At 60.0% G+C, this 57,671-nt stretch carries 48 protein-coding genes and 1 pseudogene (2 of these 49 cut by a window edge); 16 read left to right on the forward strand and 33 right to left on the reverse strand.

Translation table 11 applies throughout. The features are described from left to right. Both chbC and I6G90_RS00495 read right to left on the reverse strand, forming a co-directional pair. Positions 1–149: the start of a PTS N,N'-diacetylchitobiose transporter subunit IIC gene (chbC, locus tag I6G90_RS00490; RefSeq protein WP_075113378.1), read on the reverse strand. It extends 1,213 nt beyond the left edge of the window; only the first 149 of its 1,362 coding nucleotides appear in the window; the start codon lies at positions 147–149; its stop codon lies off the left edge, out of view. A gap of 15 nt (positions 150–164) precedes the next feature. Further along, positions 165–482 carry a PTS sugar transporter subunit IIB gene (locus tag I6G90_RS00495; protein ID WP_075113377.1) on the reverse strand — a complete coding sequence of 106 codons (318 nt, stop codon included), beginning with the start codon at positions 480–482 and terminating at the stop codon, positions 165–167. 797 nt (positions 483–1,279) lie between these two features. Here I6G90_RS00495 and I6G90_RS00500 point away from each other — a divergent pair. The 5 genes from I6G90_RS00500 to I6G90_RS00520 are packed head-to-tail and all read left to right on the forward strand — an operon-like array spanning position 1,280 to position 5,701. Then, positions 1,280–2,614, forward strand: a complete 1,335-nt coding sequence (locus tag I6G90_RS00500; RefSeq protein ID WP_197929205.1) for a PTS sugar transporter subunit IIC — start codon at positions 1,280–1,282, stop codon at positions 2,612–2,614. Next, on the forward strand, positions 2,607–3,584 hold the full coding sequence (locus I6G90_RS00505; RefSeq protein WP_197929207.1) for a N(4)-(beta-N-acetylglucosaminyl)-L-asparaginase: 978 nt from the start codon (positions 2,607–2,609) through the stop codon (positions 3,582–3,584). Before I6G90_RS00500 ends, I6G90_RS00505 begins: the two co-directional genes overlap by 8 nt. Next, entirely contained in the window at positions 3,577–5,052 is a 1,476-nt protein-coding gene (locus tag I6G90_RS00510; protein ID WP_197929209.1) for a leucyl aminopeptidase family protein, read from the forward strand. Before I6G90_RS00505 ends, I6G90_RS00510 begins: the two co-directional genes overlap by 8 nt. A gap of 16 nt (positions 5,053–5,068) precedes the next feature. Continuing rightward, positions 5,069–5,371 carry a PTS sugar transporter subunit IIB gene (locus I6G90_RS00515; RefSeq protein WP_075113450.1) on the forward strand — a complete coding sequence of 101 codons (303 nt, stop codon included), beginning with the start codon at positions 5,069–5,071 and terminating at the stop codon, positions 5,369–5,371. 9 nt (positions 5,372–5,380) lie between these two features. Further along, entirely contained in the window at positions 5,381–5,701 is a 321-nt protein-coding gene (locus I6G90_RS00520; protein WP_232254388.1) for a PTS lactose/cellobiose transporter subunit IIA, read from the forward strand. Between the two features lie 133 nt (positions 5,702–5,834). On the opposite strand, the gene I6G90_RS00525 is transcribed toward I6G90_RS00520, so the two are convergent. From I6G90_RS00525 to I6G90_RS00615, 19 genes and pseudogenes are all read right to left on the reverse strand, one after another. Continuing rightward, positions 5,835–6,674: a helix-turn-helix domain-containing protein gene (locus tag I6G90_RS00525; RefSeq protein WP_197929211.1), complete on the reverse strand. Its 840-nt coding sequence runs from the start codon at positions 6,672–6,674 to the stop codon at positions 5,835–5,837. A gap of 300 nt (positions 6,675–6,974) precedes the next feature. Further along, positions 6,975–7,742: a GspN family type II secretion system protein ExeN gene (gene exeN, locus I6G90_RS00530; protein WP_197929213.1), complete on the reverse strand. Its 768-nt coding sequence runs from the start codon at positions 7,740–7,742 to the stop codon at positions 6,975–6,977. Between the two features lie 97 nt (positions 7,743–7,839). Beyond that, entirely contained in the window at positions 7,840–8,331 is a 492-nt protein-coding gene (gene exeM, locus I6G90_RS00535) for a GspM family type II secretion system protein ExeM (protein ID WP_197929216.1), read from the reverse strand. Continuing rightward, the gene (gene exeL / locus I6G90_RS00540) at positions 8,328–9,512 is read right to left on the reverse strand and encodes a GspL family type II secretion system protein ExeL (RefSeq protein WP_197929218.1); all 1,185 of its coding nucleotides are present in this window, start codon (positions 9,510–9,512) and stop codon (positions 8,328–8,330) included. Before exeL ends, exeM begins: the two co-directional genes overlap by 4 nt. A gap of 122 nt (positions 9,513–9,634) precedes the next feature. After that, positions 9,635–10,636, reverse strand: coding sequence for a GspK family T2SS minor pseudopilin variant ExeK (exeK, locus tag I6G90_RS00545; RefSeq protein WP_197929220.1), 1,002 nt, complete (start codon positions 10,634–10,636; stop codon positions 9,635–9,637). 106 nt (positions 10,637–10,742) lie between these two features. Then, positions 10,743–11,390: pseudogene (gene gspJ, locus I6G90_RS00550) on the reverse strand (type II secretion system minor pseudopilin GspJ); the annotation flags it as partial. Then, a complete protein-coding gene (gene exeI / locus I6G90_RS00555; RefSeq protein WP_005338301.1) occupies positions 11,387–11,746 on the reverse strand; it encodes a GspI family T2SS minor pseudopilin variant ExeI in 360 nt (119 codons plus the stop codon). The pseudogene gspJ and the gene exeI, both read right to left, overlap by 4 nt. Then, on the reverse strand, positions 11,743–12,315 hold the full coding sequence (exeH, locus tag I6G90_RS00560; protein ID WP_197929224.1) for a GspH family T2SS minor pseudopilin variant ExeH: 573 nt from the start codon (positions 12,313–12,315) through the stop codon (positions 11,743–11,745). Before exeH ends, exeI begins: the two co-directional genes overlap by 4 nt. Positions 12,316–12,353: 38 nt before the next feature. After that, positions 12,354–12,785, reverse strand: a complete 432-nt coding sequence (gene exeG / locus I6G90_RS00565) for a GspG family T2SS major pseudopilin variant ExeG (RefSeq protein ID WP_005338297.1) — start codon at positions 12,783–12,785, stop codon at positions 12,354–12,356. Positions 12,786–12,882: 97 nt separating this feature from the next. Continuing rightward, positions 12,883–14,103 (reverse strand): GspF family T2SS innner membrane protein variant ExeF, encoded by a 1,221-nt coding sequence (exeF, locus tag I6G90_RS00570; RefSeq protein ID WP_005338296.1) that lies wholly within the window; start codon positions 14,101–14,103, stop codon positions 12,883–12,885. A 1-nt stretch (position 14,104) separates the two neighbouring features. Then, positions 14,105–15,610 carry a GspE family T2SS ATPase variant ExeE gene (gene exeE / locus I6G90_RS00575; RefSeq protein ID WP_197929226.1) on the reverse strand — a complete coding sequence of 502 codons (1,506 nt, stop codon included), beginning with the start codon at positions 15,608–15,610 and terminating at the stop codon, positions 14,105–14,107. Next, complete coding sequence (gene exeD / locus I6G90_RS00580) at positions 15,610–17,649, reverse strand: GspD family T2SS secretin variant ExeD (RefSeq protein WP_197929228.1); 2,040 nt, start codon at positions 17,647–17,649, stop codon at positions 15,610–15,612. The genes exeE and exeD overlap by 1 nt, the downstream gene beginning before the upstream one ends. 21 nt (positions 17,650–17,670) lie before the next feature. Beyond that, entirely contained in the window at positions 17,671–18,513 is an 843-nt protein-coding gene (exeC, locus tag I6G90_RS00585; RefSeq protein ID WP_269668392.1) for a GspC family type II secretion system variant ExeC, read from the reverse strand. Positions 18,514–18,767: 254 nt separating this feature from the next. Then, the gene (gene exeB, locus I6G90_RS00590) at positions 18,768–19,460 is read right to left on the reverse strand and encodes a GspB family T2SS assembly factor variant ExeB (protein ID WP_197929232.1); all 693 of its coding nucleotides are present in this window, start codon (positions 19,458–19,460) and stop codon (positions 18,768–18,770) included. Further along, the gene (locus I6G90_RS00595; RefSeq protein WP_197929234.1) at positions 19,460–21,028 is read right to left on the reverse strand and encodes an ExeA family protein; all 1,569 of its coding nucleotides are present in this window, start codon (positions 21,026–21,028) and stop codon (positions 19,460–19,462) included. The genes exeB and I6G90_RS00595 overlap by 1 nt, the downstream gene beginning before the upstream one ends. Positions 21,029–21,318: 290 nt before the next feature. Further along, positions 21,319–22,764: an HD domain-containing phosphohydrolase gene (locus I6G90_RS00600; RefSeq protein ID WP_197929236.1), complete on the reverse strand. Its 1,446-nt coding sequence runs from the start codon at positions 22,762–22,764 to the stop codon at positions 21,319–21,321. 49 nt (positions 22,765–22,813) lie between these two features. Continuing rightward, positions 22,814–23,935: a beta-ketoacyl-ACP synthase III gene (locus I6G90_RS00605; RefSeq protein WP_197929238.1), complete on the reverse strand. Its 1,122-nt coding sequence runs from the start codon at positions 23,933–23,935 to the stop codon at positions 22,814–22,816. Between the two features lie 54 nt (positions 23,936–23,989). After that, complete coding sequence (locus tag I6G90_RS00610) at positions 23,990–25,153, reverse strand: vWA domain-containing protein (RefSeq protein WP_197929240.1); 1,164 nt, start codon at positions 25,151–25,153, stop codon at positions 23,990–23,992. A gap of 3 nt (positions 25,154–25,156) precedes the next feature. Continuing rightward, the gene (locus I6G90_RS00615; RefSeq protein ID WP_197929242.1) at positions 25,157–25,999 is read right to left on the reverse strand and encodes an AAA family ATPase; all 843 of its coding nucleotides are present in this window, start codon (positions 25,997–25,999) and stop codon (positions 25,157–25,159) included. A 159-nt stretch (positions 26,000–26,158) separates the two neighbouring features. On the opposite strand from I6G90_RS00615, the gene cysK reads away from it, so the two are divergent. The 4 genes from cysK to crr all read left to right on the forward strand — a co-directional run bounded on the left by cysK (position 26,159) and on the right by crr (position 30,149). After that, a complete protein-coding gene (gene cysK / locus I6G90_RS00620; RefSeq protein WP_159158426.1) occupies positions 26,159–27,127 on the forward strand; it encodes a cysteine synthase A in 969 nt (322 codons plus the stop codon). A 440-nt stretch (positions 27,128–27,567) separates the two neighbouring features. Then, the gene (locus I6G90_RS00625; RefSeq protein ID WP_005338266.1) at positions 27,568–27,825 is read left to right on the forward strand and encodes an HPr family phosphocarrier protein; all 258 of its coding nucleotides are present in this window, start codon (positions 27,568–27,570) and stop codon (positions 27,823–27,825) included. A 44-nt stretch (positions 27,826–27,869) separates the two neighbouring features. Beyond that, positions 27,870–29,597 carry a phosphoenolpyruvate-protein phosphotransferase PtsI gene (gene ptsI / locus I6G90_RS00630; RefSeq protein WP_042061933.1) on the forward strand — a complete coding sequence of 576 codons (1,728 nt, stop codon included), beginning with the start codon at positions 27,870–27,872 and terminating at the stop codon, positions 29,595–29,597. 42 nt (positions 29,598–29,639) lie between these two features. Continuing rightward, positions 29,640–30,149, forward strand: coding sequence for a PTS glucose transporter subunit IIA (crr, locus tag I6G90_RS00635; protein WP_042061931.1), 510 nt, complete (start codon positions 29,640–29,642; stop codon positions 30,147–30,149). Between the two features lie 99 nt (positions 30,150–30,248). Here crr and I6G90_RS00640 read toward each other — a convergent pair whose 3' ends face one another. The 3 genes from I6G90_RS00640 to pykF all read right to left on the reverse strand — a co-directional run bounded on the left by I6G90_RS00640 (position 30,249) and on the right by pykF (position 36,338). Then, positions 30,249–31,181, reverse strand: a complete 933-nt coding sequence (locus I6G90_RS00640; RefSeq protein WP_197929244.1) for a GGDEF domain-containing protein — start codon at positions 31,179–31,181, stop codon at positions 30,249–30,251. Between the two features lie 264 nt (positions 31,182–31,445). Beyond that, on the reverse strand, positions 31,446–34,775 hold the full coding sequence (gene mscK / locus I6G90_RS00645; protein WP_197929246.1) for a mechanosensitive channel MscK: 3,330 nt from the start codon (positions 34,773–34,775) through the stop codon (positions 31,446–31,448). 150 nt (positions 34,776–34,925) lie between these two features. Beyond that, positions 34,926–36,338: a pyruvate kinase PykF gene (gene pykF / locus I6G90_RS00650; RefSeq protein WP_031227651.1), complete on the reverse strand. Its 1,413-nt coding sequence runs from the start codon at positions 36,336–36,338 to the stop codon at positions 34,926–34,928. A 308-nt stretch (positions 36,339–36,646) separates the two neighbouring features. On the opposite strand from pykF, the gene I6G90_RS00655 reads away from it, so the two are divergent. After that, a complete protein-coding gene (locus I6G90_RS00655) occupies positions 36,647–36,889 on the forward strand; it encodes a hypothetical protein (RefSeq protein WP_197929248.1) in 243 nt (80 codons plus the stop codon). A 187-nt stretch (positions 36,890–37,076) separates the two neighbouring features. Then, positions 37,077–37,841, forward strand: coding sequence for a DODA-type extradiol aromatic ring-opening family dioxygenase (locus I6G90_RS00660; protein ID WP_197929250.1), 765 nt, complete (start codon positions 37,077–37,079; stop codon positions 37,839–37,841). A gap of 92 nt (positions 37,842–37,933) precedes the next feature. On the opposite strand, the gene I6G90_RS00665 is transcribed toward I6G90_RS00660, so the two are convergent. The 3 genes from I6G90_RS00665 to I6G90_RS00675 form a co-directional block, all read right to left on the reverse strand. Continuing rightward, on the reverse strand, positions 37,934–41,686 hold the full coding sequence (locus I6G90_RS00665; protein ID WP_197929252.1) for an AAA family ATPase: 3,753 nt from the start codon (positions 41,684–41,686) through the stop codon (positions 37,934–37,936). Further along, entirely contained in the window at positions 41,683–42,909 is a 1,227-nt protein-coding gene (locus tag I6G90_RS00670) for an exonuclease SbcCD subunit D C-terminal domain-containing protein (protein ID WP_197929254.1), read from the reverse strand. The genes I6G90_RS00665 and I6G90_RS00670 overlap by 4 nt, the downstream gene beginning before the upstream one ends. A 104-nt stretch (positions 42,910–43,013) precedes the next feature. Beyond that, a complete protein-coding gene (locus tag I6G90_RS00675; protein ID WP_042061919.1) occupies positions 43,014–43,442 on the reverse strand; it encodes a GNAT family N-acetyltransferase in 429 nt (142 codons plus the stop codon). Positions 43,443–43,621: 179 nt separating this feature from the next. Between I6G90_RS00675 and rdgC the strand changes: the two genes are divergently transcribed. Further along, the gene (rdgC, locus tag I6G90_RS00680; RefSeq protein WP_058054337.1) at positions 43,622–44,533 is read left to right on the forward strand and encodes a recombination-associated protein RdgC; all 912 of its coding nucleotides are present in this window, start codon (positions 43,622–43,624) and stop codon (positions 44,531–44,533) included. 280 nt (positions 44,534–44,813) lie between these two features. On the opposite strand, the gene I6G90_RS00685 is transcribed toward rdgC, so the two are convergent. Both I6G90_RS00685 and I6G90_RS00690 read right to left on the reverse strand, forming a co-directional pair. Continuing rightward, positions 44,814–45,284 (reverse strand): FKBP-type peptidyl-prolyl cis-trans isomerase, encoded by a 471-nt coding sequence (locus tag I6G90_RS00685; protein ID WP_005338245.1) that lies wholly within the window; start codon positions 45,282–45,284, stop codon positions 44,814–44,816. A gap of 174 nt (positions 45,285–45,458) precedes the next feature. Then, positions 45,459–46,607, reverse strand: a complete 1,149-nt coding sequence (locus tag I6G90_RS00690) for a Na/Pi cotransporter family protein (protein WP_139405865.1) — start codon at positions 46,605–46,607, stop codon at positions 45,459–45,461. Positions 46,608–46,985: 378 nt separating this feature from the next. Between I6G90_RS00690 and I6G90_RS00695 the strand changes: the two genes are divergently transcribed. The 3 genes from I6G90_RS00695 (at position 46,986) to I6G90_RS00705 (ending at position 50,160) form a co-directional block, all read left to right on the forward strand. After that, positions 46,986–48,482, forward strand: a complete 1,497-nt coding sequence (locus I6G90_RS00695) for a PTS transporter subunit EIIC (protein ID WP_197929256.1) — start codon at positions 46,986–46,988, stop codon at positions 48,480–48,482. A gap of 83 nt (positions 48,483–48,565) precedes the next feature. Continuing rightward, on the forward strand, positions 48,566–49,570 hold the full coding sequence (locus I6G90_RS00700; RefSeq protein WP_197929257.1) for a LacI family DNA-binding transcriptional regulator: 1,005 nt from the start codon (positions 48,566–48,568) through the stop codon (positions 49,568–49,570). 206 nt (positions 49,571–49,776) lie between these two features. Then, positions 49,777–50,160, forward strand: a complete 384-nt coding sequence (locus tag I6G90_RS00705) for a hypothetical protein (RefSeq protein WP_042063537.1) — start codon at positions 49,777–49,779, stop codon at positions 50,158–50,160. A gap of 139 nt (positions 50,161–50,299) precedes the next feature. Here I6G90_RS00705 and I6G90_RS00710 read toward each other — a convergent pair whose 3' ends face one another. From I6G90_RS00710 to I6G90_RS00725, 4 genes are all read right to left on the reverse strand, one after another. Next, positions 50,300–51,646, reverse strand: a complete 1,347-nt coding sequence (locus I6G90_RS00710; RefSeq protein WP_058054339.1) for an APC family permease — start codon at positions 51,644–51,646, stop codon at positions 50,300–50,302. Between the two features lie 803 nt (positions 51,647–52,449). Further along, a complete protein-coding gene (locus tag I6G90_RS00715; protein WP_042657529.1) occupies positions 52,450–53,799 on the reverse strand; it encodes an APC family permease in 1,350 nt (449 codons plus the stop codon). A gap of 366 nt (positions 53,800–54,165) precedes the next feature. Next, on the reverse strand, positions 54,166–55,455 hold the full coding sequence (gene gabT, locus I6G90_RS00720; protein WP_197929258.1) for a 4-aminobutyrate--2-oxoglutarate transaminase: 1,290 nt from the start codon (positions 55,453–55,455) through the stop codon (positions 54,166–54,168). A 245-nt stretch (positions 55,456–55,700) separates the two neighbouring features. Continuing rightward, positions 55,701–57,164, reverse strand: a complete 1,464-nt coding sequence (locus I6G90_RS00725) for an NAD-dependent succinate-semialdehyde dehydrogenase (RefSeq protein ID WP_197929259.1) — start codon at positions 57,162–57,164, stop codon at positions 55,701–55,703. Positions 57,165–57,580: 416 nt separating this feature from the next. On the opposite strand from I6G90_RS00725, the gene puuR reads away from it, so the two are divergent. Next, positions 57,581–57,671 carry the 5' end (the start) of an HTH-type transcriptional regulator PuuR gene (gene puuR, locus I6G90_RS00730; RefSeq protein WP_042062867.1) on the forward strand. It continues 512 nt past the right edge of the window, so 91 of the gene's 603 nt are visible here — the first part of the coding sequence; it begins with the start codon at positions 57,581–57,583; its stop codon lies off the right edge, out of view.

Here is a 57,671-nt window from a genome sequence, read left to right on the forward strand (position 1 = left end):
CTATTGATGAGGATAAACATTGCCCCGACCAGAGAGAGGGGCATCATTTTGATAAAGCCGTTCTTGATGGCGTTGACATGAGGCTGCTTACCCATCTTGACGGCGATGGGCAGAACGACTTTTTCCAACGATGCGATGATGTTGCTCACAGGGATCTCCTTAACCTATGCGAGGCTCTTCTTGATGGAGGCGACGGCAGCCTTCAGCACACCCAGCCCGTCGACCTTGCCGTAGAGCAGGGTGTCGATCACCTCAACCGGCTTGCCCGGCAGCTGTTGCTGGATGTCAGGCAGCATGTAGGCGATTTGCGGGCCCAGCAGTACCAGGTCGGCATCCTGCCCCTTCTCACCGGCCAGGGTCTCCGGGTAGGCATCGATCAGCACCGGCACATCATATTTTTCCGCCTGCGCTTTCATCTTTGAGACCAGCAGTGACGTGGACATCCCGGCAGAGCAAAACAGGTAGATACGCTTCTTTTCCATAACTCTTCCCTCAACGCTTGAAAACCAAATGAACAGATCGGTCGAGATGCTTGTTTGTCGCACTAGCAAGACAAATCAATCATCTTCAGTTGACCTCATTGTATCGATCCCTAGTTTTCACTTGGTATTTCGATATTTATATCAATAGTCTTTGGTTGACCATCTGTTTTGCCGTTGCTCACATTTTTGAGGGTGGGGATCAGAGTGAGTACACAAAAAACAGCAGGCCTAGATGATGCAGTAAATAAATAAGTTGTTATTTTTCATGTAATTAAAGTTTTTCATGAGATGTGGCATTCTACTTTTTATATAAAACACTCATAACTGGCGAGAGATCACATTTTTAGAAATGTGCAACGTGGTTGATATTTTGCTTTTTTGGCTCAGAGGTTCGCTACCAGTAATGAAGTGTGTGCTAATTGACAATTTTATTCGCAGCTGAAGTTGTGGTGACCAAAACCAGCCGCTTCTGTGATGTGTCGATGGCGCAGAGTTTCACTTCATGCCACTTCAAACTGGGTGGTGATGAGGTCGGGGCGGGGCGTCCTCCTGCATACCCCGCAAGAAGTAACAACACAGATACCCGGTCAACAGACCACTTTCGAGCGACGAGAGCCCGCTATTTAGCCCGTTTACTCCTGTATAAGGAGCTCAATAATTTTTCAGCAATCAAGTGATACTTTGGTGTCGGTGTCGTGATTTAAATCACGAAAAAAACCGTCTTTATGGATTAGCATAATCACGTATGACGCATTGTATCGGATGATTACTTTTTTTTAGTGGCTTGGGGAACGCAGATGAAAAGCGTGGTCGGATTGATAGAAAGCAAATTGATGCCGCTGGCAGGGCGCCTTGCTCAACAGCGTCATTTGGGGGCAATTCGGGATGGCTATATCTCGTTTATGCCATTCATCATCGTTGGTTCGATATTGTTGGTTATCTCATCGTTCCCCAGCGACAGTTATAAAGCCTTCATGGCATCCATATTTGGTGAACAGTGGGGGAGCACGATTGAGATCCCGTTCAATGCCATCTTCTCGACGATGGCTCTGTTTATCTCTTATCTGGTGGCCTATCGTCTGGCTGAGCGTAATGATATCGACAAGAGTTCTGCCGGGATCCTGTCTCTCTCCTGTTTTCTCATCCTGACACCATTTAGCGTGGATGCGCATGGGGCAGCAGTGATTCCGATGGAGTGGATCGGTTCCAAAGGACTGTTTGTTGCCATGTTGGGGGCCATTGTCTGGACTGAGACCTTCACCTTATTCTTGCGTCGCAACATTGTGATCAAAATGCCGGAGGGGGTGCCACCAGCGGTACAGAAGTCATTTGCTGCGCTTATCCCTGCGTTGATCATTCTTTCCATGGCTCTGGCCATCCGGGTCTTCTTTGCAGCTACCTCTTACAACACCATTCATGAGTTTATCTACTCCGTTATTGCAATGCCGGTTCGCCATTTTGGGACGTCCTATTTTGGTGCGATTTTGACGGTGCTCAGCATCAGCTCGCTCTGGTCGGTCGGGATTAATTCCGGTTCCATGATTAACGGGATCTTGCGTCCCTTCTGGATGGACAATCAGGCAGAAAACTTGGCAGCTACCCATGCCGGCTTGATGCCCCCTCACGTTGTCACAGAGCAGTTTTACGACATGATCTGGATGGGGGGATCAGGGGCGACCTTGTCGTTGGTGCTGGCAATGCTCATTTTTGCCCGTAGCCAGCACATCAAGAAAATGACCCGACTGGCCGCTGGTTCCTCCATCTTCAATATCAACGAACCCATCCTGTTTGGCCTTCCGGTCATCATGAACCCCATCATGCTGATCCCGTTCAATCTGGTTCCTGTGGTACTGGTGACTATTCAGTACATCTCGATGGCATCGGGTGTGGTCTCAACGACAACCGGGGTTTATATCCCCTGGACGCTGCCCCCTGTCATCAGTGGTTTTATTGTCACTGGCCATCTGAGTGGAGCCCTCATCCAGTTATTCAATCTGGTGATTGGCGCCATGATTTATCTGCCTTTCCTCAAGGTTCTGGATCGCCAGTATCAGGCGGCAGAGCACCCGGCCGAACATCATGGGGAGTCGTCACATTCACTTCAATCGCATAAGAAGGTAAGCAATGGTTAATCATCAATGGGGCATTATCGCCACCTGGCGGATGGCTTACGAAGGCCTGAGTGCCAGTGCAAAACTGCTGGCTGACAAAGGGGATGCCCGCTCTGCCGTATTGCAAGCAGTCAAACAGGTAGAGGATTACCCACTCTACAAGTCAGTCGGGTACGGTGGCTTGCCAAATCAGGATGGTGAAGTGGAGCTGGATGCCGCCTTCATGGATGGCGACTCATTGGCCATGGGCGCTGTAGCTGGCGTACGCAATCTGGCCAATCCGGTCTTGATCGCTGCGGCGTTGAGCGAAGAGCGATTCAACAGTTTCATGGTGGGTGGCGGTGCGGAACAGTGGGCTATCCACAAGGGATTCGAGCAAAAACAGATGTTGACCGAACGGGCTTTGCAGCACTATCGCAAGCGTTGCCGAGAAACACTTGCTCGTGGCCTCAACCCTTATACAGGGCATGACACAGTCGGGATGATTACCCTGGACCAAAACAGCAAGATTTGTGTAGCAACTTCAACCAGCGGTCTCTTTATGAAGCGGCCAGGACGGGTGGGAGACTCCCCGGTCTCCGGTAGTGGTTTTTATGCCGACAGCACCATGGGGGCCGCGACGGCCACTGGCCTGGGTGAAGACTTGATGAAGGGATGCATCAGTTACGAGATTGTTCAACGCATGGGACGGGGGATGACGCCGCAGATGGCGGCTGAGTCTGCCGTCTATGAGCTGGAAGCCCGTCTGTTGGCCCGTTATGGGCGTGCCGGTGACCTGTCGGTTGTCTGCATGAATCGTGAAGGCGAGTTTGGTGCGGCAACCAATATCGACAGCTTCTCTTTTGTCGTGGCCAACCACACCCTTGCACCAACGGTTTTTCTGGCTCGGCGTGAAGGCGATCATACCCTCTACAGCGAGGCGGATGAGACTTGGCTGAATGCCTATCTCGCCCGTATCAGCGCCCCCGTGGAGGAACCCCATCATGCTTGATGCATCAGTCACGCTCTGGTCTACCCCTTTGCCTGCGACGGCGCATTTGCTGCTGTGGCAGGGGGGGGCTCATGGCTATCGGGAGCAAGCTGTCTTGCAGCCCATCGCGACACTATTGGCTGAGTTGAACGGTCGTCAGAGCACCACGCTCGATGTCGGGTTGGCGGGGCTGTGCCAGCGTCTGACCTGGCTGGCGGCCGACCATCAGACGCTGCTGGAGCAGGCGGGATTGCGCGAGATGACCGATGTATTGATCCGTGCAGTACCCGCTGACGGAACCGGGTGCGTTGCCCTCGACATCACCCCCTTTTCGCTGGAAAACCCGGCGCAACGGGCTGCGCTGCGCCACTGCATCGTCACGTTGCAAAACCAGTTCTACCAACTGCCTCTGCTCGGTTATCGATCCGCCCCAAGCCGTGCAGAGCCGGCACTGCGGCTACTGGCTGCGCCAGAGCAGTATCCATTGGCCGAGGCGCTGCTGAAGGAGTGTTGTGCCATCAGCTGCGGGATGCGACTTGCGCGTCGTATGGCTGATCGGCCAAGCCAGGATTGTACACCTGTGAGTGTGGCCGATGAGTTAGCGAGCTATGCCGCTCAGCATGACGAGGTCAGCTGTGAGATTCTCGATGAGGAGGCGATCCGTACCTTGGGATTGGGGGCATTGCATGCGGTTGGCAAGGGGAGCTTGAATCCTCCCCGCCTGATCTTGCTGCGTTATCGGGGGGGCGGTGATGCCCAACCTTACGCGGTAGTGGGCAAGGGGGTTACCTTTGACAGCGGCGGCCTCTGGCTCAAAGAGGGCGAAGGCATGCGTACCATGAAGTACGATATGTGCGGTGCAGCCGTGGTATTCGGACTGATTGATACCGTGCGACGTTTGGCGCTGCCGCTCAATCTGGATGCCGTACTGGTATTGGCTGAAAACATGCCAACGGATCGCGCCATGCGGCCTGGCGATGTCGTCACCACCTATGCTGGTCACACGGTCGAAATCATCAACACCGATGCCGAGGGGCGGCTGGTATTGGCGGACGGGATTGCCTTTGCGGATCGTCAGCTCTCTCCTCGCTGCATTATCGATGTGGCCACGCTGACCGGTGCCGTCGTCAAGGCGTTGGGTTATGACATCAGCGGCTTGATGAGTAATGATCCTGCGTTGGGCTCTGCCTTGACCCGGGCGGCTGAGTCGAGTCGGGATCGTCTATGGGCATTGCCGTTTGACGACAGTTTTGAACCGCAAATCAAGAGCTATATAGCAGATTTCACTAATACTCCCCCTAATAACGCGGCCATTGCTGTCTCTGCGGGCTATTTTCTGAGTAAATTCTGTGGCGACCGTCCATGGGCTCATCTGGATGTGAGTGGTACCGCACTGCGCCGTGGTGACTATACCCAGGCCAGTGGTCGCCCTATCCCCTTGTTGACGGAATTTCTAATCCAGCAAATCGCGCCCGCCATGAATGGGTGAGCAGAAGGAGTTAAAAATGAAAAAGATTTTATTGGTATGTGATATGGGCATGTCTACCAGTCTGGTAGTGAAAAAAATGCAGGATGTAGCGGCCCGCCGTCAACTTGAGATCGACATTCAGGCCAAAGGCATGCAGGAGTTCAAAGAAGCCATACAGTCGTTTGACTGTGCACTGCTGGGCCCGCAAATTAGCTATAAATTGGCCGCTTGCAAGGAACAGGCCGCTCAATATGGTAAAAAAGTCGAGTCTATCAATATGATGCACTACGGGATGCTGGATGGGGAAAAGATCCTCGACCATGCGTTGACGCTGATCTAAGGAGCAATCATGGAGCTAGAAGAACAGGTCATGACCCTGATTGTCAGTGCAGGTAGTTGCCGCAGCATGTTGATGGAGGCCATGAGGCATTCACGTAACGGTGAGTTTGAACAAGCGGAGCAGTTGCTCGAACAGGCGCGGGGCGCGCTGCACGCCGCTCACGCAGTGCAAACACAACTGATTGAAGCCGATGCAGGGGAAGGAAAACTGCCCGTCCAGATCGTGATGGTACATGCTCAGGACCATGTGATGAATGCGGTCCTGCTGATGGATTTGACTCAGGAGATGATTGCGATCCATCGTCGTTTACCCCCTGTGGCGACAAGCTGAAGTCCATCCGCGGCAATGGCCTGCTAACGGTATTTCTGCTGCCACACTGAAGGTCAAAAGAGGGAGGCATCAGGCCTCCCTCTTCTTATTACCGTGACATACAACGCTGAGGAGTTTGGTCTATCAGCCATGCCTAGTCTTGTGGCTGCAGTTGGCGGATGTAGGTGCTCGGCGTAAGGTTCTTCAAGCGATTTCGCAATACCCTGTGGTTGAGAATATCTTCGTACTCAAGTAACACGGCTCCTAGACTAAGGCGTCTGTCAAAACGCTCACCAGCTAGAATGTCTGCCAGTGATTTAGAGCATGTAGTCGAGTCGAACAACTCATTTGATATTGGCAAAGAGGCTGACGTCACCGATGTGCATAGCGTGTTGGCAATAGCCTGAACGTCGGGGAGTGGACTGGTGACCTCAATGCTTTTGATCGTGTAGGGCAGTTCTGCTTGCAAATAGTTGACGAAACCATTCAGGGTCTGCTCTTGCTCGTCTGGCGCACAGAGGGCAAATGAAAGATGGCCGGTTAATTGTTCTGTGAGCATCAGCAGCAAAGACTGATTGGCGGCCAGCCCAGCTGGGAGGTAGACAGCATCCAGCCACATTCGCCCTAATCCCGATGCCGGATCAGGCTTTTTTAACCGGTCTTGTTGATGCTTTTGTAGGCAGCGACTCAGGCCTGCCCGTGAGACATCGGCGCGGATCAGTAAACGCGTGACTTCCAGAAGTTCATCAAGAGACAGGTGCAGCCGATGGCGGAGAAACAATATCAGCCACTCCTGCTCCGGCTGCAGCTTGCGATGGATAGTTCGTGGTCGATGGGATTTGTCATAACAATCCTCACGATTGCGCCAACGTCTTACTGTATCAATCGAGATGTTCAGCTCTTCGGCTAGCGCTGCATCCGACTTGGTAGACGTCTGGATATACTTGCGGGTCCGGGGCGTTGTGGTTGCGTTCTGGTGCAGCTTTATTTCCATCTTGCGTACTCTTGGACTAACCGTGCGGGCCGGGCGAAAAGAGGTGAGATTATATCGTAATAAACGGTATCTGACATATCGGCCATGGGCTGGATGGTGAAGTCAGCGTAGCCAGGATATAAACAATCAATAACGAGTATCAGCTCACATTGCATCTCCAATGCAACCCATTGCCGTACTGACCGGGCTTGTGGCAAAGGTGAGCGGCTCTGCTCCAAGGGAGTCAGTGCAGTGAGAGGAGAGCGCACAAAGGGGGAAAAACCGACCCCGGAGTGGCTCCGGGGTCGGTGGGGGATGGCGTCAGATCCGCCCCTGATAGCGCAGGGGGAAGCGGCCCTGACTGTCGGGCTGGCCGAGGAAGGGGAGCCCTTGCTGCATCTGTGGCGGCAGTTCGGGGCCCGGTTTCAGGGTGCCCTGGAACAGGTACTGGCCATTGGCTTGCAGCTCGAGGCGACCCATGGTCTGCACCGCATCTGAGCCCTGCTTGAGTTCGGCCACCAGTCTGGAGTCGAGGCAGGTGAGCTTCAGCTCGGGGTCGGCCAGATCCAGCTTGCCCGCCGGGGTATCGGCGCTGGCGTTGTACCAGTCGAGGTTGCCGTAGAGGTTGTCACACCAGGGGCTACCCTGGGCAAATTGCTCCACTTTGAGCTGCAGCTGGCCGGTGACGGTGAGCGGGATCGGCAGGCGCATCGGCACCCGGCTTAGCAACCAGGGGGCGGGGGCGTTGAGGGTCAGATCCCGGCCGAAGGCGGCGCCATTCCAGCCGACAACGCCCTGACCGTTGAGGCCGTTGCGATCGCCAAAGCGAATGGCCACTTCGGGGGCGAAGCGCAGCAGCGACCAGCCGTTGAGATCCCAGCGCAGCTGGCTCACCGATTCGCTGGCATATTGCAGCCGGGCGATCTGGCCGCTCCAGAGCGTGCCGCTCACCCCTTCCAGTTTCAGCAGATTGGTGACGTTGGCAGGCAGCGGCAGATAGCGTGCCACCAGCGCCGCAGGCAGGGTGGCCAACAGGAAGACCAGATAGGCGGCCAGAAACAGGCTGGCAATCAGGATGCGTTTTTTCATAGGAAACGACTCAACTGCAAGAGAGAAACCCGGCCCGGCGCACTGGCTACATGGCGGTGAGAGAGCAGCAACCGGCGGGGTGTGACCATGGGATGTTTCATTGAGGACGACTCAACTGCAAACGTCTGACCTTGACCAGACCCGGGGCCAGATCCTCGCGGGCGATCTCGATGATTTGAACCTGAATGCCGTGCTGCTCCACCAGAGTGGAGAGCCAGAGCAGCAAGTCATCGAACTGGACCGTGTCGATCCACACTTGCAGCTCCTGCGCCTGGGGTTGCAGCCGGGCAATCTTGATCTTGTGGTTGAAGGCGGTGCGGTTGACCACCCCTTCCAGGGTGCCGCTGGTGTCGATCTGGCGACCCGAGCCACCCTGCATGGCCAGCACCTCTTCACCCTTCTCCTTGAGCCAGGCGAGGGTCTGCTGCTGGTTCTGCACCTGCCGCTCCCGCTCGGCAATGCGATTATTGATCGGTTGCCAGACGCTCCAGTAGAAGAGACCGACCAGCAACAGGGCACCACCCGCGACCACCAGCCGCTGTTCCCGTGCGGTGATGCCGTGCCACCAGTTCTGCAATTTTTCCATCATGATGATTTACCCTTGAGCACCAGTGCGCCCTCTACCTTGCCCTCGGTGCTGCGCACCTCGCCCTGTTGCACCTCGAATTGCTTGCCTGCCAGCTCGCGGAACCGCTCGATCTCGGCAAAGCCGGGAGCGGTCACCTGCAGCCGCAGCTCGCGGCGACTGGCATCAAAGCGCATCACCTGTGGTTTCAGACCGGGTACTTCGGCAAAGGTGGGGGCCAGCTCGGTGAGCATCAGCAGTACGCCGTTTTGCGGGGCCTGTCCCATCTGTTGCAGATGCTGGGTCATCTGGCTGCGCACGTTCACGATGCGGCTCTCGCCCGGGAAGATGCGGGTATAGACGGCACGGATCTCCGCTTTCAGCGCCTTGTCCTGCTCGGTGAGCTGATAGAGCTGCACCCCTCGCTGGCCGAGGGCCACCAGCAGCAACAGGCCGGCGGTGATGGCCACCTTGCGCCACTGCAACCAGTAGCGGGCATATTCGGTCTGCGGCCGGTAGGGGCCGGTCAGCAGGTTGGCGCGGCAGGTGAGGGCCCCCTTGGCCAGCAGCAGCATGGGCAGCTCGGGCTCCGCCGCCTGCCAGTTGGCGGCTGCAATGGCGGGCACCGGAGTGTGGCTGTGGATGGTGACCGGCTCGGCTTCGGTTGCCAGCAACATGGCCAGCAGCGGTTCGTCGGCGACGATCCCCTGACAGGGGCCTTGGCGTACCAGCCACTCGCTGCCGAGTTGCAGGGCAGACCAGCCATCAGCGGCCTGTGGCAGTGCCAGCACATCGGGCAGCAGTTGCAGGCTCTTGAGGCCAGCGGCATCGAGCCAGCCGAGCCACTCGGCCATCTTCTGCTGATCCACCGCCATCAGATCCACCTGCTGACCCTCGTGGGCCAGCACCACCAGATGGAGCTCGTCCACATCGGAGGCGATCTGCTCCTCCAGCAGGTAGGGGAGGGCCGCCGCCGACTGGCGGTTGTAGCGCCCCGGCAGGGTGACGCGCCGGAAGATCAGATCGCTGCCCGGCACCAGCGTGACCACGGGGCGGCCACCGGCCCGCTCCTGCAGCTCGACCAAGGCATCGGCCGAGGGCAGGGTGCCGGAGGCGATGATCTCCTGCTCCTGACCGGACCAGACCAGCCAGGCCACGGGTTGTTGTTTATTGGTCCCCAGTCGGATGACCAGACTTTCGCTCACGCATCTCTCTCCTGCGATACCGGTTTGCGCAGGGCGTTGTACGCCTTGGCAACCGGTGCGCAGCCCGCAGGCTGCAGCCAACATTTCTCGTACTCGCAGGCGATGGCCTGCAGGTGCGCTGTTTATTCGGCGCCGCTACTGAGGCGGCGCAGCATGACCAGTTTATTGTCCTTGCCCCGCTGGAACAGGGTCTCGAGCCAGGCCCGGTTATCGCCCACTTCCGCCACCATGCGGGCTTCGAAGAAGTCGCTTTTCACCACCAGCGCCTCTTTCAGTCCTTTGACCGTATCGGGCGGGGCGAGCAAGTCCGTCATCAGCTTGCTCTCTTTCCACCCCTTCTGTGGTCGCTCGTTCAATACCCGTTTGGCATCATCCAGCCCTATTTTGCCCAGATAGAGGGCGACCAGCAGCTCGGGGCGCTCGGGCGCCAGAGTATTGATATTGATCTTCAACTTGTCGTTGGGCAGGGCGCAGACGTAGGGGGCCAGTCTGGCATAGACCCTGGCCGTCACCCCGCGCACCGCCCGCAGCTCATCCTTGCCCAGCATCCACTGGTTGGCGGTGAGGTAGGGTGGCTTGAGCCCCTCGTAATAGGCGTCCTCTGCACCAAGGCTGGAGACCAGCACCGTATCCTTGTCGGTCCAGTCCCGGATGGCATCGGTGAGCTGGGCCGCCTCGTAATCATCCATCGCCAGCTGCTTGAGCAGTTCGCGAAACACCTGCACCGGATAGGGTTGCTGTTCCAGCTCCTCGCCGCTCCCCGCCTTGGAGGCCACGCTCAGGCTGTTGAGGTTGAAGCAGGATTGCAGGTCGGTCACCTCGCCCTTGAGCTGGCCATCGTCCACCGGAAACACAGTGTTCTTGCGGGCCCAGTTCTGGCTGAGGTTGACCACCTCGGGGTTGTCCTTGAAATCCTGTGTCAGCACCTTGCTCACCAGTGCTTCCGCCGAGAGGGCATACCACCACGCCTGTTTGCCGGTGGTGATGTTGGCGGTGCGGCGCAGCTCAAGCTGCAGGCGGCCGCTCATGTTGCTGGCGATGATCACCATCACCGAGAGGATCAGCAGCACCACCAGCAGCGCCATGCCGCGCTGGCGACCGGGAGCGGCGAGATTAGCCCGCATTGGCGCCCCCGCCGTTCTGGCTGTCACCATTACCGCCGTTGTTGTTGTCGCCGTTGTTCCCGTTATTGCTGTCGTTGCCGCCCCCTTGGTCGGGGTTGCTGCTCTGGCTGTTCTCTTCGGCGCGCTGGCCACCGGCACCAATCAGGAACTGACGGCGAATGGTGCCGTAATCGTCCAGATCCAGCTCCACTGCCAGTCCGTGGGGCAGCACGCTGCGCTGGGTCCACACCTCCTTCCAGTTGCCCTTGTCGAAGAAGTAGAGGCGAAACGCCGTGATCCCCGTCAGCACCGGCTGGATCCGCGGTTCGGTGCCGATCACCGGATCCGGATAGAGGTAGCTCAGGCGCTCCAGTTTCTGATCCTTGAGGCGCCAGCCGACCCGCTGCAGATGGGAGCGGGGCAGCATGCCGTCCGGGTTAAGCCAGCCGCTGCGCATAAAGGCCATGCCCCAGTCATCGCTCTGCTGGCCGAAACGGGAGGCCGCCAGCAGCACCTTGTTGTTCTCCCCCTCGATGCGACCGCTGCGCGGCACCATCTGGGTGATGTCTCGCTCCAGCAGGGTGAAAGCGAGCTGCAGTTCGTTGAGGCGGGCCTCCTTGCGCTTGGCCACCTCGTCGCTGGTGAGCACCCCCTGCAGCACCTGATAGGCACCCATGCTGAGGCTGGCGAAAATAGCGATCGCCACCAGCATTTCGAGCAGGGTGAAACCTGCGTGACGGACAGGGCGAGGCGTGCGGACGGAGAGCTGGGTCATCGGCTGATATAGGTCCGCATCATGGCGACCGGGTTCTCGGCCTTGGCTTCGGTACGCACTTCCATATCGAGTGCCCGGAAGTTGTTGTCGGCGGTGGCGACGCCGCGATAGCGCCAGTACCAGGTGCTGCCCGCCATCTGCTCATCCCCTTCCACCCAGCTGTCGCCGGGCCACTTGTTTTCAAGCTTCTGTTGCACCAGCTGATTCTCCACCACCCAGGTGGCCAGGGTCTTCTGCTCCAGATAGTTGAGGGCCGAGAGGTGTTCGCTGGCGGTTTTCATTACCGCGAGACCCGCGATGGCAAAGACCGCCAGCGCCACCATGACTTCGAGCAAGGTCATGCCCCGCGCATTCATTGGCTCACCTCTTCATCTTCATCGCCGGTGAGCAGGGTGAGGCGGCCAAACTCGTCCCCTTTGACGATACGGGTGTAGCGGGCATCGTCATCCTGCTGGGTGAAGGTGAGCACGAACGGGCTCAGCTCGCCGCCCGGGAAGATGAGCAGCTGTGGTGTGCGCTCCTTCTCGTCGCGCTTCTGCTCGGTTTTCTCGTCGGGGTCGGGCTGCCAGCCAAAGCCTTCCAGCTCCAGTGCCAGCGTCATGTTCTCGGCCAGTTGCACCGGCCCCAGCTGCTTGTCGCCAGTCAGGGCCAGCCACTTACGATCCTTGGCTTGGCGCTGCATAAACTGCCAGCCGTTATCCTCGATGCGAATGCCCACCAGCCGACCATCCATCACCGCATACTCCTGCGCCAGCTGCAGGGTCGCCATCAGGCGGCGCGCCTGCTTGTCCAGCTCCCGATCCCCTCTGGCGCCCCCCATGCTGAGGGTGACGGCGGTGGCCACCAGCCCCATCAGCATGGCAACTAGCAACACTTCCAGCAGGGTAAAGCCGGATTGGCGATGAAAGGAGATAGACCGCTTCATGCAGTCAGCTCACAAGGCGTGCGGTGGTGGCACATCACTTATTGGAAATCCTTCAGATTCCAGTTGCCGATGTCGTCATCGGTACCGGCTTCACCATCCAGACCCATGGAGAAGATGTCGATCTTGCCGAACTGGCCCGGGCTCAGCAGCTGGTACGGGTTGCCCCAGGGATCTTGCGGCAGGCGTTTGATGTAGCCGCCATCGCGGTAGCTGCGCGGCGCCGGATCGATGGAGGGCTTGGTCACCAGTGCGTCCAGACCCTGTTCGGTGGTCGGGTAGCGGTTGTTGTCCAGCTTGTACATGTCGAGGGCGTTTTCCAGCGCCACGATATCGGAGACCGCTTTCTGCTGGTCAGCCTTCTCCTTGTTGCCCATCAGGTTGGGCACCACCAGACTGGCCAGAATGCCGAGGATCACGATGACCACCATGACTTCCAGCAGGGTAAAACCGGATTGACGACGTTTGTTCATGAGTTGCTCCGTAACGAATGAGATGGGATGACCCATCAGAGAGTGATCACTGGATGGGTTCGACGGGCCGTCAGCGGCGCCACCGAACACCGGAAACTTACATATTCACCATATTGTTGAGCTCAAGGATCGGCTGCAGGATCGACATCACGATAAACAGCACCACCCCGGCCATGGAGACCACCAGCATGGGTTCGAACACCCCGAGGGCGATGTTGACCTGGGATTCAAACTCCCGATCCTGGTTGTCTGCCGCCCGCTCCAGCATGCTGTCGAGCTCGCCGCTCTGCTCGCCGGAGGCGATCATGTGCAGCATCATGGGCGGGAAAATTTTGGTCTCGGTCAGCGACTTGCGCAGACTGGTTCCCTCGCGCACCCGTTCGGCGGCCTCGAGAATGCGCATTCTGGCAAAGTCGTTGGAGAGCACTTCGCCGGAGATCTTCATCCCCTCCAGCAGCGGTACCGCACTGGCGTTGAGGATGCTTAGAGTTCGGGCGAAACGGGCAGTGTTGAGGCCGCGACTGACCCGGCCAATTACCGGCAGGCCGAGCAGCACCTGATGCCAGCGTCTGCGGCGTTTTTCATCGGTGAGCCACCAACGCCAGACAAAGCTGCCAAGGAAGATCAGCAGCAGGAACCAGAGGCCATAGGCCTGCATCAACTCGCTGGTGCCGATGAGAAAACGGGTGGTGCCCGGCAACTGCTGGCCCATGTGTTCAAACTGGGCCACTACCTTGGGCACCACGGCGGTGAGCAGGATTGAGATAACCCCGATGGCGACGCAGGTGAGCACTATGGGGTAGATCATCGCCTGCAGCAGCTTGGTGCGCATATGCTGGCGCTGCTCGGTGTAGTCGGCGAGGCGGTTGAGCACCTTCTCCAGATGGCCCGATTTTTCACCGGCCGCCACCATGGAGCGAAACAGCTGGTCGAACACGTGGGGGAAGGCACCCAGCGAGTCGGCCAGCGAATAACCTTCCACCACCTTGCTGCGCACGGTCGCCACCAGACTGCGCAAATGGGCCTTTTCGCACTGCTCGGCCACCGCCTTGAGCGCCTCTTCGATGGTGAGACCGGCGCCCACCAGAGTGGCCAGCTGGCGAGTGATCAGGGCCAGCTCGGCGGTGCTGGCGCCGCGACGAAACAGGGCGAAGCGGGTCGCCTCCCGTTTCGCCTTCTCGGTGGTCTCGTTCACCTCGAGGGGGGTGAGCCCCTGTTCGCGCAGCAGCTGGCGCACCTGACGGGCCGAGTCGCCCTCCATCACGCCGCTCTTGCTGCGCCCCTTGTTGTCGAGGGCCTTGTATTCGAATGCCGCCATCTCAATCTTCCCGGGTCACGCGCAGTACCTCTTCGAGGCTGGTCTGCCCCTTGAGGACCTTGTCGATGCCGTCACGGCGGATGCTGGGGGTGTGGCCGCGGATCAGCCGCTCGATGGCGAGCTCGCCGCTGGCACTGTGAATGGCTTCACGCACCGCTTCGTCGATCACCACCAGCTCGTGGATGCCGGTCCGGCCACGGTAGCCGGTGTGGTTGCACAGTTCGCACCCGACCGGGCGCCACACCTGCTGATCGGGGGCCAGCTCGATGCCCATGGCCAGGCGCTCCTGCTCGGTAATGGGGCGTGGGGCGCGGCAATCGGGGCAGAGTGTGCGCACCAGCCGCTGGGCCAGCACCGCCAGCAGCGACGAGGAGAGCAGGAAGGGTTCGATCCCCATGTCCCGCATCCGGGTGATGGCGCCGATGGCGGTGTTGGTGTGCAGAGTCGACATCACCAGGTGACCGGTGAGGGAGGCCTGCACCGCGATCTGGGCGGTCTCGAGGTCACGAATTTCCCCCACCATCACCACATCCGGATCCTGACGCAGGATGGCGCGCAGGCCGCGGGCGAAGGTCATGTCCACCTTGCTGTTGACCTGGGTCTGGCCCACCCCTTCGAGGTCATATTCGATGGGGTCTTCGACGGTCAGGATGTTGCGATCCCGCGAGTTGATCTCGGAGAGCGCCGCATAGAGGGTGGTGGATTTACCGGAACCGGTCGGGCCGGTCACCAGAATAATACCGTGGGGCTTGCGAATGAGCTCGCTGATGATGGTGCGGTTGGCTTTGGTCATGCCGAGCTGCTTGAGCTCGAGGCGCACGTTGTTCTTGTCGAGCAGACGCAATACTACTCGCTCGCCGTAGCTGGACGGCATGGTGGAGACCCGCACGTCGACGGCGCGGCCGCCGATACGCAATGAGATACGGCCATCCTGCGGCACCCGCTTCTCGGCAATGTCCATCCGCGACATGACCTTGATCCGCGAGACCAAGAGCGAGGCGAGCTTGCGATGGGGGCGCAGGATCTCCCGCAGCACCCCATCGATGCGAAAGCGGATCACCAGTGCCCGCTCGAAGGTCTCGATATGGATATCGGAGGCCTCCTCCTTGATCGCCTCGCTCAACATGGCGTTGATGAGACGAATGATGGGGGCGTCGTCATCGGCGTCCAGCAGATCTTCGCTTTGCGGCAGCTCTTCGGCCAGGGCGAAGAAGTCCATCTCGTTGCCGAGATCTTCCATCAGCTGGCGTGCCTCGGAGGAGTCACGCTGGTAGTGGGCCATCAGCAGCTCTTCGAAAGCATCGTTGTCGAGCTGCTCAACCGCAAAGCTGCAACCCACCACCCGCCGCACTTCCAGCAGGGCTTGCGGGGTGACGCCGGGGCGACACTGCAGCACGGGGGCGCCGTCCCGCTCAATCAGGATCACCCCGAAGTTGCGGGCAAAGACAAAGGGGAGCTCGGGCAGTGGTGCAGGCCCGACGCTTCCATCCAGATGGTAGGCACTCATCAGGGCTTACTCTGTACAAACGGGGTGGTGGTCTCGACAGTGTTCTGCTGTCTGCTCTGCATCTCGTTGATCTGCTTCTGGATCTCTTTTTGCAGCTCGGGCGACACCATCACATCCTGACCGTAGGCGGGCAATACCTGACGGGCGGGGGAGGTGAGATACCCCTCCTGCGAGGCGGCATTGAGCTGCTCGGCGCGGAACAGGGTGTATTTGCTGTTGGAGACGCCGGTATAAACATCGGCATCACGCAAGATGGTCGGCCGGATAAAGACCATCAGATTGCGCTTGGAGGTGGTGTTGGAGGTGGAGCGGAACAGATAGCCCAGCACCGGAATATCGCCAAGCAGCGGCACCTTGGAGACCTGCTCCTTGGTCTGTTCGTCCATCAAACCGCCCAGCACCACGGTTTCGCCGCTTTTGACCAGCACCGCGTTCTTGACGGTACGGGTATCGAAGGTGGGGCCGAGGTTGGCGGTACCGGTCGCCTGGGTCTGGGCGACGCTGGAGACCTCCTGCTCGATATTGAGCAGCACCGAATCCCCTTCGTTGATCTGCGGTGTCACGGTCAGCTTGGTGCCCACCGTCTTGCGCTCGATGGTGTTGAACACCTGATCGCTGGTGGTGGAGCTTTGCGAACCGCTCTGGACCGGGACCTCCTGACCGACGTTGAAGGAGGCCTCCTTGTTGTCCATGGTGACGATACTCGGGGTGGAGAGAATATCGTTCTTGGTGTTGGAGGCCAGCGCCGTGGCCAGCATGGCCCAGTCGCCGTGATAGAAACCGGCGGCCATGCCGTTGAACTCTTTCAGCAGATTGGCCGCGGTGTCGGTCTTGCCGTTCTGATAATCCTTGCCGGCGGCGATGGCGCCACCGATGGGCAGACCGGAGTTGGTGAACTGGGTGCCGCCGCCGTTGGCATTGCCCCACTGGACGCCAAGGGTGAGGCCGTCGCCGTCCATCATTTCGACGATGATCGCTTCTACCAGCACCTGAGCGCGGCGGATATCGAGCTTGGCCACCACCTGCTCCAGTTCGGACATCACGTCCGGCTGGGCGGTGATGACCAGCGCATTGGTGGTCTCGTCGGCGGAGATGGCCAGCTTGCCACCGCCGATGCTGGCACCACCCGTGGTTGCGCCGCCGCCCTTCTTGTCGGCCTCGATGCTGGAGCTGACCCCCTTGAGCACCTCGACCATGTCTTTGGCCTTGCCATATTTGAGGTAGAAGACCCGGGTATTGCCCTGGCTTTGCAGGTCGCGGTCGAGCTGACGCACCATCTGGATGATGCGGGCGCGCGCTTTCGGCTCACCACTCACCACCACAGAATTGGTGCGCTCGTCGGCCACCACCTTGGGGGAAAGCAGCAGGGAGGCAGTGCCGCCCTGCGGGTTGCCATCCTTGTTGAGGTTGGTGACCAGCCGTACCATTTCGCCTGCCGAGGCGAACTTCAGCTTGATGATGTCCACATCCTGATCGCCGGCGCGGTCGACCCGGTTCACCACTTCCACCAGACGGTTGACCACTGCGGCGCGGCCGGTGATCAGCAGCACGTTGGAGGGCTCGTAGTGCACCACGTTGCCACCACCGGCGTTGTCGTTGAGCTGGCGCAGCAGCGGCGCCAGTTCACGGACCGAGACGTTGCGCACCGGAACGACCCGGGTCACCATCTCGTCGCCGATGCCCGGGTTGCTGCCATCCACCACCGGAATGGCCGAGGTCTTGGCATCCCGCGAGCGCAACACCTTGAGCACCCCGTTGTCCATCGGTACCACGGCAAAGCCGTAGACGTCGAGCACGCTCAGGAAGAACTGATAGTACTGCTCCTCATTGAGCAGGTCGTAGCTGCGCACGTTGATCTTGCCGCGCACCGATGGCTCTATGATGATGGTTTTATTGAGGTTCTTGCCCACCGTATTGATGAACTCTTCAATGTCGGCGTTCTTGAAACTGGCTGAATATTCGGTGGCCCAGGCAGAGCCCGCCATCATCAGTGCCGCTGCGACAGTGGCCAGACGCCAGCCTTTCCCTTTAGTGGTCATTATTGGTACGACTCCAAATCATTATTCTGACAAGCGCACATAGATGTCGAACTGTTCGCCCTGTCGCTCGACGGTCACTGTCATTTCCGTTGCGCCAGCCATCTGCTGCATCGCCTGCATGGCTTGCATGTTGTCCCGTAAATCCAGCCCGTTGATGCTGATGGCCAGGTCATTGGCCTGCAGCCCGCTCTGGTTGAAAAACTCAGGATTGCTGCCCGGGTTGAGGCGATAGCCGGTCATGCGGCCATCCATCTGAACCGGTGAAATATTGAGGTAATCGGTGATCTTGCCCGGATCGGCCATCAGCTCGCTGCGCAGGGAGCCAAGGGGGGCGGCGTTGCCGGTCTGCGGCAGCGGCTTGCCATACTCCTCGCCATCCAGCATCAGGGTCTCGTCGCGGCCATCCCGCTCGATGATCACCCGATCCGGATAGACCTGCCGGATCCGCGCCTGGGTGCCGTCAATCATGTCACCGACCCCATAGGAGTTCTGGATGCCGGACATGGCGATGATGGCGATGGATTTAGCGGGATCCGAGCTGGCCAACACCCCGTTGAGCTGGGCATTGAGCTGGGTACGCGGCGCATTGGCAGCCACGGCGGCTTTGGCCTGTGCCTTGGGGATCGCCTTGCCAAACAGCGCCAGTCGGCTCACCTCGCCCAGTTCAAGGCGCGGGTTGCCTTGGCTGTTGGCCGCCACGGCGGACGGTTGCCACGGTTGGCTGGTTGGCGGGCTTGCCAGGGTGAGCAGACGCCAGGTGAGCGCGGCGCTCTGCTGCGCCAGCATGATCAGCAGCGCCAGAAAGAGCACCTGAGTCACTCTGGTCATGGGTAGCCGCCGGAACTGGGCCAGCAGCGTGGTCAAAATCTCATCCCTGAATCGTAATGTCATATTAATCAACAAATTCCAGGTTCTGGTGCGGCTGCGTATTGTGTACGGCGGTTTGCCGCGATACAACGGCTCCGGGCACTCCAATGCGCAAAAATGCATATTTCATCACATCTGGACTGAATGAGTGCTGACAAAAGTAGCAACCCTCAGTTGCGGCACTGGTCATAACCGCACTGTGTGGTGATTGTTTATGCGGCATCCGACAGGGCTACCTTGCCGGTGATGGCTCACGGGGTCCAATCCTGCAATGCCTTGAGGGCCACACTCTGCCCGGCGACCTGCAGCACGATAGATTGCTGCTCGATGCTGGTGAGCCACACCCCGGGGGCGATCTCGCTACCCTCCCGGTATTCGCGGCCATTGAGCACCACGACCCGCTTGGCGGGGTTGGAAGAGAAAACATGAGAACCGTAGCTCAGCTGCGGCACCTGTTGGCGCACCGACTGCGGAGCGGCACCCAGCGCCATCAACTGGGCCGGTTGCACATTCTGGCTGGCGGTGTTCGGCGTCTCCTGCAATGGCGTTTCATTGAGCGCCCGCATCAGCTGCTCGGCCAGACTCAGCGCGGGGGGATTCCCCTGACTGGTCCCTTCGTTTCTGGTCACGGCTCTGGGTTGTACCACCGGCTCCGGCAGGGGCGGGGGCAGCGGACGGGTCACCATCGCCCTGGGTTCGACCCGCACGAAGGGCGGGGTGATCACCTCTTTTACTTCCACCTTCTCTTCGATGGGGCGCAGGTGGATCAGGTGCCAGCCATAGTTGGCGCCCGCCCCCAGCAGCAGGGCAAGGGGGGCCAGCAGCCAACCGATGCGACGGGAGGTACGCGCCTCTTCCCGGGGCATGGGCAAGCCCATGGCCGGGATATGGGCGCTCTGTTGCGGTTGCTGCGCTCGGTGCAGCGCTTTTAGCAGGGTAGACATCAGGAGGCCTCCTCCAGTCTGGGCATGGGTTCACCGGAGAGGGCGTTGAGACGCAGCAGTGTGTTGCTGCCAGCGATGCCATCAGGGGTCAGCCCCTGATCTTGCTGGAACTGGCGCAGCTTGTGTTTGAGCTCGTCATCGAAACGGCGCACCTTACGCTCAGGTTGTTGCAGCGCGCGGCTCAGGGCGTTGTCGAGCCACTGGATCTGGGTCTGACCGGCATTGCTGGCGATCAGGCTGACGCCCCCTTTTGGCATGCGCCAGAGTAGGGTATAGCTGCCACCCCAGTTGTCGCTGAGCCACTGACGATCCACCTGCCAGCTCTGGTCACCGATCATCAGGCTGGCCTTGCCCGGCCCCAGATTGACCAGGGTCGCGTAGTAGAGGCCGCCGGTGTCGTCGGTTAGGGTGATCATGGCAGGATGCTGCAGGGCGCGCAGCTCGTCGAGGCTCGCCTCTCCCTCCTGACAGCGCAGGCCGGCGCGGGGCGCGTTGTCGCAGGTTGCCTCGAACGGTTCGGCCTCGTAGCCCCATACCTTGTAGAGATTCTGCATGGCGCTGTCGGGGTCGAGGGCCTGATTGATCGCCTCGGTCAGTTGCTCTTTCTGTTCGTCGGTTTCGTCGATGGTGACCGGCACCTCAACCTTGACCACCGGGCGGGTGGGGAACACGCCGAAAAATTGCCAGCCCCACCAGCCAGCAGCCACCAGCAGGGCGCCTGCCAGCGTCACCACCAGACCGGAGACCCAGCTCCCTTCGTCACGAACGCCATTGACCTCGAAGGCGGCCTGGCTGATATCGCCGTGGACAACCTTGTAGCTGCCACGGGCGAAGGCGGCGATCAGAGCGCGGTCGCAGATGAGGTTGATGAAACGGGGGATGCCGCCGCTCAGGCGATGGAGCGTCTTGATGGCGCGAGGGGTAAAGATGGGTTGCACGCAGCCTGCGACCTGCAGCCGGAAACGAACGTAGGCATCCACATCGCTGTGGGAGAGCGGCAGCAGGTGATAGCGGGCGGTAATGCGTTGGGCCAGCTGACGCAGCAGGGGTTGGCGCAGCATCTGCTGCAGCTCGGGCTGACCGATCAGCACCACTTGCAGCAGTTTTCTCTCGTCGGTTTCGAGGTTGGTGAGCAGACGCAGCTGCTCCAGTACGCCGGGCAGCAGGTGCTGCGCCTCATCCACCAGTACCACGCTGCGCTTGCCTGCCGCCAGGTTGGCCAGCAGGTGATCGCGAATAAGGTCGAACAGCCGCTTGATCCCGGCATCTTCGGGATAGGGGAGTTGAAACTCGTCGCAGATGGCGGCCAGCAGATCCCGTTCGGTCAGGGAAGGGTTGAGGATGTAGGCGATCTCGGTCTCGGCGGGCAGCTGTTGCAGCAGGCAGCGGGAGACGGTGGTCTTGCCGGTGCCCACTTCGCCGGTCAGCAGCACAAAGCCGCCGCCATCCTGCAATCCATAGTTGAGATGAGCAAGGGCTTCGCCGTGGCGCTCGCTCATATAGAGGTATTTGGGATTGGGCGAGATGGAAAACGGATGTTCCGAGAGGCCGAAGAACTGTGTGTACATGAGGGTATTCTTTTGTAGCCGGCGACAGATGAAAAATGTCTCCGGATGATAGCAAACCTCGCTTTCATTGGAAGCCATCATTGGCGCAGGAGGGCAAATTGCGGCCTTTTCCTGCCATCTTGTGATCCCGGTTGCGTCATCGGTACGAACCCGGATCACAAAATGACAAAAAACATCTGTAAATAAAGGGAAATATCAATATCGGCCCGGCGTGACACATGCCGCTTGTGCGCATTTCATGACACGTGTGCCCTGTCAGCGATCACGGCAACGGGTCGGGATGCGCCTGCTCAGTGGTGATCCTGAAACTGCGCGGCAATCTCCCTGAACTGCGTCTCGCAGGCGAGAAAGGCAGCGACGATGCCGGGATCAAAATGGCTGCCGCTCCCTTTCACGATGATCTCCTTTGCTTCCTCATGGCTGAAGGCGGGTTTGTAGACCCGCTTCGAGATGAGGGCATCGTAGACATCCGCCACCGCCATCAAGCGCCCGGAGAGAGGAATATCCTCTGCCGCCAGCCCTGCCGGATAGCCGCTGCCATCCCACTTCTCGTGATGGGTGAGGGAGATCTCCCGGGCCAGCCGCAGGAAGGAGTTGGAGCCCAGCTGCGCCTCGGCACTGGCCAGCGCATCGGCGCCTATCTGCGGGTGGCGCTTCATGATGGCGAACTCCTCGTCGGTCAGCTTGCCCGGTTTGAGCAGGATGGCGTCGGGAATGCCCACCTTGCCGACATCGTGCAGGGGAGCCGACTTGAACAGCAGGTCGATGGTGGCGTCATCGAGCGGGTAGCGATCCCGGTCGTTGCGACTGAGATATTGCGCCAGCGCCTTCACGTAGTGCTGGGTGCGGATGATATGGGCGCCGGTCTCGTTGTCTCGGGTCTCCGCTAGCGAGGCGAGGCCGAGTATGGCCACATCACGGGTCAGGTTGAGCTCGTCGCTGCGGGATTTCAGCTCGCCGATCATCTGATTGGTGCTGGCGGCAATCAGGCCGAACTCGTCATCCCGGGTGACCGGCACCCGGGCGTCGAAGTCACCGCACTGCACTCTGGCCATGGTGCGGGTCTGCTGGCGCAGGGAGAGGCCGAGATTGCGACCATAACCGTGGATGATGAGGGCGAGATAGCAGAAGGTCACCGTCATCACGAAGGCGATCTCCCACAGGATGTAGTGCTGGGCATCGGCCCTCGGCAGGCTGCGCTCTACCGTCACCAGCCACTCCAGATCCTTGTTGAACAGCAAGAAGAAGACGCCCCCCAGCAGGGTGAGGGTCGCCAGGGTAAAGAGAGTGAACTTGCGTGGCAGCGGCATGGCCAGCGGGTGGCTCAGCGCCAGGCTCTGCTCGGCTTGTCGCGCTCTGGCCCGATGCCAGCCCCGCTCCAGGGTCAGATCGGCGGCCACCAGAAAGCCAAGGGTAGTCATCCCCAGCAGCACCTTGAGGTGGCTCTCCAGCGGAAAGTCGTGGGCTAGGGCGTTGTAGCACGAGAGCAGCAGCGCCCCCAGCAGGTAGAAACCGACCTCCAGGCCGAACCCGTTCAGCTCGTTGCGCGGCAGGGGCCGCCTTGAGAGCAGCCGGTTGCGCACGGCGAACATGATGGCGAACGTCACCAGGGTTGGCCCCAGCAACTGGGGCAGGGTGAGACTCTCGAGAAACGGGCAAACCTGCCAGCCATAGAGACAAAATAGTGACAGGGTTACCCCGTAGTGCAGGGCGCTGCGCCCGGTGATCTTCTGCATATTCCCACCCATGTTGCTGGTTATTGTTATGTCGGCGGGAGGCCCGCCATTACAGGCGCCGCAGCAGCAGGCTACCGATGGAGTAGCCAGCGCCAAATGAGCAAAGTACGCCGCGGGCCCCCGCAGGAAGGTCGCGATTGTACAGATGAAACGCGATGATGGAACCCGCCGAGCTGGTATTACCATAGCTATCAAGAATGACCGGCGCCTCCTGCTGGCTGGCATCGTGGCCCAGCAGCTTGCGGCCGATGAACTGGTTCATGGTGAGGTTGGCCTGATGGAGCCAGAGCCGGTTCAGGCTCTCGGCGGGCCAGCCCTGCTCATCGAGCTGGTTGGTTATCTGGTCGCACACCAGCGGCAACACCTCCTTGAACACCTTGCGCCCCTGCTGGCGAAACAGCTTGTCGTCGCTGTAGCGGGTACGCGGGCTCAGCCGGTTCAGAAAGCCGAAGTTGTTGCGGATGTTGTTGGAGTACTGGGTCACCAGCTTGCTGGCCACCAGTTGCCACGGACTGGCCACCTTGCAATCGGCTTCCCGCTCCAGCAGCACCGCGGTGCAGGCGTCGCCGAAGATAAAGTGGCTATCCCGATCGCGAAAATTGAGGTGCCCCGAGCAGATCTCCGGATTGACCACCAGCGCCAGTCGGGCTGTGCCTGCCGCCAGCATGTCTGCGGCTGTCTTGATGCCGAAGGTGGCGGACGAGCAGGCCACGTTCATGTCAAAGGCCATGCCGCTCGCCCCCAGATAGTGCTGCAGCTCGATGGCCAGCGCCGGATAGGGACGCGGCATGTTGGACGCCGCGACGATGACCAGATCGATCTCCCCCGGCTCGCGACCGGCGGCGATCAGCGCCTGTTCGGCGGCGGCCACTGCCATCTCCACCATGATGGAGGGCATCTCATCGGGCCGCTCCGCCAGCAGTGGTTGCATGATGTCGGGGTTGAGCACCCCTTCGCGGCTCACCAGATAACGGCTCTTGATGCCGGAGGCCTTCTCGATGAACTCACAGCTGGAATGCTGCTTGGCGGGGAGCTGGCCGGCGTCGATGGCGGAGGCGTTCTCCTCGTTGTAGAGATCCACATACTGGTTGAAGGCGGCCACCAGCGCTTCATTGCTGACGGCAAAGGGTGGGGTATAGAGGCCTGAGCCACTGATCACGATAGAGGTCATCTTTGCTCCTCGCCGGGTGCATTCCCGGCTTGTCGGTTTATAGGGGTGAGAGGGTTACAGCTGGTCGATCGCCGCAGCGAGACCCGCCAGAGTCAGCGGATGCATCCGCCCGCCAACCACGTCATTCATCAGCTTGATAGAAGGGTGCCAGAGCCACTCCCGCCGCGGGGTGGGGTTGATCCACACCAGTTTGGGAAAGTGTTGCTGCAAGCGGGTGAGCCACACCTGACCCGACTCCTCGTTCCATTGCTCGACACTGCCGCCCGGCCAGGTGATCTCATAGGGGCCCATGGTGGCATCCCCCACCAAGATCACCCGATAGTCGCTGCCGTAGGTGCGCAGTAGCCGCAGGGTATCGAATCGTTCCTCAACGCGGCGCTCGTTATCCTTCCAGACGAAGTCGTAGAGGCAGTTGTGAAAATAGAAGTACTCCAGATGCTTGAACTCGTGGCGCAGGGCAGAGAATAGGCGCTGCACCTCGGCCACGTGGGCATCCATGGAGCCTCCCACATCGAAAAAAACCAGCAGCTTGACCCCGTTGTGGCGCTCGGGTCGCAGCTTCACATCGAGCCAACCCTGGCGGGCCGAACTTTTTATGGTGTCGTCGAGATCCAGCTCGTCGGGATTACCTTTGCGCACCCAGCGTCTGAGTTTGCGCAGCGCGAGCTGGATGGCGCGCTGGCCGAGCGGTGAGTCGTCGCTGAAGTTGCGATAAAGTCTGGCTTCCCACACCTTGGCCGCCTTGCCGTGCTGCCCCTCTCCACCCATGCGGACGCCCTCGGGGTGAAAACCGCCGTGGCCAAACGGGCTGCTGCCACCGGTCCCTACCCACTTGTTGCCACCGGCGTGGCGCTCTTTCTGCTCGCTTAATCGCTGGTTGAGGGTCTCCAGCAGCTTGTCGAGTCCGCCGAGGGATTTGAGCAATGCCTTCTCCTCTGGGCTCAGCAGCCGTTCGAATTCCTTGCGTAGCCACTCCTCGGGCAGGCTCTCCGGCAGCAGGGGAATTGCGTCCAGTCCTTCGTAGTACTCGGCGAAGGCGCGATCGAAGCGATCGTAGTGGGCCTCGTCTTTCACCAGCAGGCAGCGCGAGAGCTGGTAGAACTCGTCCATATCGATGGTGACCAGCCGAGCGGCCAGCGCGGCGTGCAAATCCAGTAGCTCGCGCAGGCTGCACGGGAGCTTGTGGCGGCGCAGGTGGGTAAAAAAGTCGATCAGCATGAGTCAGCTGCCGCGCCGGGCCAGAAAGGCGAGCTTCTCGAAGAGATGCAGGTCCTGCTCGGTCTTGAGCAGAGCACCGTATAGCGCGGGCACCAGCTTGCCCGGCTCGCGGGCGCGCATCGCTTCGGGGGCGATATCATCGGCCAAGAGCAGGCGGATCCAGTCCAGCAGCTCCGAGGTGGAGGGCTTCTTGCGCAGCCCCTCTACCTCGCGCAGCTCGAAGAAGAGCTCCATCGCCTCGCCAAGCAGGCTCTCCTTGAGGTCGGGGTAGTGGAGTTTGACGATGGCCTGCATCTCGGCCTTGTCGGGGAAGCGGATGTAGTGGAAGAAACAGCGGCGCAGGAAGGCGTCCGGCAGCTCTTTTTCGTTGTTGGAGGTGATGATGACCACCGGTCGCTGGCGCGCCTTGATGCGTTCGCCAGTCTCGTAGACGTCGAACTCCATCCGATCCAGCTCCAGCAGCAGATCGTTGGGGAATTCGATGTCGGCCTTGTCGATCTCGTCGATCAGCAGCACCGGTCGCTGCTCGGCGCTGAAGGCCTGCCACAGTTTGCCCTGACGAATGTAGTGGCTGATATCGGCCACTCTGGGGTCACCGAGCTGGGAGTCCCGCAGCCGGGCCACAGCATCATATTCGTAGAGTCCCTGCTGGGCTTTGGTGGTGGACTTGATATGCCAGGCAATGAGATCGGTGCCGAGATGGTCGGCGACTGCTTCGGCCAGCACCGTCTTGCCGGTGCCCGGTTCCCCTTTGATCAGCAGCGGTTTTTCGAGGGTGATGGCGGCATTGACCGCCATCCTCAATGCATCGGAGGCGAGATAATCGCTGCTTCCTGAAAATCCCATAACGTCGGTTCCTTTGACGATTGGCGCCCGGAGTCAGGGGCCAGAGAGAATAAGCTCTATATGTTGTAATACCATATGGTTATAACGAATAGTCACTTCTCATTCAGAAACCACAGGGTAATCTTGTTTCATCGTCGTAACAAACACAGGGATAGCACCATGAGCAAAATTTTTGAGGACAACAGCCAGACTATCGGTCACACCCCGCTGGTTCGTCTCAACCGTGTTACCAAAGGCCGCGTGCTGGCCAAGATCGAGAGCCGTAACCCCAGCTTCAGTGTCAAGTGCCGGATCGGTGCCAACCTGATCTGGGATGCCGAGAAGCGCGGCATCCTGACCAAGGGTAAGGAGATCATCGAGCCTACCAGCGGCAACACGGGTATTGCTCTGGCTTTTGTCGCGGCAGCTCGCGGCTATCCCATTACCCTGACCATGCCCGCAACAATGAGCCTGGAGCGCCGCAAGCTGCTCAAGGCGCTTGGCGCCAATCTGGTGCTGACCGAAGGGCCGCTCGGCATGAAGGGCGCCATTGCCAAGGCCAACGAGATCCTCGAATCCGAGCCGGGCAAGTATGTGTTGCTGCAACAGTTTGAAAACCCGGCCAACCCGGAGATCCACGAAAAGACCACCGGCCCCGAGATCTGGGATGCCACTGACGGTGAGGTGGATGTGTTCGTGGCCGGGGTCGGCACCGGCGGCACCATTACCGGTGTCTCCCGTTATCTGAAGCAGACTAAAGGCAAGGCCGTGGTCTCTGTCGCGGTCGAACCGGCCGAGTCGCCGGTCATCAGCCAGAAGCTGGCTGGCGAAGAGATCAAACCGGGTCCCCACAAGATCCAGGGGATCGGCGCCGGCTTTATCCCGGGCAACCTCGACCTCTCCCTCATCGATCGGGTGGAGAAGGTGACCAGTGACGAAGCCATCGAAATGGCCCGCCGTCTGATGGAGGAGGAGGGGATCCTGGCCGGTATCAGCTCCGGTGCTGCGGTGGTGGCTGCCAGCCGTCTGGCCGATCTGCCGGAATTTGCGGGTAAAACCATTGTGGTCATCCTGCCGAGCGCGGCGGAGCGTTACCTCTCCAGCGCCCTGTTTGCCGGGGTGTTCAGCGAGCAGGAACTGCAGCAGTAACTGATCGGAATCTTTCAAAACAGCGGCGCTCCCAGGAGCGCCGCTTCTTTATGGGCTAGACTCAACCCCTGTTAGTGTCACTTGATCCTTATTTTTTGGGGTAAAATAACAAGTTCCGGAGTGAGAAAAAAAGCAGACATTCCGCTGTAAATCTCATATCCTGTGCGGCGTCACGCGGTGTTTGCTGGCTGGGTATCACAAAGTAACAAAGTGTTATTTTTCGTTATAAAATAATTTCAGGCCAGTCCTGATGCGGCTTGTAGCCCAATAACTGAAAATTGCCAACCAGCGCGCCGATTACTGCACAGAAACTTGACCTGGATTAAACCATTGCGGGTCTGCTTTCGTTACTTTACAACATATCCATACTGACACGGTGGGTCAGGTCGCTTCAAAAACGACCAATCCACCAAAAAATATCAATAATATGGGGTGAAACCATGTACGAGAAGTCTGTTGTTATTACTGCTGAAAACGGCCTGCACACCCGTCCGGCAGCTCAGTTCGTGAAAGAAGCCAAAGAATTCCAAAGCGAGATCACTGTGGTCTCCGGTGGCAAGTCCGCCAGCGCCAAGAGCCTGTTCAAGCTGCAGACCCTGGGCCTGACCAAGGGTACCAACGTGACTATCCAGGCTGATGGCCCGGATGCTCAACAAGCTGTTGAGAAGCTGGTTGCCCTGATGGACGAGCTGGAGTAATCCAGCTTTATTCCTCCCCCACAGTCGTTTTAATAGGAAGGATTATGATATCTGGCATTCTTGCGTCCCCCGGTATCGCATTCGGCAAGGCGCTTCTTCTTAAAGAAGATGAAATCGTTATCAATCAGGGCAAGATTCCCGCCGAGCAGATTGATGCCGAGATCAACCGTTTCCTCGAAGCTCGTACCAAGTCAGCTGCTCAGCTGGAAGCCATCAAAGAGATGGCCGGTCGTACCTTCGGTGAGGAAAAAGAGGCCATCTTCGAAGGCCACATCATGCTGCTCGAAGATGAGGAGCTGGAAGGGGATATCAGATCCTTCATCAAAGAGAACAAGGCTTCCGCTGACAAAGCCATCTATGAGGTGATCGAACAGTACGCCAAGATGATGGCCGAACTGGATGACCCTTATCTGCGCGAGCGCGCAACCGACTTCCGTGACATCGGTACCCGTCTGGTCAAGAACGTACTGGGCATCGCCGTTGTCAACCTGAGCACCATCGACGAAGAGGTCATCCTGGTCGCCAAAGACCTGACCCCGTCTGAAACCGCTCAGATCAACCTGAAATATGTGCTGGGTTTCGTTACCGATATCGGTGGCCGTACCTCTCACACCTCCATCATGGCCCGCTCTCTGGAGCTGCCGGCCATCGTGGGTACCAACGACATCACCGAGCGCGTCAAGAACGGTGACATGCTGGTGCTGGATGCGATCAACAACCAGATCATCATCAATCCGACCGCTGAACAGCTGACCGAAGCCAAGAAGTTCCAGGCTCAGTTCCAGGCCGAGAAAGATGAGCTGGCCAAGCTGAAAGACCTGCCTGCCATCACTCTGGATGGTCATCAGGTCGAAGTGTGCGCCAACATCGGTACCGTCAAGGATACCGAAGGTGCCATCCGCAATGGCGCCGAAGGCGTGGGTCTGTACCGTACCGAGTTCCTGTTCATGGACCGTGACGCGCTGCCGACCGAAGACGAGCAGTTCAAAGCCTACAAAGAAGTGGCCGAAGCGATGCCGGATCAGCCGATCATCGTGCGTACCATGGACATTGGCGGCGACAAAGAGCTGCCGTACATGAATTTCCCGAAAGAGATGAACCCCTTCCTGGGCTGGCGTGCCGTGCGTATTTTCTTCGACCGCGAAGACATCATGCACGCTCAGCTGCGGGCCATTCTGCGTGCGTCTGCCTTCGGCAAACTGCGCATCATGTTCCCGATGATCATCTCTGTCGAAGAGTTCCGTAGCCTGAAAGCTACCGTAGAGACGCTGAAAGCCGAACTGCGTGCCGAAGGCAAAGCCTTTGATGAATCCATCGAAGTGGGTATCATGATCGAGACCCCGGCCGCTGCCGTGATGGCTCATCATCTGGCCAAGGAAGTGGATTTCTTCAGTATCGGTACCAACGACCTGACCCAGTACACCCTGGCTGTCGATCGTGGTAACGAGATGATCTCCGCCATGTACAACCCGCTGTCACCCTCCGTCCTGACGCTGATCAAGATGGTTATCGATGCGTCCCACGCCGAAGGCAAGTGGACCGGTATGTGTGGTGAACTGGCTGGTGACGAGCGCGCCACCCTGCTGCTGCTGGGTATGGGTCTGGATGAGTTCTCAATGAGCGCCATCTCTGTACCGCGTATCAAGAAGCTTATCCGCAACACCAACTTCGAAGATGTGAAGGCCATGGCTGATCAAGCACTGAGCTTTGCTACCGCCGCTGAAATCGAAGCATGCGTAGATAACTTTATTAAGCAGAAGGCAGTCTGCTAAGATCGGCTGCAAACAGCGACAAATCATCTCTAGGAGCTTTATATGGGTCTGTTCGACAAACTGAAGAAACTGGTTTCCGACGATAGCTCTGACACCGGCGGCATCGAAATCTTTGCTCCGCTGTCTGGCGAAATCGTGCCGATCGAAGATGTGCCTGACGTTGTCTTCGCCGAGAAGATTGTTGGCGACGGTATCGCTATCAAGCCGGCTGGCAACAAGATGGTTGCGCCGTGCGATGGTACCATCGGCAAGATTTTCGAGACCAACCACGCGTTCTCTCTGGAATCCGACTCCGGTATCGAGCTGTTCGTTCACTTCGGTATCGACACCGTTGAACTGAAAGGCGAAGGCTTCACCCGTATCGCTCAGGAAGGCCAACAGGTCAAGCGTGGCGACACCATCATCGAGTTCGATCTGGCCGTTCTGGAAGCGAAAGCCAAGTCTACCCTGACTCCGGTTGTCATCTCCAACATGGACGAGATCAAAGAGCTGATCAAAATGACTGGTGCCGTGACTGTGGGCGAGACCCCGGTTATCCGTATCAAGAAGTAATGCCCGGCTGGCTCACGCCAGTTGCTGCAGTAAAAAACCGAAGCCTGGTGCTTCGGTTTTTTTATGGTCGCGTGTCGGCTTCCCCTTCTGGTCACCAGGCTATTGTGCCGAGATGACAACCCGGTTTCGGCCCTGTTCCTTGGCCTGATAAAGGGCCCGATCGGCCATCATCAGCAGGTAGTCGATGCCCTCTTGCCCCTTCATGCTGGCACATCCCAGGCTGATGGTGAGGGAGAGCTGATCCCCCTGCCACGGCACGCGGGTGGTACTGACATGCTGGCGCAGCTGTTCGGCGCGCCGCGCCGCCTGTTCAATGTCGCAACCCGGCAGGATCAGCAGAAATTCCTCCCCGCCCCAGCGGGCCAGACTCTCACCCGGCAACAGCTGACTCGCCATGGCGTGGGCGACGGTGCAGAGCGCGGCATCGCCCGCAGGATGGCCGTAGCGGTCGTTGACCTGCTTGAAATGGTCGATATCCCCCAGTACCACCGAGAGGGGCTCGCCCTGCAACCAGAGGGTCTGCAGCTGTTGTTGGGCACCGCGCCGGTTGGTCAGCTCGGTGAGCGGATCGGTGCAGGAGAGGCGGCTCACCTCTTCCACCATGCACTGCAGGTCGTGGATATCGCGAAAGGTGACGATATGGCCATCCGGGATGGCATCGGCCCCCAGCTGGGCGGTGACGATAAACCAGCGTGACTGGCCGCCCTTGCAGCGGATCAGCGCAGGCATCTCGGCGACCTCCAGCCCTTGCGACAAGCTCTGTTCCACCTGCGAGTGCCAGGAGTCGATGATAGTGCGGCGATACCCTTCATCCGGGTAGGCGAGTCGAAACCAGGAGGCCATGTCCGGCAGCTCGGCAAGGTCGTAGCCGAGCTGCTCAAGGAAGGCTTTGTTCAGGAAGCGGTGGCGCCGCTGCGGGATCATGTCGGGCGAGCGGCCATCGTGACGGGCAATGGATTCTGACACCAGAATAGGCAGCGGGATCACATCGAAGGAGCGAAACAGGATCTGTTGCAGTTCTCGGTCATTCATGGGAAAAGCGACTCCTCGATGCATCTTTTGCATGCTTTACCATAGGTGAGAGCCGTGTGGTGGTAAACCGCTTTATGGTGTCTGCTGACGCGATGTCATGAACAATCCTTTGCTACTCGATGATAACGGTCTCCATGCGAGTCATTCTGGTCATCCGTTTCCCGCAGACCTGTTACCCACCCACCGCCTCGTTGACCTGAGTCATATAAAAAAGCCGCTCACCAGGGTGAGCGGCTGTTGCCATCAGATCAGTGCCGTTCGCTATCAGGCTGGCTGCTTGCCATCTTCAGCGGGTGGCGGCAGAGCGGCGGAGTTGGACTCCACCTTCTGCTCTTCACCTTGCATGTTCTTGATGTAGACATCCATCTGGTTGAAGGCGATCTCGATGCCGTTCTCGCGGAACAGCTGGTCGATCTTGCGGTTCAACTCGTCCACTGCCGGGTTGCGATCGCCGAGCTCGCTCACGAAGAAGCGCAGCTCGTGATCCAGAGTGCTGGCGCCGAAGGTGAGGAAGTAGACGATGGGGGCCGGGTCTTTCAGTACCCGGCTGTTTTCGTCGGCCGCCTGTTTGAGCAGGGTGCGGGTCAGCTCCAGATCCGAGCCGTACGCCACGCCGACCCGCACGATCACCCGGGTGACGGTGTCACTCAGCGACCAGTTGATCAGCCGTTCGGTCATCAGCTGCTGGTTGGGGATGATCACCTCTTTGCGGTCGAAGTCGGTCAGGGTGGTGGCGCGGATACGGATTTTGGAGACGGTACCGGAGAAGGATCCGATGGTGACGGTGTCACCGATCCGCACCGGACGCTCGAACAGGATGATGATGCCGGAGACGAAGTTGGAGAGGATCTCCTTCATACCGAAACCGATACCGACCGACAGACCACCCGCTACCCACTGCAGCTTGTCCCACTGTACGCCCATCATGGAGAGGGCGGTGAGGGAGCCGAAGCCGATCAGCACGTAGTTGAGCATGGTGGTGATGGCGTAGGCGGTACCCTGGGCCAGATTGAGCTTGGAGAGTATCAGCACTTCCAGCAAACCGGGCAGGTTGCGCGCCAGTGACCAGGCGCCGCCGAGCAACAGGAAGCCGATCAGCACGTCACTCAGGCTGATGGGGAACAGTACGGCGTTGGCGCCGGTCCCTTCACTGCGGTGCCACAGCACCATGCTGTCGAGGTAGGAGAATACCGCGACCAGATCGGACCAGAGCCAGTAGAAGGCGACACCGAAGATCAGCAGCAGCACGGTACGGGTCAGACGCAGGGATTGCTGGCTGACATCCTCCAGATCCATGGGTTGCTCTTCGACGGACTCGCCACCTTCCGCATCTTCCGAAGACTTGTGCTCGCGCTTGGCCACCGCGCGGCGGTAGGCCAGACGACGGGCGGCCAGCTCCAGACCACGCAGGGCGGTGCGGTAGACCAGGCTCCAGATGATGATGAGGTAGAAGGATTCTATCAGGCGACCGGTCAGCTTCAGCGCGGTGTAGTAGTAACCGAGCATCGCCAGCACGATCAGTGCCACCGGTGCCAGCGCCAGGGCGATGGCAATCAGCGACTTCTGTATGCTCACCTCGCCCTTGATGCGGGCGCGGGAGATGGGGAACACCAGATAGGCGGCCAGTCCCAACAGGAGCAGGGTCATGGCCTGACCGATCACGTCATTGCCCAGGGTGGAGGGTTCAACCACTGCTTTGGTTGCGAGCATGATAAGCGGCAGCAGTGGCAACCAGAGGTAGCGCATGCTGGATCGTTTGGCTTGCAGCTCCGCTTTCGGAATGCGGAAGTGGGTTTCGGCGATGCCACCCGGACGCATGACCGCGAGGTAGACGCTGAATACCAGGTAACCGAGGGCGAGGTTCAGGGTGATCTGGAACATCAGCTTGGGGCTGAGCAGACCACAATAGGTGAGCAGCAAGCCGCCAGCCAGAATGAACAGGCTGCCCGGCAGGCGGTGCAGCACGGTGTAGAAGAGCGCGACAGGGGTGTGCCATTGGTTGTCCTGACGGAAACGGCCAAGGTCCTTGGCAATCTTCTTCTGTCGTTCAACCAGTGTCGGGCGCTTCCAGACCAGCAGGCCGCCGATCAGCAGCAGCGGGAAGGCGAGCAGGGAGATCCCCAGCAACTCTTCGCGCCAGCGTTTCCAGTCCGGTTTCAGTACCCAGTCGGAGGCCTGTTTGTAGGCCTGGGCGGGCCAGCTGATAAACCACTTGCTGTCGATGGGCTTGTTGCTGCTTACCCAGAAGATATGTTGTTGCAGGGTAAATTCGATGGACTTGTAGATCCGCGCCAGCTGCTGCTGGGTCAGCTGCAGGCTGATGGCGTTGGTGAGCTGGCTGTCGAGCTGGCGGTTGAGCTGATCGAGCAGATTGATGCGGGTGTCGAGCAGCTTGGCAAGGTTGGCCTTGTCCTCTTCGCTGACCGGCTCCTTGCTGCCGGCGATCAGGTTGTCCAGATAGAGGTTCTTCTGGAACAGCTGGTCACGTTGCTGGCTCAGTTCGAACTGGGCCAGGTGGAGGTCGGCGATCTGCTCTTCCAGATTCTTGACGGCGATAGAGGGTGCCGCTTCCAGCTGCTGGTAGAGCTGATAGAGGATGCGTGACAGCAGCAGGTTGCCCTTGAGCATCTGCACCTGTTCGTTCAGGTTGCGCTCGGTCTGGGTACCGCGCTCCAGCCAGCTCTTGGCTTGCAGGTTTTTTTGTACCAGCGAGTTGAGGCTGGTGGTGGCGGTGATGAGTTGCTGGCTGAGCTGGTGGTTGAGTTCCTGCTCTTTTTGCACCAGCGGGCTGTCTTCGGTCGCCACCAGCTCACCGGTCTGCTCGGCGGTCTTTTCGGTGTCGCCGAGACGCTTGGCGCTGCTCTGCTCCTGCAGCAACTGCAGTTTCTGCTCTTCGATGGCGAGACGGGCACTCTGATAGTCGCGCTGCTTGACCGCCAGATCCTGCATGCTGGTACGGTTATCCAGATCCTTTTGCAACTGGGCCAGTTGCAGATCGATCAGCGCCAGCTCGGCATTGAGCTTCATCTTCTCGGCGCTGGAGACGCTTTCACCGGCGTTGAGACGGCTGCGGATCTCCTGACTGCGCTGATAGGCATGGCTCATTCTGGCCTGAGCCCGCTCCGGCAGTGTCTGCAGGCTGGTGAGCTGGCTGCCGATGGTGCCGAGGGCCTCCTGGGCCTCCTGCATGTTGGCCAGCACTTCCGGCTGACGGCTGTCGAGCTCCGCCAGACTCATGCTGGCGTATTCGCTCTTGATCTGCTCGACACTCTTGCCCTTGGTCAGGGCATCGAGCCTGGCGCTGATCTCTTTGAGTTCGGTGGGCAGGTTGCGGATCCGCTGTGCCTGGGTCTTGGCCTTCGCCTCTTCCTTGTCGATGCTGTCGAGCAAGGCAAGGGTCTCGGTCAGCAACTTCTGATCCGCTTGCTGACTGACGGTCAGGGTCTCTGATTTACCCAGACCATCCAGTGCTCGCTGAACGGAATTGCGAGAGGGGGCATCTTGCGCCATGGCTTGCGGGACGCAGAGGCTGGCGATTAAACAGAGCAGCGGCAACAGGGTGGCCGAGACTCTTTTAAAACGTATTGAGGGCATATAACTTCCGGGTTATTACGCGATATTCGGGAGATTTCCCGCATAGATTAAATTCGCGTGGATTCTAACACCGGGCTTGTCAGGTAAGCAGGGGGGAGGGATAAAAAAAACGGCGCCCGCAGGCGCCGTTTTCATGTTGTTCAGCTCTGATTAAAGAACGTGAACAGAAGCGGTGTTGGTGGTGCCGCTCGGTACCAGAGCACCGGAGACCATGACAACCACGTCACCTTTCAGACCCATGCCGATTTCCAGCGCGGCTTCTTTACCGATGCGATAGAAATCGTCGGTAGAGGCGATGCTGTCAACCACGTGAGCAACCACACCCTTGGTCAGTACCAGCTGGGCAGCAGTCTTCTTGTTGGTGGTGATAGCCAGGATCCAGGCTTTCGGGAAGTACTTGCGAATGGCCTTGGCAGATTTGCCGCCTTCGGTAGCGACCACGATCAGCGGGGCGTCCAGCTTCTCGGAGGTCTCTACGGCGCCTTTACATACGGCTTCGGTGATGCGCAGCTTGTTGCTGTCGTTGGCAGCAGACAGGTTGGACGGCATCACGGCATCGGTACGCTCGCAGATGGTGGCCATGATGGTCACGGCTTCCAGCGGGTACTTACCCTTGGCGGATTCACCGGACAGCATGACTGCGTCGGTACCGTCCAGGATGGCGTTGGCCACGTCGCCAGCTTCGGCGCGGGTCGGACGCGGGTTCTTGATCATGGAGTCCAGCATCTGGGTGGCAGTGATAACCACTTTGCGGGCTTTGTTGCACTTGGCGATGATCATCTTCTGGGCGAAGATAACTTCTTCAACCGGGATTTCTACGCCCATGTCGCCACGAGCAACCATGATGCCGTCGGAAACAGCCAGGATCTCGTCGAAGTTGTCCAGACCTTCCTGGTTTTCGATCTTGGAGATGATCTGGATGTTCTCGCCACCGTGGGCTTTCAGGTGCTCACGGATTTCCAGAACGTCTTCTTTCTTACGGATGAAAGAAGCAGCAACGAAATCAACGCCTTGCTCGCAACCGAAGATCAGGTCGCGCTTGTCTTTCTCGGCCAGGGCCGGCAGCTTGATGGAGACGCCCGGCAGGTTAACGCCTTTGTTCTCGCCCAGGTCACCGTTGTTCAGCACTTTACAGATAACTTCGCGCTCGGTGATTTCGATAACGTCCAGACCGATCAGGCCGTCATCAACCAGGATGCGGTTGCCGACGCGCAGGTCGTTGGCGAAACCGGCATAGGTCACAGCCACTTTGTCTTTGTTGCCAACCACGGTCTGGTCGGTGGTGAAGGTGAAAGTCTGGCCAGCGACCAGCGCGACATCGTTGCCGCCTTCCAGCTTCATGGTACGGATTTCCGGACCCTTGGTGTCCAGCAGGATAGCTGCGTGCTTGCCGGTCTCGGCCATCACAGCGCGCAGGTTGCTGATGCGGCTGCCGTGTTCGGCGTAGTCACCGTGGGAGAAGTTCAGGCGCATGACGTTCATGCCGGCGTCCAGCATTTTGGCCAGCATTTCTTTGGATTCGGTCTTCGGACCGATGGTGCAGACAATTTTGGTCTTTTTCATGTCAATCTTCATGGTTAAGGAATTTCCGCCGAGCAATATACACCAGTTTTTGGAATCTTTTTATGATCCAGAAACAACGTTTTGACCAGATAACGTTTTCTTTTCAGGGATAACGTTTTCCTGTGAGTCACATTTTAGAGCATACGGCCACAGGTTAGGGCTGAAGGGATACAAATGTTGCCATCTGTGGTTGTTTGGCCGGGTTGAGGTTCAGATGTTGTAAAATGACCACCCGCCCGCTGTCACCGTCTTGTCACCGTCTTGCGCAAAAATGTTAGTTCATTGGCGCACGGGTGAAGGCGGTCGGGATGAAAAACAGCCATGAAACCGGATGGACACTGCTCTTGCTGGGCATCACTCTGCTCCTGGTTCAGGCGCTGCCAGCCCGCGACTGGCCTGACAACGCTGGTCTGCTCGCACTCATTTTCCACCCGGTAAAAGGGGAGGCGGCCGCCGAGGGATTGGCGTGGCGAGAGTGGCAGGATCACAGTGCAGCGACCCGGATGGCGCTTCGCGCTCCCCGATCGCTGCCGGATGCGCCGCAGCCTTGATATCTATTGCCGCTTCTCGGTCGTGAAGGAAGGAGTGAAGGAGTGAAGGAGTGAAATTATCAACCATCGGTTGATAGTGCTTATCTATCTTGCTGGATTGTTCACCTGAAATCGTGGGGTGATAATCGATTCCAACAGCGATATCCCCTCCGGTATCGCCCCCTGATACTTTGTTGGAGTCCGCTTTATGTCCCTCGCCCCCGTCTGGTTTATCTCTCACGGCGCACCGGATCTGGTGCTGCGTGAGCAACCCGCCACCCGCTTTCTGCGAACCCTGCGTCTGGGTGCGCTCAAGGGGCTGGTGGTCATCTCCGCCCACTGGTTCAGCCGCGAGCTGCAGATCAACGTCGAGCCAAAACCGGCGCTGATGTATGACTTTTACGGCTTTCCCGAACCCCTCTACCGGATGCGTTGGCCTGCCATCAGCCCCGAGTGGCTGCAGCAAGGGGTGAGCGACCAGCTGGCGCTGGCGGGACTGACCGCCACCCCGGTGCGGCGCGAGCTGGATCACGGGGTCTGGTCGCCGCTCTCCCTGATCGACCCCGAGAGCGAGCTCCCGCTGGTGCAGATCTCCATCCCCGCGAGCTTCACCCCTGCCCAGTTGTGGCAGCTGGGGGAGGTGCTGGGGGCGCTGCGCAGTCAGGGGATTGGCATCCTCGCCTCCGGCGCCATCACCCACAACCTGCGGGCGCTGGCACCGGAAGGCTCGCCAGTACCTGAGTGGGCCAGCCAGTTTGTCGACTGGCTGGAGCAGAAGATGGCCAACGAGGATCGGCTGGCGCTACTCGACTATCGTCGGCTGGCTCCCGGAGCGGTGGAGTCCCATCCCCACGACGATCACCTGCGCCCGCTCTTTGTGGCGCTGGGGGCGGCCGATGGTGTGGCACCGACCCGGCTGCACGAAAGCTGGGATGGCGGCAGCCTCTATATGGGCGCCTACCGCTTCGGCTGATAGCCTCTCAGCAAGACCCGCCAATTGGCGGGGTCTTGTCGTTTACGGCGTGGTGATTGAGCCAATGGTGCTGGTGATTGACCCGATGGAACTCAGGGGACCAGCACCCGGCTCTCGCCGCCGCCGAGGGCTTCGACCCTGATCTGCACGCCAATCCGCTCAACCAGGGTCTGGACGTGGGAGATGACCCCGATCTGGCGGCCGGCGGCCTGCAGGGAGTCGAGGCTGGCGAGCGCCAGATCCAGGCTGTCCGGATCCAGGGTGCCGAACCCTTCGTCGATAAAGAGCGATTCGACCTGGGTCTGCCGTGACGAGAGGCTGGAGAGGGCCAGTGCCAGCGCCAGCGACACCAGAAAACTCTCGCCGCCGGAGAGGGAGTCCACCGAGCGCACCTCGTCCCCCATGTCGAGATCCACCACCTGCAGCGCCAGATCGGTGCCAGGTACCCGCTCCAGCCGATAACGCGGCGAGAGCTCGGCGAGCTGGGCGTTGGCCTCCAGCAGCAGGCGCTCGAGGGTGAGGCTCTGGGCAAAGGTGCGGAACTTGGCGCCGTTGGCTTGCCCGATCAGATCGCACAGCTGCTGCCAGTGATCGGCCACCGCCTGCTGGGCGGTCAGCTCCTGTTGCAGGCTGCCCGCCTTGAGGGCGGCCGCTTCGGCTTGCGCCAGCGTGCTCTTGCACTCGAACAGTTGCTCGTCGAGCTCGCGGCAGTGGGTTTCCAGCGCCGTGAGCCGCAGCAGCAGCTCCTCCTGCGGCAGGGCGGCCAGCTCGGGGTGATGCTCGCGATAGCGCTCCCGCTTGCTCTCCTCCAGCGCCAGCGCCCGCTGCCGCTCGGCAAGGCGGGTTCGCGCCTCGCCAACCGCATCCTCCAGCCCTTGCAGAGCTGCACGGCGCGCCTTGAGTTCATCGGGGCTGATGGCGAGCAGGCGGCGCAGGTCATATTCGGCGATGCCGAGGGTACTGGCGTGGGCAGCCCAGCGCCCCAGCACCTCCCGTTTGCGGCGGCTGCTCACCTGCTTCTCCTGCTCCACATGGCTGAGGCGGGTCTTGAGCTCGGTCTGCCGCTCGCGCAGGGAGCGGGCGCTCTGTTGCATCGCCTCCAGTTCGCTGGCGAGTTGTTGCAGTCGCTGTTGCCAGCGGTTCTCGACCAGCGGGATCTCCTCGCCATTCAGACAGGCGGCGCGGCTGGTGAGCAGCCCCTGCCGCTGCTGCTCGTGCTCCTTATAGTCGCGCTCCAGCTTGTGCAGCAGCTCGCGCTGGGTCTGCAGGCGCGCCTCTTGTGCGCTCAGGGCCGGGGTCAGGCTGGCGATCTCGCTGGCCAGCCGCTCCCACTCACTCTGGCCGTGCAGCCAGGCTTCGCAGGCCCGTTGCCATTCGTGCCACTGCTGGCTGCCGAGCCACTGGCGCCACGGTTGGCCGCCCATCTGTTCGTCGAGGCGCTGGGCACCCTGTTCGAGGCGCTGGCGCAGGGTCGCTTCCTGCTCGCCCATCCCCTTTACCTCTCCTTCCAGCGCGATGCGCTGGCGGTCGGCCTCCTGCCACTGCTGGTCAAACTGCTGGTGTTGGGCCGCCAGCTGGCTCAGTTGCTGACGCACCCCTTGCAACTGTTGCTGACCGAGCTGGGCCTGACGCAGCTGCTGCTGGCTGTGGGCCAATCCCAGCTCCAGCGCCTGGCCACGACCGAGCAGGGTGCTCATCAGCTCGTTCCACTCAATGGGGCTCTGGCGCAGTGGCAGTGGATGGCCGAGCAGGGTATCGCCCCCCAGCTGTTGCCAGCGCTGGGTCAGCTGCTCGGCGCGCGCTTCCAGCTCCGGCAGATGTTGCTGACGCACTGCCAGCTGACGGGCCAGCTCCTGACGCTCGCTCTCGCACTGAATGTATTGATGGTTGAGTCGCTCCCATTCGAGCTCCAGACTGCGGGCACGCTCCGCCAGTTGACCGAGAATGCCCGCCACCTGCGGCTGGCTCTGGCTGTAGGGATGCTCCTCGGCACCGCACAGCGGGCAAGGTTCACCATCGCTCAGAATATGGCGATACTGCTCGAAGCTGGCGATGGCGCGGGACTGCTCCAGCGCGTGGCGCGCCTCATCCCGCTGCAGGGCGAGCCGCTCGCGGGCGGGGGCCAGCTCTTCGCCGAGGGTGGCCAGCTTGCTCAGCGCCTGCTCCAGCTGGGCAATCTCCTGCTGCAGGCGGCCATGCTGCTCGCCGTGGTTGCGGCCATAGTCGGCCAGCTCCAGCAGCTGGCGCAGTTGACTCAGTTGCTCGGTCTGCTGTTGCCATTGCTCCTGCGCCTTGGCGAGGCGGCTCTCCCACTGCTGCTCCTGCAACTCATTTTGTTGCTGTTGTAGCCGCGCCTGCTCCTGTTGCCAGTAGTCGCGCTCCTGCTGGCCTTGCTCCAGCTGGCGCTGCAACTGTTGCAGGGCGCGCAGCTTGTGATCCCGCAGGGTGAGCAGCTGTTGCAGCTTGTCGGCATCGTCGGCCCAATCCTGCATGGCGGTGAGCAGCGGCTGCCACTGGCGGGCAACCGGTGCCAGCTCCTTGTGCTCTTCGAGCCAAAGGCCCCACTGCTGGTGCTGCTGCTTGAGCAGCTCTACCTGTCGGCTCTGCTCGCGCCAGCCCTGCTCGAGGGTGAGCTGGACTTCCCGCTCCTGCGCTCCCTCCTGCTGGATCTTCTGCAACTGCTGCACTTTTTCCCGGATGCGGGTATCGAGCTCCTGCGCCCGCTTGAGTTCGGGTTGCAGGGCACCCCATTCCCGCTCGGCGGCGATCTTCTCCGCCAGCAGTTGCTGTTCGGTGAGGGCGCTCTGCTGGGTCTGCTCCTCGAGCTTGGCCAGCTCTGGCCCCAGCTCGGCGATCACCTTCTCCTGCTGCTGCACTTCAAGGATGAGGCGGGCCAGCTCGTCGTGATCGGCACGGGCCACCTGGGCCTGTTCGGCACGGGCAAACTCCTCGCGCTCGGGGGCCGCGGCGCCGTGAGCCTGCAGGGCGGCATCGAGCGCCGCCTGTCCCTCGGCGCAGCCCTGCAGCTGGGCGGCAATGCGGCTGTTGAGGTCGCGCAAGTCCTGCATCAGCTGCTGCTGTTGCTGCTCGTGCTTGAGGGTGGTGGAGAGGCTTATCTGCTGGCTCACCCACTGTTCGCGGGTCGCTTCGTCCATCAGCGCCACGTCGCCGAGGCGCTGGGCAATGGTGGCCAGCTTCTGCTGCTCTTCCCGCGCCCGCTCATAGGTCTGGATGGAGATGGCGGAGTAGAGCTCGGTGCCGGTCATCCGTTCTAGCAGGGCGGAGCGCTCGTTGGCATCCGATTTGAGAAAGGCGGCAAATTCCCCCTGCGGCAGGATCACCGCGCGGCGGAACTGCTCCCAGGAGAGGCCCACCAGCTCGTCGATGCGATCCTGCAGCTCCCGCTTGCTGCCGGAGAAGACCTGCCCCGACTCGACATCGGTCAGGGTGCGCTCTTGCGCCTGAAAACGCCCCTCGGAGCGGTTGCGCGCCCGGCGCACCGCCCAGCGGGCCAGCCAGATGCGGCCATCGCAGCCGCGAAACTGCACCTCGGCAAAGCCGCTGGCGTGGCCGCGACTGAGGATGCCGCGCACGTCGTTGGCCTTGAGCTTCTCTTCGTCATCCATGCGGCCCACTTCGGCCACGTTCTTACGATTGGCGATAAAGCGCGGCATCTCGTCGTAGAGGGCGAGACAAATGGCATCTAGCAGGGTGCTCTTGCCTGCGCCGGTGTTGCCGGTGATTGCAAACAGGCCGGCGGCGCCGAGCGCTCCCCTGGTAAAGTCGATGGTGAAGGGGCCGGTCAGACTGGCCAGATTCTCACCTGACAGAGACAAGATTTTCATTGGTTAGACTCCTTCACCTGCTCCAGGATCTCTTCAAACGAGGCGACCAGTTGTGCTTCGGGCTCCCCTTCAAACTGGCGCTGATAGCAGAGGCGAAACACCTCGGTGGGGGATAGCTCATCGAGCCTGCGCCGCTCGCGACCATCGGCCAGCCCTTCGCCCGAGCCCTGATACTGGGTGCTGATGCGGGCCAGACGCACCGGTTTGTCGGCGATGGCGGCGAGAATCCGCTCGCGGATGCGGGCCTCGGGCTTGGGCAGCAGCAGCCGCACTTCGAGGAAAGGTTGTGCCTCTTGTGGACAAGCAGGCAGCTCGAGTGATGCGATAGCTTTCAATGCATCGTCGAGGCTGCTCTGGGGCAGGCGGATCATCTCCACCGCGCGCGGCACCGGGATCCGCTCCAGCCCGGCCAGTTTGCCCCCCGCAAAGGTCACTTCCAGCACCTGATGGTTGTAGTTGGCCTCGGCCAGCGAAAGCGGCAGCGGTGAGCCGCTGTAGTGCACCCCGTCGGCCGGACTCTGGGCCAGATGGAGGTGACCGAGCGCCGTGTAATCAGCCGCGGCGAAGAGATCGGCAGGCAGGGCGTGCTGGTTGCCGCCAAGCACCCGCCGCTCCGACAGCTCCGAGAGCTGGCCTGCCGCCAGATAGGCGTGGCCCATGGCGATTAGCGGCAGATCCGCCCCGCAGCGGTCGCGCCCCTCGGCCAACACTTCTGCGTAGACTTGCCGAACCCCTTCGATCAGCCTGTCCTGCCCCTCTGCCAACGGCTCCACCCGCAAGTCGCTGCTGCGCAGGAACGGCACGGCGGCACACCAGGCGGCAATGTTGCCCTCCCGGTCTTGCAGCGGTACCAGCAGGCGGTCGGTTTCGAGCTTGCCTTCACTGTCGCGGCTGATGCTGCCCACCAGATGCAGATCGAAGGCCCGCAGCAGTTCGTGGGGGGCATCCAGCTTGGAAGGGGAGTCGTGGTTGCCGCCGATCAGCACCATGTTGAGGTGGGGCATCTCGGCGCGCAGCCGCGCCAGAAAACGGTAGAGCTGTTGCCAGGCGCTGGCGGGCGGATTGGCGGTATCAAACAGATCGCCCGCCACCAGCAGGGCGTCGATCTCGCGCGCCTTGAGGGTGTCGCTCAGCCAGTCGAGGAAGGCATCGTGTTCAAAACGGCGGTCATGGCCATGAAGTTGATGGCCAAGGTGCCAGTCGGCGGTATGGAGGATTTTCATTGGAAAGCAGCCCGGTTGCAGGGATGGTGCCTGCGGCACCCGATGGAGACAAGATGAGGATGCCCCGTGCTTTTTTCAAGTAAAACAGGGGGCTGGCTTTGGATTCAGGCCGGTTCGCAGCACATCCGGTATTGGGGGTGGCCGGTAAGGGGATCGGACTCCTCGGCCTCGATGACAAAACCGTGGCGGCGATAGAAACGCACCGCCTGATCGTTCTCGACAAAGACCCGGGCGTGGAGCGACGCCCCCTGACGCTTCGCCTCCTGCAGCAGGGCGTGGCCAACGCCGCGGCCCTGACGGTCGGGGCGCACAAAGAGGGCGGCGAGATAGTTGTCTACCAGCGCCATAAAGCCGAGCAGATCGCCGCGCTCCTCGAACACCCAGATGGCGGCGCGATCGAGATAGCGGGTACGCAGATCCTCCTGGGCCTGCCACCAGCAGGAGGCATCGACGAAATCGTGGGCCTGCAGGGAGGCCAGCAGCCAGATTTCAACGACCTCTTCCATGTCTTCCGGGCGACTTGGCCGTAACATAATTTCATCCTTGTTAACAACTGGCACTCTCGCAGTCTAGGGGAACTTGGCAAGGGCTCAGGTGTTATAAATGAGACCCTGTGAGGTCGATCGCCCTTTATTTAGCGAGAATGATTGGCTGATCACAAAGCGCCTCTCTAGTACAATGCCCGCCGGACAATCTAGAGACCGAGGACGCCATGTGGTTTAAAAACCTGCAGATTTATCGCTTTACCCGCCCCTTTGACCTGACCGTGGATCAGCTGGAAACCCAGCTGGAAGCCTGTGCCTTCACCCCTTGCGGCAGTCAGGACATCTCCCGTTTCGGGTGGGTCAAGCCCCTTGGCAAATTCGGCTCAACCCTGACCCACTCTGCCTCCGGCCACATCCTCATCTGCGCCCGCAAAGAGGAGAAGATGCTGCCCGGTAGCGTGGTCAAGGAGATGCTGGCCGAGAAGGTAGAGGCGATCGAGTTCGAACAGGGACGCGCCCTCAAGAAGAAAGAGAAAGAAGCGCTGAAAGAGGAGATCCTCCACACCCTGCTGCCCCGTGCCTTTAGTCGTACCAGCCAGACCTTCGCCTGGATCAATCCGGCCGACAATTTAATGGTGGTGGACGCAGGTTCTGCCAAGAAGGCGGACGATCTGCTGGCGCTGTTGCGCAAATCCATCGGCTCCCTGCCGGTGGTGCCGGTGGCTCTCAAGAACCCGCCCGAGATCACCATGACCGAGTGGCTGAACGAGGGCAATCTGCCGGCCTCCTTCACTCTGGAAGACGAAGCCGAGCTGCGCAGTGCCATGGAGCACGGCGGCATTATCCGCTGCAAGCAGCAGGATCTGATGACGGATGAAATCAAGAACCATCTGGCCAACGACAAGCTGGTGACCAAGCTGGCCCTCAACTGGGGCGAGACCGTCAGCTTCGTGCTGGGGGATGATCTCTCCATCAAGCGGCTGAAGTTCAGCGAAGAGCTGCGCGAGCAGAACGACGACGTCACCAGCGAAGATCCGGCCGCCCGTCTGGATGCCGACTTCGCACTGGTCACCTCCGAGCTGGCCCAGTTTATCCCGGCGCTGTTTGCCGCCCTGGGTGGCGAGGAGCAGTCCATCTAACCGGACTTGCGCCTGTTTGGCCTCTGCCATCCCATCGTAAAAACCGCCTTCGGGCGGTTTTTTTGTGGGCAACAGGTGGGCGGGGGACTGTTATGCAGAGCGGGATGAGGGCAAGGAGGGCTGCAAAAAGAGAGGGCCGACAAGTGATTTGTCGGCCCTCTCAGGTTTAGTCAGGCTGTTTTGAAATGAGCCACGCGCTGTTACTGAATGCCCGGCAGCTCCACAGCAAAAATCAGCACGAAGGCTTAGTGGGACATTGCCACAGGGGCGTTCTGCGCGGTTACTGGATACCCAACAACTCTACGTCGAAGATCAGCACAGATCCCGGCGGGATTTTGCCCGCGGCACGGTCGCCGTAGGCGAGGTTGGCGGGGATGTAGAAACGGGTCTTCTCACCTTCCACCATCAGCTGTACCCCTTCGGTCCAGCCTGCGATCACCTGATTGAGACCAAACTCGATGGGCTCGCCACGGGCGACCGAGCTGTCAAAGACGGTACCGTCCAGCAGCTTGCCCTCGTAGTGCACCTTCACCTTGCTGGTGGCGGTGGGGTGAACGGTGCCGGTGCCCGGGGTCAGCACTTCGTACTGCAGGCCGGAGGCGGTGGTGGTCACCAGCGGTTTGTCCTTGTTGCTGGCGAGGAACTCGGCGCCAATCCGCACGTTGTCGGCCGCCAGCTTTTTGTTGTTGCTGCTGGAGTAGAAGTAGTAGGCCACACCGGCGATGAGCAGCGCGATCAGTATGAATTTCATCGGTTTTTCCTGTTCCATGAAATGTAAAAAGTGCAATGAGGGCGCCATCTTATCGCGCACCGCTCCTGATGGCGAGCCACAGGACTGGAGGATGTGAGCGGGCAGGCAAAGCTCGGTGACGCAGGTGCAAAAAGGGGCGAGTCGGTGACTCGCCCCTTGTCATGGCGGCGGCGCTTACTTGGCGGCCACCATCATCAGGGCGGGCAGAGCGAAGAAGAGACCCGCCACATAACCCAGTGCCAGCAGCTTGTTCTCGCTGCCGACCCGGGCCAGCCCCTCGGCGGCGCGCACCGGCAGGTCACGCAGCAAGGGGATGCCATAGATGAGCACCACGGCGAAGACGTTGAACAGCACGTGGACCAGCGCAATGGTCATGGCCAGCTGGGCACCGGCTCCGCTGATGGCGGTGGCAGCCAGCAGGGCGGTAATGGTGGTGCCGATATTTGCCCCCAGGGTGAAGGGGTAGAGCTGACGGGTGCTGAATACGCCACCACCGGCCAGCGGGATCATCAGGCTGGTGGTGGTGGAGGAGGACTGCACCATGATGGTCACCAGCGCGCCCGAGGTGATGCCGGTCAGCGGGCCACGGCCCAGCGCCTTGTGCAGCAGCTCTTTGGCGCGGCCAACCAGTACCTGTTGCAGCACTTTGCCAAGATAAGTGACGCAGGCGAGGATCAGCAGGATACCGATGACGATGGTGGCGATGGCGGCACCCTTGCCCGGCAGGAAGGCCACAGCGCTGTCGATCAGCTGCTGGGCCGGTGCGGTCAGCGGCTTCATGAAATCCATGCCCTTCATCGACATGTCGGCGGAGCCCACCAGCAGGTTGGCCAGCCACTCGGCGCTGTGTTGCAGCAGGCCGAACATCAGCTCCAGCGGCAGGAAGATAAACACCGCCAGCAGGTTGAAGAAGTCGTGCACGGTGGCGGCGGCGAAGGCGCGGCGGAACTCGGATCTGTCACGGATATGACCCATGGAGACGATGGTGTTGGTGATGGTGGTGCCGAGGTTGGCCCCCATCACCATGGGGATGGCCATGCCGATGGGCAGGCCACCCGCCACCAGACCGACGATCACCGAGGTGACGGTGCTGGAGGATTGCACCAGCGCGGTGGCCAGAATACCGAGCAGCAGGGCGACAAAGGGGTTGTTGGCAAAGGCGAAGATCCGGGCTGCGCCCTCGGCGCCGCCGGAGAAATCTTTGAAGCCGTGGGAGATGGCGCCCACGGCGACCAGGATCAGGTAGACCAGTACGATGACACTCATCCAGTTGAACAGGGCGCGGGTCGCGGGCGGCTGTGACAAGGAGTGATGGTGTTGCATAAAGCCTCTTGAGACGGGGGACCGTCTTGGGTTGTTGATGACGGGGGCATTTAATCAGTGGTTAATGACAGAAATATGACAAGGTGACGTTTTTATGATGGTTTTGTGACATGGCGATGGCATCACGCTGGTGAGTGAGCTGCGTTGATAAGCCTGCCTTGCACGCTTTATCGAGTGAGGCAGCGAGTTGCGCTGTGAAAAGGGGGGATCAGGGTAAAAATCGGCCTGCTTGTGACTGGAATCACAAATGTCAGGTGCCTGGCTTGAGTGCTGCAGTCTTTAGGTGCAACGTTATAGTAGAACGTTTTACTTGATTGGCAGATTTGCCGATTTCTCTCCCACCCGCAGCGATGTGTGGCAGCACATCAGGAGTCAATAATGGAAGTAGTGAACCGGATCAGGATGGCGCTCGCCAAACTCTCGATGATTGGGCGCGCCCTGATGCTACCTATCTCGTTGTTACCCGCAGCGGGTTTGCTGCTGGCATTTGGATCCAAGTTCGACATGCCACTGATGATGCGAGCCGGTGGCGTGATTTTTGATAACCTGCCGCTGTTGTTTGCTATCGGGTCGGCGGTAGGTCTGGCGGCGGAATCGGGGATTGCTGCGTTGTCGGCGGCGGTCTCCATGCTGATCATCAATACCACTATCAGCACGCTGCTGGGGATAACCCCCGAGATGGCCGCGTCTGGTGGTCGCTATGCCATGGTCATTGGCATTCCCACCTTGCAGATGGGGGTCTTTGGCGGCTTGATATCCGGTATCCTGGCCGCCTGGTGCTACAACCGCTTCCATACCATGCAGTTGCCTGAATTCCTGGGTTTTTTTGCTGGCAAACGGTTTGTGGCGATCGCTACGGCCTTGTTGTCATTCCTGCTTGGCCTGGTGCTGCCCTGGGTGTGGGGGCATGTCCAGACCGGTATTGACGCCCTCTCGCTGGTGGTGAACGGTGATAATCAGGCCTTATCCACCTTTATTTTCGGTACGGTCGAGCGCGCGCTCATTCCTCTTGGCTTGCACCACGTGTGGTACCCCTCGTTCTGGTATACCTTCGGGCAATACACCTCGAGCGCAGGTCAGGTGATCCACGGTGATCAGACTATCTGGTTCAAGATGCTGGAAGACGGCGTGACCAGTTTCAGCACTGATTCTTATCACAATGCGGGCAAATTTATGCAGGGTGAGTTCCCGCTGATGTTGTTTGCACTGCCAGCCGCCTGTCTGGCGATGTACCACGAGGCGTACACCAAAAACCGCAAAATTGCGGCAGGTATCCTGTTTTCGGCGGCCCTCACCAGTTTTCTGACCGGGATCACCGAGCCGGTGGAGTTTACCTTTATCTTCGTTGCGCCCATCCTCTACGTTTTTAACGCCCTGATGGCAGGGTTAGCCTACATGAGCATGTATCTGTTGCATGCCCACATCGCCAAATCGTTCTCGGCTGGTTTGATTGATTACATTTCCTTTGGTGTGCTGCCCGGTCTCAATGGATTCGAGACCAATTTCCTGATGGTCTTTGTGATCGGTATTCCGATGGCCTGTTTGTACTATCTCACCTTCCGATATGTGATCCGTCGTTTTGACATCAAAACACCCGGCCGGGTGGCGGTGCTCAACACCATCGAGGGAAAATCGGATCAGGATCTGGCTGGAGAGATCGCACTGCTGATCGGTGGCGTGACGAACATTCGTCAGGTGGGCTCGTGCATCACCCGTCTGCGCCTTGAAGTGGAGCGTGCGGACCTGGTTGACAAGGAGGGGCTGAAATCCCTTGGCGCACGGGGCGTGGTATTTGTTGGGGATGAGGGAATACAGTTGGTCTTTGGTGCCCGGGCCCAGTTCATTGCCAAGGAAATGGCGGCATTGAGCGCCTGATCTTGTCCCGGGTCCTCTTGCGTTGAGGGCCCGGTGTCGTTTTGTTAAGGTAGCCTGCCTTCAGGTTTGTACGGGATGTCAATGTGGCCAAAGTGAGTATCGTGGATGTCGCCAGGGTGGCGGGTGTCTCGGTGTCGACCGTCTCGCTGGTGCTGCGCAAGAAAGGGCACATCTCCCAGCCGACAATAGAACGTGTGCAGTGTGCCATTGACGAGCTGGGTTATATCTACAACCAGTCAGCGGCCAATCTGCGTAGCCAGAAGAGCAACCTGATCGGGTTGCTGTTTGAGCAACTCGACAGCGATTTTTCCATCAAGATCCTCAAGACCCTGATCCAGGCGCTCGATAAGAAGGGTTTTACCGTCATGGTCAAGACCGGTCAGTTGCAACCACCTCAACTAACCGGTCTTCTCAACGAGTTCAAGGCGCAGCATGTAGCCGGGGTGATTCTGGTCGCGTCGGGGTCACTCGATGAGCCCTCTGCGCAGTCGCTGGCTGCCGTCGAGCTGCCATATCAGATGATTGCCAGTTACCAGGAGGGGGAGGGGATGAGCGATCTCGTGGTTTGCGATCCATACCGCGATGGTTTGACCCTGACCCGCTTCCTGCTCGATATGGGCCATGTCACCACGCTGTTTTTGGGTGGCGAACAGGAGGACCCTGTTTTTACCAGGCGTGCCGAGGGGTATCGTGCCGCTTATCGTGAGCGTGGGATCCCCGAGCGAAAGGCGCTTGTCATCACCTCCGATAGGGATCTGGCTGGCCAGCGCCAACGATTGGAGTCAGCCTTGCGATCGGACAACTCGATTTCAGCGCTGGTCTGCCACTCATTTGCTGCGGCCATGTTGGCGACGCAGTGCATTCTGAAGCTTGGCTACGGTATCGGTAAGGATTTTATTCTGGCTCAGCAGAAGTATGTGGTCTGCTTTCAGGAGGTGGATCGTTTCTCCAGCGAGGTCATGGAGTTACCCTATCTGTTGTTGCCACTGGAGGCGATGACTCACCAGGCGGTGCTGCAGCTCCTTGAGCGTATCCAGAGTGGCACTCCCCAGCCGTTGCGGGCTTTTGCCGGTGATCTGATCTGCTAGAGGCGCTTTGCTCCGACATGTTGGCAGCTCCTGACGCATCTGCAGATTGAGTGAGAGGTGCGCGGGTGTTGGCCTGGTTGACACAGAATGACGGATCCTGCCGATTATCCTGCTGCTGAAGGGAGATGGAGCACAATAAGGCTTGTGATCCCGGGGCGGGACGCTATGCTGCGGCGTTTCTTTTGAGTCGTGGAGTAATAATCGTGATGCGAGCATGGGTTCTCTCTCTTTCCCTCGGGTTGTTGTCAGTCGGTGTGCAGGCCAAGTCAGTGCTGCAGCCGGAGTGCAATCTGGACAAGGCGCTGAAGAACGAGGCGATGGGTGCCTCCGTCGGGGTCAAGGGTCGTTGTGATACCGAGATGCTGATGCGTCAGCAGAAAGAGAAGGCGAAGGACGAGCTGAAAAATGGCACCGCCGATCTGCGCGACAAGGCGAGCGACAGCGTGCAGGGTGTCCGCGATGATGTCAACGCGACCCAGCGCAAGGCCGACAAGGCTGAAGATCAGCTGAAAAAAGCCCACAAGGATGTCAAAGCGGTGGCCAATGATCCGCTCAAGGCTGCTGCGACTGCGGTGATCAACAACGGTTGATGAGTCAGCCTTCCGGCCTGCTGCCGGGGGCGGCGACAAGGGTCGCCAGTCGGTCATCGACAATCGGCGATATAGCGCCGGTGAAATAACAGAAGGGGAGCCATGGCTCCCCTTCTGTGTATCCGTTATCCGCAGAGGATCAGGCGTCAGCCGCTTCCTCGTACTGACGGAACGGGATGCGGAAAACCGCCAGACGCAGGAACAGATAGGTCACGCCGAGGCCAGCCCAGATCAGGCCCAGCTCCAGCGAGCTTTGCTCCAGGTTGATCCACAGGGCACCGATGGTGGCAGCGCCGAGCAGCGGCATCAACAGGTAGATGACGTGATCCTTGAGGGTCTTGTTGCGCTTCTCGCGCACCCAGAACTGACCGATCACCGACAGGTTGACGAAGCTGAACGCCACCAGTGCGCCGAAGTTGACCAGCGCCAGCGCGGTATCCAGATCAAACGACACGGCGGAGAGGGCCAGACCGCCCACCATCAGCACGTTGATGGCCGGGGTGCGGTATTTCGGATGGATGTAGCCAAACACCCGCTCCGGGATCATACGGTCACGTCCCATCACGTAGAGGATGCGCGAGACACCGGCGTGAGCCGCCATGCCGGAGGCCAGTACCGCGACCGTGGTGCAGACCAGTACCACGGACTGGAAGAAGGTGCCGCCAACGTAGAGCGCGATCTCCGGCAGTACCGCATCCGGATGCTGGAAGCGGGAGAGGCTCGGAAAGTAGAGCTGCAGGCAGTAGGAGACCACCACGAAGATGACGCCACCGATGAGGGCCGTCAGCACGATCGCCTTGGGGATCACCTTGCCGGCGTTCGGGGTCTCTTCGGAGAGGGAGCTCAGACCGTCAAAGCCCAGGAACGAGAAGCAGAGGATGGTCGCACCGGTAAAGAGCGGCACCATCTGGGCAGAGTCGAAGTGGAACGGACGGCTGCTCATCAGGGTGCCCGCGCCTTCACCGTGGTAGATGCCCCACGCCATCAGGCCGATAAAGAGGGTGATGATGGCGAGCTGGATCACCACGATCAGACCGTTGAAGTTGGCCACCAGATTGATGCCGCGCAGGTTCAGGAAGGTCATCACGGTCACCAGACCGAAGATGAACACCCAGGGCTCGACACCCGGGAACATGGCGGTCAGGTAGATCTTGGCCAAGAGGATATTGATCATCGGCATGAACATGTAGTCGAGCAGGGATGACCAGCCGACCATGAAACCGACGTAGGGGTTGAACACCTTCTGGGCGTAGGTATAGGCGGAGCCCGCAGAGGGGAACTTGCGTACCAGATGACCGTAGCTGAAGGCGGTGAGCAGGATGCCACCCAGAGCCAGCAGATAGGCGGTGGCGACCCGGCCTTCGGTGATGTCACCGACGATGGCGAAGGTGTCGAAGACAGCCATGGGGGTCAGATAGGCCAGACCCATCACAATCACTTGTGTCAGGGTAAGGGTCTTGAGCAGCTTGGCGTTTTGCGATGCCATTACGCTTTCTCCTCAATCAGTGCCGCAGCACGTGCTTGCAACGAGCGCAGGGATACGATGGATTCGCAAGCCTGTACATCAAGGGCGCCGGGGAGGCGCATACCGGGCTGTACCGGCAGGAAAGCATTAAAACGCCCCATTGTTATCCTCTCAACGTCGGGAGATTGTTTGGCAATCTCGAATATCACTTCCGGAAACGTTCCGGCCTCTTGTGGTGGGTTTGTACTGCACTTCAAAATAGAAAAACCGATGTCGCAGTGAACATCGGTCCTTTATTGGCGGCGTATTGTGCATTCGGTCAGCCCCCTTGACAAGCAATAATGGCCGAAAAACCGCATTTTTTTGCATAACCGGGTGGCAGGTAAGTGGTCACTCGCCCCCTGCGGCTCGTCCCGGGCCTCCCCCCCTTTTTCGGGGGGGTAAACGTCCCCTTCCGTTGCGTATGAAAAAACGGCAAATCTGCGCTGCAGGGTGCATAAAGCCTCAACATTGATCCTGATCATATTTGCCATGACCTGCCCGTGAGCGGGTCATGCCATGTTATCGGCTGACGGGTGAGATGGAGGGGGACGTAGAGGAAAAGTTTTCTGCATATCCATTCACTTTAATGACTGTGAACATGGGGCAGCTTGGCCACGGCAGTGGCATGGCGAGCGGTGCGGGTGGGTAGTTATTTGAAATCAGTCACACTTCTCGCAAAAACTGCACTTCTGGCAACCAGTGCTGCTGGCAACCCGCGCACCGCAGAAACAACAAGGAGCCCGCAGGCTCCTTGGTTGTTTATCGGAGGAGGGTGCCAGCGATTACTGGGCGATCTCCACCTTGTCGGCGGTATGCAGCGGGATGCGGAACACGGTGAGGCGCAGGAACAGGTAGATGGCCCCCAGCGCGGCCCAGATCAGCCCCAGCTCGAAGGAGGAGGGCTCGAGGTTGAGCCACAGTACCCCGATGCAGGCGGCGCCACAGAGCGGCAGCAGCAGATACATCAGGTGATCCTTGAGACACTTGTTGCGACCGAGCTTCACATAGAAGTGGGCAATCACCGCCAGATTGACGAAGGTGAAGGCCACCAGGGCGCCGAAGTTGATCAGCGCCAGCGCCATCTCCAGATCCAGCGACACCGCAGAGAGGGCCAGCAGGCCGACCAGCAGCACGTTGAACGCCGGGGTCTGCCACTTCGGATGGATGTAACCGAAGAAGCGGGCGGGCAGGGCGCGATCACGACCCATCACGTAGAGCAGGCGCGATACACCGGCGTGGGAGGCGAGCCCCGAGGCCAGCACTGCCACCGTAGTGCAGACCAGCACCACCGCCTGGAACAGCTTGCCGCCGACATAGAGGGCGATCTCCGGCAGCACTGCATCCGGATGCTGGAAGCGGGAGATGTCCGGGAAGTAGAGCTGCAGGAAGTAGGAGGTGGTGACAAACAGCACACCGCCAATCAGCGCCGTCAGCACGATGGCGCGCGGGATCACCCGATCCGCGTCCGGGGTCTCTTCCGACAGGGTACTGATGGCGTCAAAGCCGAGGAACGACAGACAGAGGATGGAGGCCCCCATCAGCAGCGGCGACACCTGGATCTGCTCCGAGAAGAAGGGACGGCTGCTGGCCACGGTGCCCAGCCCCTCACCGTTGTGAACGCCCCAGGCGATCAGTCCGATGAAGATGGCGATGATGCTGAACTGCATCACCACGATCAGGCTGTTGAAGTTGGCTACCAGCTTGATGCCGCGCAGGTTGAGAGCGGTCATTACCACCGCCAGACCGAAGATATAGGTCCAGGGCTCTACCTCAGGGAACAGGGCGCCCAGATAGATCTTGGCCAGCAGCATGTTGATCATCGGCATGAACATGTAGTCGAGCAGGGAGGTCCAGCCCACCATAAAGCCGACATAGGGGTGAAACACCTTCTGGGCATAGGTATAGGCGGAGCCGGCTGACGGGAACTTGCGCACCAGATGGCCGTAGCTCAGGGCAGTGAACAGCATGCCGATCAGGGCAAACAGGTAGGCGGTCGGCACATGGCCTTCGGTGATCTCGGTGACGATGCCGAAGGTGTCGAACACCGCCATGGGGGTGAGGTACGCCAGTCCCATAACCACGACTTGCCACAGCTTGAGGGTCTTTTTCAGACCAACCTGTTGGGCCGCCATTATGCATGTTCCTCATGCAGTGCCAGAGTGGCACGGTCCATCAACGAAACCGGGAGAGAGGCCCGGGAATCAAGGGCGCCAGGGCGGCGCACACCGGCCATGGCCGGTTGGAAAGCATTGAGATGCCCCATGTTGTTCCTCACAGAATGTGGTGTCGGGAGATTGCTGCCAATCTCGCTATCTTTTCCGGGGGTGATCCGGCCTCGTTTATGGGTTTGTTCACTGGTTAAAAAAGAACCGATGCCATTGTTTTACATCGGTTCTTTCAGTGGCGGCGCATTGTGCATTTGCAGGGCCCCCTTGACAAGAAAAAAAGGGGGCAAAATTGCATTTATTTGCACAGGTGAGCGGTCACTTTCCTGCTGGTCAGGCCAGCACGGCCTCCAGTGATTTTTCAAGGAGTTGCAGCCCCTCGTCAATCACTGCCGCAGGGGCCGTCAGGGGGGCGAGAAAACGGATGACATTTGCGCGCACCCCGCATGAGAGCAGGACCAGACCGCGCTTGCCCGCCTCGGCCACCAGCCGTTTGGTGAGGTCGGGATCGGGCTGGCTGGCATCACGCCGTTTCACCAGCTCCATGGCCACCATGGCACCGGGGCCGCGAATTTGACCTATGCAGTCAAAACGCTCGGCTATGCGTTCCAGCCCCGCCTTGATCTGTTCGCCCTGATCCAGCGCTTTCTGGTTGAGTTTTTCCTCATCGATCACCTGCAATACCGCCAGTGCCGCGGCGCAGGCGATGGGAGATCCCGCATAGGTGCCACCCAGACCGCCCGGCTTGGCCGAGTTCATGATCTCTGCCTTGCCCACCACGGCAGACAGCGGGAAACCCCCCGCCAGACTCTTGGCCAGGGTCATGATGTCGGGTTCAACCCCCGAATACTCGGTGGCGAAGGTCTTGCCGGTGCGGCAGAAACCGCTCTGGATCTCGTCGCAAATCAGCAGAATGCCGTGCTGGTCGCAGACGCTGCGCAGTTTTTGCATAAAGCTCGGGGAGGCGGGATAGAAGCCCCCTTCACCCTGAACCGGTTCGATGATGATGGCGGCGACGCGACTCGGCTCGATATCGGCACTGAAGCAGAGCTCGAGGGCGAGCAGGGCATCCTCTTCACTCACCCCGAGATAATCGGCGGGGAAGGGGATGTGGTAGACCTCACCCGGGAAGGGGCCAAAGCCGGTCTTGTAGGGCACCACCTTGCCGGTGAGCGCCATGCCCATCATGGTGCGGCCGTGAAAGCCCCCCTTGAAGGCGATGGTGCCGCTGCGGCCGGTGTGGGCGCGGGCAATCTTGATGGCGTTCTCGACCGCCTCGGCGCCAGTGGAGAGAAACAGGGTGCGCTTCGGCGTCGGGCCGGGCACCAGGGCGTTGAGCTTTTCTGCCAGCTCGATATAGCCGGGATAGGGGGTGACCTGGAAGCAGGTGTGGCTGAATTTTTCCAGCTGTTCACGCACTGCCGCCACCACTTTGGGGTGGTTGTGGCCGGTGTTGAGCACGGCGATGCCGGAGGCAAAGTCGATATAGCGGTTGCCCTCCACATCCCACAGCTCGGCATTTTGCGCCCGGTCGATAAAGACCGGCAGCAGGGTGCCGACGCCGTTGACCACGGCCGCTTCGCGGCGCGCTTGCCACGCCTTGTTTGATTCTGACTGACTCATCTTTCCTCCCTGAGGGGCCGCAGCCCCGATATTCCCTGAACATGTGGCGGGCGATCTGTCGCCCATCACCGCCGATCGGTTCAGATCGACGGCCTGTGGTTTGCTCTGCAGCAGCCCTCTTGGGTGAGGCGGCTGGCCTGTTTAGACCTCGTGCCGCCTAGGGTGAGCTTCTGCATCTATCTATCAAAGCGATGGATGGAGTGGCCAAGGCATCTGTGAACGGGATGCCTTGGCCCTCTGCTGCCCTAGCGAATGGCGCCAAAGCAGAGGTATTTGGTCTCCAGATACTCCTCCAGCCCCTCGGCGGCTCCTTCGCGGCCCAGACCCGACTCCTTGATGCCGCCAAAGGGGGCCAATTCGGTTGAGATGATCCCCTCGTTGATGCCGACCATGCCGTATTCGAGCTGTTCGGCCACCCGCCAGACCCGTGCGATGTCACGGCCATAGAAGTAGGCGGCCAGGCCATAAGGGGTGTCGTTGGCAATGGCGATGGCCTCGGCTTCGCTCTCGAAGCGTACCAGCGGCGCGACCGGGCCGAAGATCTCCTCCTGCAGGATGGGGTTGGTTTTAGCCACCTTGCCCAGAATGGTGGGGCGGTAGAAAAGGGGCCCAGCGGGGTGGGCTTCGCCCCCCAGCAGCAGTTCGGCACCGGCGGCGACCGATTGCTGCACCAGTTCGGCCACCTTGCTGGCGGCGGCGGGGTTGATCAGCGGGCCAATTTGGGTGCCCTCTGCCATGCCATCTCCTACCTTGAAGGCCTTGACGGCGGCGGTCAGCTTCTCGGCGAAGGCGTCATAGACGCTCGACTGCACCAGAATGCGGTTGGCGCAGACGCAGGTCTGCCCGGCGTTGCGGTATTTGGAGGCGAGCGCCCCGGCCACCGCGGCATCGAGGTCGGCATCGTCAAAGACGATAAAGGGGGCGTTGCCACCCAGCTCCAGCGACAGCTTTTTCATGGTGTCGGCGCATTGGCGCATCAGCAGCTTGCCGATGCGGGTGGAGCCGGTGAAGGAGAGCTTGCGCACCACCGGATTGCTGCACAACTCGTTGCCTACCGCGCTCGCCTGATGGCTGGTGACGATGTTGATGACCCCGGCGGGGATGCCCGCCTGCTCGGCAAGCAGCGCCAGCGCCAGCGCGCAGAGCGGCGTCTCGGCGGCGGGCTTGATGACGATGGTGCAACCGGCGGCCAGCGCCGGGCCCGCCTTGCGGGTGATCATGGCAATCGGGAAGTTCCACGGAGTGATGGCTGCGACCACCCCCACCGGCTGCTTGATGGTGGCCAACCGGCGATCGCCGCTAAAGCCCGGGATGGTGCGGCCATAGGCGCGCTTGCCCTCCTCGGCGAACCACTGGATAAAGCTGGCGCCGTAGGCCACCTCGCCCTTGGCTTCCGCCAGCGGCTTGCCCTGCTCGCAAGTCATGATGCGCGCCAGCTCGTCGCTGTGGGCGGTGATGGCGGCAAACCAGGCGTAGAGCTTGTTGCTGCGCTCCTTGGCAGTCAGCGCCGCCCAGGCGGGTTGCGCTGCGTGGGCGGCGGCGATGGCGCGGCGGGTATCCTCGGCATCCATGTCGGGCACCTGGGTAATGACGGCGCCGCTGGCGGGGTTGGTGACCTCGAAGGTGCGGCCGCTGGCGGCGTGGCACCACTGTCCATCTATATAGGCGCGGGATGTGATCAAGCTGGAGTGAGATGTTGTTCCTGACATGAGAAGCCTCGAGTGTGGGTCAGAGCAGCTGGTTGCCGGAGTGAGCCGACCCTTCCTGCGCCGCTGCCGTATAAAATAATAAGCACAGGAAGACCATAATTTGAGCTGAAATGTTTTTCAAGTGTTAAATATATTTGAATTGCTGGGGGGCGTCATGCTAGAAAATGGGCTGTGTAGCGCGTTTTTCCCCGTTCGCTTGCTGGCTGCAAGTGGGCAAGCGATCGGGAGATGGTAAATCAGGTGTGCAAAATAATGAACGGTTGCGCTGTGTAACATAGTGAACGGCAAGGGAAAGCTGGTCGGCTATTTTAACCAGTAGGGTAAACAGGCCACGCGTGATCCGATGCGATCACGCGCGAGCAGGGGAGGCTGATGATGCAAGGATGCAGAGAGAGCGCAGCAAGAGGGGGCTTGCCATGAGCGGGCCACAGAGCAGGGAGAGCGTGGCCCGTGGGCTGGGTGCGGCAGACGCAGGGGCGCATACCATGGGGGAACGATTGGCGGCGG

Source organism: Aeromonas allosaccharophila (assembly GCF_016026615.1).
Classification (GTDB): domain Bacteria; phylum Pseudomonadota; class Gammaproteobacteria; order Enterobacterales; family Aeromonadaceae; genus Aeromonas; species Aeromonas allosaccharophila.

What these genes read in the sequence shown, in the direction of transcription:
- I6G90_RS00495 (WP_075113377.1), bottom strand. Translation starts at nt 482, where the DNA reads ATGGAAAAGAAGCGTATCTACCTGTTTTGCTCTGCCGGGATGTCCACG.
- I6G90_RS00500 (WP_197929205.1), top strand. Translation starts at nt 1,280, where the DNA reads ATGAAAAGCGTGGTCGGATTGATAGAAAGCAAATTGATGCCGCTGGCA.
- I6G90_RS00505 (WP_197929207.1), top strand. Translation starts at nt 2,607, where the DNA reads ATGGTTAATCATCAATGGGGCATTATCGCCACCTGGCGGATGGCTTAC.
- I6G90_RS00510 (WP_197929209.1), top strand. Translation starts at nt 3,577, where the DNA reads ATGCTTGATGCATCAGTCACGCTCTGGTCTACCCCTTTGCCTGCGACG.
- I6G90_RS00515 (WP_075113450.1), top strand. Translation starts at nt 5,069, where the DNA reads ATGAAAAAGATTTTATTGGTATGTGATATGGGCATGTCTACCAGTCTG.
- I6G90_RS00520 (WP_232254388.1), top strand. Translation starts at nt 5,381, where the DNA reads ATGGAGCTAGAAGAACAGGTCATGACCCTGATTGTCAGTGCAGGTAGT.
- I6G90_RS00525 (WP_197929211.1), bottom strand. Translation starts at nt 6,674, where the DNA reads ATGGAAATAAAGCTGCACCAGAACGCAACCACAACGCCCCGGACCCGC.
- exeN (WP_197929213.1), bottom strand. Translation starts at nt 7,742, where the DNA reads ATGAAAAAACGCATCCTGATTGCCAGCCTGTTTCTGGCCGCCTATCTG.
- exeM (WP_197929216.1), bottom strand. Translation starts at nt 8,331, where the DNA reads ATGATGGAAAAATTGCAGAACTGGTGGCACGGCATCACCGCACGGGAA.
- exeK (WP_197929220.1), bottom strand. Translation starts at nt 10,636, where the DNA reads ATGCGGGCTAATCTCGCCGCTCCCGGTCGCCAGCGCGGCATGGCGCTG.
- exeI (WP_005338301.1), bottom strand. Translation starts at nt 11,746, where the DNA reads ATGAATGCGCGGGGCATGACCTTGCTCGAAGTCATGGTGGCGCTGGCG.
- exeH (WP_197929224.1), bottom strand. Translation starts at nt 12,315, where the DNA reads ATGAAGCGGTCTATCTCCTTTCATCGCCAATCCGGCTTTACCCTGCTG.
- exeG (WP_005338297.1), bottom strand. Translation starts at nt 12,785, where the DNA reads ATGAACAAACGTCGTCAATCCGGTTTTACCCTGCTGGAAGTCATGGTG.
- exeF (WP_005338296.1), bottom strand. Translation starts at nt 14,103, where the DNA reads ATGGCGGCATTCGAATACAAGGCCCTCGACAACAAGGGGCGCAGCAAG.
- exeE (WP_197929226.1), bottom strand. Translation starts at nt 15,610, where the DNA reads ATGAGTGCCTACCATCTGGATGGAAGCGTCGGGCCTGCACCACTGCCC.
- exeD (WP_197929228.1), bottom strand. Translation starts at nt 17,649, where the DNA reads ATGACCACTAAAGGGAAAGGCTGGCGTCTGGCCACTGTCGCAGCGGCA.
- exeB (WP_197929232.1), bottom strand. Translation starts at nt 19,460, where the DNA reads ATGTCTACCCTGCTAAAAGCGCTGCACCGAGCGCAGCAACCGCAACAG.
- I6G90_RS00595 (WP_197929234.1), bottom strand. Translation starts at nt 21,028, where the DNA reads ATGTACACACAGTTCTTCGGCCTCTCGGAACATCCGTTTTCCATCTCG.
- I6G90_RS00600 (WP_197929236.1), bottom strand. Translation starts at nt 22,764, where the DNA reads ATGCAGAAGATCACCGGGCGCAGCGCCCTGCACTACGGGGTAACCCTG.
- I6G90_RS00605 (WP_197929238.1), bottom strand. Translation starts at nt 23,935, where the DNA reads ATGACCTCTATCGTGATCAGTGGCTCAGGCCTCTATACCCCACCCTTT.
- I6G90_RS00610 (WP_197929240.1), bottom strand. Translation starts at nt 25,153, where the DNA reads ATGCTGATCGACTTTTTTACCCACCTGCGCCGCCACAAGCTCCCGTGC.
- I6G90_RS00615 (WP_197929242.1), bottom strand. Translation starts at nt 25,999, where the DNA reads ATGGGATTTTCAGGAAGCAGCGATTATCTCGCCTCCGATGCATTGAGG.
- cysK (WP_159158426.1), top strand. Translation starts at nt 26,159, where the DNA reads ATGAGCAAAATTTTTGAGGACAACAGCCAGACTATCGGTCACACCCCG.
- I6G90_RS00625 (WP_005338266.1), top strand. Translation starts at nt 27,568, where the DNA reads ATGTACGAGAAGTCTGTTGTTATTACTGCTGAAAACGGCCTGCACACC.
- ptsI (WP_042061933.1), top strand. Translation starts at nt 27,870, where the DNA reads ATGATATCTGGCATTCTTGCGTCCCCCGGTATCGCATTCGGCAAGGCG.
- crr (WP_042061931.1), top strand. Translation starts at nt 29,640, where the DNA reads ATGGGTCTGTTCGACAAACTGAAGAAACTGGTTTCCGACGATAGCTCT.
- I6G90_RS00640 (WP_197929244.1), bottom strand. Translation starts at nt 31,181, where the DNA reads ATGAATGACCGAGAACTGCAACAGATCCTGTTTCGCTCCTTCGATGTG.
- mscK (WP_197929246.1), bottom strand. Translation starts at nt 34,775, where the DNA reads ATGCCCTCAATACGTTTTAAAAGAGTCTCGGCCACCCTGTTGCCGCTG.
- pykF (WP_031227651.1), bottom strand. Translation starts at nt 36,338, where the DNA reads ATGAAAAAGACCAAAATTGTCTGCACCATCGGTCCGAAGACCGAATCC.
- I6G90_RS00655 (WP_197929248.1), top strand. Translation starts at nt 36,647, where the DNA reads ATGAAAAACAGCCATGAAACCGGATGGACACTGCTCTTGCTGGGCATC.
- I6G90_RS00660 (WP_197929250.1), top strand. Translation starts at nt 37,077, where the DNA reads ATGTCCCTCGCCCCCGTCTGGTTTATCTCTCACGGCGCACCGGATCTG.
- I6G90_RS00665 (WP_197929252.1), bottom strand. Translation starts at nt 41,686, where the DNA reads ATGAAAATCTTGTCTCTGTCAGGTGAGAATCTGGCCAGTCTGACCGGC.
- I6G90_RS00670 (WP_197929254.1), bottom strand. Translation starts at nt 42,909, where the DNA reads ATGAAAATCCTCCATACCGCCGACTGGCACCTTGGCCATCAACTTCAT.
- I6G90_RS00675 (WP_042061919.1), bottom strand. Translation starts at nt 43,442, where the DNA reads ATGTTACGGCCAAGTCGCCCGGAAGACATGGAAGAGGTCGTTGAAATC.
- rdgC (WP_058054337.1), top strand. Translation starts at nt 43,622, where the DNA reads ATGTGGTTTAAAAACCTGCAGATTTATCGCTTTACCCGCCCCTTTGAC.
- I6G90_RS00685 (WP_005338245.1), bottom strand. Translation starts at nt 45,284, where the DNA reads ATGAAATTCATACTGATCGCGCTGCTCATCGCCGGTGTGGCCTACTAC.
- I6G90_RS00690 (WP_139405865.1), bottom strand. Translation starts at nt 46,607, where the DNA reads ATGCAACACCATCACTCCTTGTCACAGCCGCCCGCGACCCGCGCCCTG.
- I6G90_RS00695 (WP_197929256.1), top strand. Translation starts at nt 46,986, where the DNA reads ATGGAAGTAGTGAACCGGATCAGGATGGCGCTCGCCAAACTCTCGATG.
- I6G90_RS00705 (WP_042063537.1), top strand. Translation starts at nt 49,777, where the DNA reads ATGCGAGCATGGGTTCTCTCTCTTTCCCTCGGGTTGTTGTCAGTCGGT.
- I6G90_RS00710 (WP_058054339.1), bottom strand. Translation starts at nt 51,646, where the DNA reads ATGGCATCGCAAAACGCCAAGCTGCTCAAGACCCTTACCCTGACACAA.
- I6G90_RS00715 (WP_042657529.1), bottom strand. Translation starts at nt 53,799, where the DNA reads ATGGCGGCCCAACAGGTTGGTCTGAAAAAGACCCTCAAGCTGTGGCAA.
- gabT (WP_197929258.1), bottom strand. Translation starts at nt 55,455, where the DNA reads ATGAGTCAGTCAGAATCAAACAAGGCGTGGCAAGCGCGCCGCGAAGCG.
- I6G90_RS00725 (WP_197929259.1), bottom strand. Translation starts at nt 57,164, where the DNA reads ATGTCAGGAACAACATCTCACTCCAGCTTGATCACATCCCGCGCCTAT.